Raw genomic sequence first — 55884 nt, 5'->3', positions numbered from 1 at the left:
CCGGCGTTCGTCGCCGATTGCATCGAAACCCTGGAGGAAATCGGCGATCGCGGGCGCGAGCAGTTCCGTGCGGCGGGCGGGGAGGAATTGGTGTTGGTGCCGTGTCTCAACGCCGAGCCGCAGTGGGCCAAGGCGTTGGGCACGCTGTGTGAACGGGCGCCGATTGCGTTATAACACCGGGCCCGTGGCGAAGGAGCTTGCTCCCGCTCGAGTGCGAAGCGCTCGCAAAGCTTGGGGTCGCTGCGCAGCCCAGCGGGAGCAAGCTCCCTCGCCACATAGACCTTACTGATTCATAGCAGCGGCTCATCCGCCTTCTTCTGCTTCCAGCCGTCATTGCCCGGCAGCAGCAGGTTCAGCGCGATCGCTACCACCGCGCACAGCGCGATACCCTTGAGGCCGAAGTCGTCCGGACCGGTGCCGGTGCCCACCAGCACACCGCCGATGCCGAACACCAGCGTCACCGAAACGATCACCAGGTTGCGCGCCTCGCCCAAGTCGATCTTGTGGCGGATCAGGGTATTCATGCCCACCGCGGCAATCGAACCGAACAACAGGCACAGGATCCCGCCCATCACCGGTACCGGGATGCTTTGCAGCAGCGCGCCGAACTTGCCAATGAACGCCAGGCTGATGGCGAAGATCGCCGCCCAGGTCATGATCTTCGGGTTGTAGTTCTTGGTCAGCATCACTGCACCGGTCACTTCGGCGTAGGTGGTGTTGGGCGGGCCGCCGAACAGGCCGGCGGCGGTGGTGGCGATGCCATCGCCGAGCAGCGTGCGGTGCAGGCCGGGCTTTTTCAGGTAGTCGCGACCGGTCACGCTGCCCACGGCAATCACTCCGCCGATGTGCTCGATGGCCGGCGCCAGGGCAACCGGCACGATGAACAGGATCGCCTGCCAGTTGAACTCCGGTGCGGTGAAGTTCGGCAGGGCGAACCATGGCGCGGCGGCGATTTTCGCGGTGTCGACGACGCCGAAGAAAAACGCCATGGCAAAGCCCACCAGCACGCCGGAAATGATCGGCACCAGGCGGAAAATGCCCTTGCCGAACACCGCGACGATCAGGGTGGTGAGCAGCGCCGGCATCGAAATCAGCATCGCGGTCTGGTAATGAATCAGCTCGGTACCATCCCCAGCCTTGCCCATCGCCATGTTCGCGGCAATCGGCGCCATGGCCAGGCCGATGGAAATGATTACCGGACCGATGACCACCGGTGGCAGCAACCGGTCGATAAACCCGGTGCCCTTGATCTTCACCGCCAGGCCCAGGAACGTATAGACGAAACCGGCCGCCATCACGCCACCCATGGTCGCCGCCAGGCCGAACTGGCCCTTGGCGAGGATGATCGGGGTGATGAAGGCAAAGCTCGAAGCGAGGAACACCGGCACCTGGCGCCCGGTAACGATCTGGAACAGGATCGTGCCCAGGCCGGCGGTGAACAGCGCTACGTTCGGGTCCAGCCCGGTGATCAGCGGCATCAACACCAGCGCGCCGAAGGCGACGAACAGCATCTGTGCGCCGGACAGCACCTGGCGCCAGAGCGGATCGTTGAACTCATCCTGCATGCTCAAGCGTCCTTCTGCTTGGTGCCGAAGATTTTGTCGCCGGCATCGCCCAGGCCCGGGATGATGTAGCCGTGCTCGTTGAGTTTCTGGTCGATGGATGCGGTGTAGATGGTCACGTCCGGATGCGCGTCCTGCACGGCCTTGATGCCTTCGGGGGCAGCCACCAGCACCATGGCGCGGATGTCCCGGCAACCGGCTTTTTTCAGCAGGTCGATGGTAGCGACCATGGAGCTGCCGGTGGCAAGCATCGGGTCGATGATCATGGCCAGGCGCTCATCGATTTCCGGCACCAGTTTTTCCAGGTAGGTGTGGGCTTGCAGGGTCTGCTCGTTGCGAGCCACGCCCACGGCGCTCACCTTGGCGCCCGGGATCAAACTCAGTACGCCTTCGAGCATGCCGATGCCGGCGCGCAGGATCGGCACCACGGTGATTTTCTTGCCGGCGATTTTCTCCACCTGGACCGTACCGGCCCAACCTTGGATCTCGTAGGACTCCAGCGGCAGGTCCTTGGTGGCTTCGTAGGTGAGCAGGGCACCGACTTCCTGGGCGAGTTCGCGGAAGTTCTTCGTGCTAATGTCGGCGCGGCGCATCAGGCCGAGTTTGTGTCTGATCAGCGGATGGCGGATCTCGAGGATGGGCATGGGGAAGGCTCCGGCGGCGGGCAAAAAAACCGGCCTAGATTAATCTATCCGAGGGTGTTGTCCTATAGACAATACAGAACGTTAGTCCACAAACGCTTGATCTGACCGAGCGGGATGCGTACCTTTGCCCGTTTTTCCGAACCCGTTCCTCCCCTCAACCTCCCCTGGAGAGCGCCATGTCCGCTGATCTCGAGCATATCCGTCAAGTCATGCGAGAGGCTGACTGCCTGTACACCGAAGCCGAAGTCGAAGCGGCCATCGCCCGTGTCGGTGCGCACATCAATGAGCAACTGGCCGATACCAACCCGGTGGTGTTCTGCGTCATGAACGGCGGTCTGATTTTCTCCGGCAAACTGCTGACTTATCTGAACTTCCCCCTGGAAGCGTCCTACCTGCACGCGACCCGTTATCGCAACGAAACCAGCGGCGGTGACCTGTTCTGGAAAGCCAAGCCGGAAGTCTCGTTCATTGACCGCGACGTGCTGATCATCGACGACATTCTCGACGAAGGTCATACCCTGGGCGCCATCATCGACTTCTGTAAGCACGCCGGTGCCCGCGCCGTGCACACCGCCGTGCTGATCGACAAGGACCACGACCGCAAGGCCCGTCCCGACCTGAAAGCCGATTTCGTCGGCCTGCCGTGCATCGACCGCTACATCTTCGGCTACGGCATGGATTACAAAGGCTACTGGCGCAACGCCAACGGTATCTTCGCCGTTAAAGGAATGTAATCGATGACCCGGCCAAGCTTCCTGGATCAAGCGCTGTTTGACGAGTTGGCCGGGAACGCCGCGGCCAGTCCCCGTGGGCGGCAACATCATAATTTCCATCAGATGGACGAACCCTGCCACCGCATGGCGGTGGGTTTGCAACCGTCCACCTACATCCCTCCGCATCGCCATTTGAGCGCCGACAAGGCCGAAACCTTGCTGGTGCTCAAGGGACGGCTTGGGGTGCTGATCTTCGATGAAACCGGTGCGGTGACAGATAAACGCATCCTGCAGGCCGGTGGCGATTGCCTGGGCGTCGACCTGCCGGCTGGCGTCTATCACGGCCTGGTGGTACTGGAAGCCGACAGCCTGATGTTCGAGTGCAAGGCCGGCCCTTACCGGCCCGTGGGCGACGGTGAACTGGCCCATTGGGCGCCCCGCGAAGGCGAGCCGGGCGTGGCCGAATACCACGCCTGGATGCGCGCTCAGTTCGACTGAGCGGTTTTAGGATACTCCGCAGTTCCCCGTGGCGAGGGAGCTTGCTCCCGCTGGGCTGCGCAGCAGCCCTATGTGCAGGTGGGTGCTACGCACCCAAACGGGAGCAAGCTCCCTCGCCACGGTTCAAGCAAGTCTTGAATGAGCGGCGCTGCCACCCGCCAGCCACTGCTCACTCTTGACCCGCGCCTGCTCCAAAGTCTGAACATAGGCCAACTGGCGCTGCTCCCGATGAATGCCGGCACGGCGCAGCTTCAGGCGCACCCGCGGCGCCGTCGCCACCAGAATCAGCCCGATGCCCTGCTTGCGGTAATCCTTCAGGATATTTTCAAAAGCGGCCAATGCAGTCATGTCCAGCATGGGCACGGCACTCATTTCCACCACCACCACCCGGATGCCCGGATCGAATTTGCGCAGCACATCCAGGGCTTTTTCTGCCGCACCGAAAAACAGCGGCCCCCGAATGCCGTAGCAGCGTACATGCTCGGGCATGTCCGCCAGGGCTTGGTGGAAGTGGCGCGGCAGCTCGGCGCTGTCGGTCAGTTCGCTCATGCGCTTGATGAACAGCCCGGCGGCCAGCAGCAGGCCGACGGCGACGGCCATGACCATGTCAAACAGCACCGTCAGGCTCAGGCACGTCAGCAGCACCAGCACGTCACTGCGTGGGGCGATACGCAGGGTGTGCAGCACGTGCCCGGCTTCGCTCATGTTCCAGGCGACCATCACCAGCAATGCGGCCAGCGCGGCCATGGGCAAGTAGCTGAACAGCGGCGCCAACAGCACAATCGCCACCAGCACCACGAGACTGTGGATGATCGCCGCCAGGGGTGAAGAGGCGCCGCTGCGCACATTGGTGGCGCTGCGGGCAATGGCTGCCGTGGCGGTGATGCCGCCGAACAAGGGCGCCACCAGGTTGCCCAGGCCTTGCCCGATCAGCTCGGCATTGGGGTCGTGCTTGCTGCCGGTCATGCCGTCCGCCACCACGGCGCACAGCAGCGACTCGATGGCGCCGAGCATCGCGATAGCGAAGGCAGGCGCCAGGAGCTGGCGAATCAGGTCATAGGACAGCGTCAAGGGATGCCCCTGACCGTCCGGCAGGTTCCAGGGCCAATCGAAGCTTGGCAGAAACGGTGGGATGCCGGGGTGAGCGACGCCATCGACAACGTAACTGAAGCGCTCGCCCAGCGTTGCGATCGGCCATCCGGCCTGCTCCATCCCCAGCCCCAGGAGCGCGCCCACCAGCAGGGCAACCAAGTGTCCGGGAATTTTCGGCACCCAGCGCGGCCAGGCAACCAGCACCGCCAGGCAGGTGACACCGATGATGCCGTCGCCCAGGCGAGCGCCGGGCAGGGCGACGATCAACTCACCCAATTGTTCGATGTAGTGCCGGGCCTGGCCTGCGGTGCTCAAGCCCAGGAGGTCCTTCAACTGCAAAGTGGCGATGACCACACCGATGCCAGCGGTGAAACCCAGGATAACGGGGTAGGGGATGTATTGGATCAGCCGGCCGGCGCGCATCAATCCCAGGGCGATCAGAATCAACCCGGCGAGCATTGTGCACAGCAGCAGGCCGCCCAGGCCGTACTGTTGGGTGATGGGCAGCAGAATCACCACGAACGCCGCGGTCGGTCCGCTCACGTTGAATCGCGAGCCGCCGGTAAGGGCGATCAGCGGCGCAGCCACCAGCACGGTATAGAGCCCATGTTGTGGCGGTACGCCAACGGCGATGGCCAGGGCCATGGCCAAGGGAATGGCGATGATGCCGACGGTCAGCCCGGCCACGAGATCGCCCCGCAGGCGCTCGAGGGTATAACCGGCGCGCCAGGCTTGGCGCCAGGCGGCGAACAACGGAGGGGCGGAGAAAGACATGGGCACTCCACGAAATGAAAGAGGCAATACCGAATTCTTGGCAAGCACCCAACCGGTGACGAGGGAACTTGCATCAGGGCTGACGGCTCCTTGAGTATGCCGCGCCCATTGCACGCATGCATTGATCTGGATCGCTTATTTGCATCCTCCACGCTCATGCTAGAGTGCCGGGCCAAGACCCCGGAGCCTGTCATGAATGTATCGATCCGCCGCTGTGCCGCTTTGCTGCTGATATCCAGCCTGCCCCTGGCGGTCGTGGCCGCGCCGATGCACAGCCAGTTCCTGCCGCCCGATGACCTGGTGGTGCGCCAGGAACAGCCCGAGCAACAGCAATTGCTGCAAGTGACCGAATATTCGGTGGTGCTGGGCAACCAGCGCCAATCCAACCAGCAACCGATACCGGTCACCTCGCCGTTGCTGATCCGTCTCAAGGGCAAGCCCTTGAACAAGGGCGCAACCATCAACCAAGTGATCCTGAACTTCGACGGCGAAAGCAAAAGCCTGAAGAAACCGGTATTCGACGAGGCGAGCAAGACCCTGACCCTGTCTTATCCACAGGCTCAATACCGGGTGGTCATCGATCTGTTGCGCAACGATACGGTCTACGTGCAGTTTCTCACCTACACCAACGGCCATATCTGGGCCGACCTGCACACGGGCGCCGAACGCTCGCGTTGAGCCCCAGGGCCTGGCGGGGGTAAACTGCCCGCCCCGTGAACTGTGCGAGCTGGAGCCGGCAATGCGTAAAGACAAGAAACAAGTGATTGGTGACGAGATTGGCGATGAGCAGATCAAGCTGTTCCTCAATTTCGAACCGATCGATGCCACGTCGCCGTCGTTGCACAAGCTGATCAAGGGCTATCGTGGCCTGCGGGTCGACGATTTCGAGCGGTTCCTGACGTTTTTCGTCGAGGCCGGTTACGACCTCAACGGCAAGGACGAGCACGGCAATGATTTTGTTGCGTTGGTGCGCGACCAGCGTAATGCCCAGGAATACATCGAGTTGATCGAGAAGGCTCGCGGCTGATTGATCCTGGGCCTGCTTCGCAGGCCAGCGGGAGCAAGCCTCCTCGCCACAAAAGCGTCACCCATGAAAAACGCCCCGCTCTCAGGAAGAGCGGGGCGTTTTTTTGTGCGGTCGAATCAAGCGTAGCTTTGTGTCTCGCTGCTTTCTTCAACCAGCTCCAGCGCGATGTTGTTCTGCGCATTGATCTTGCGATACAGCGTCGCGTCGGTTTCCAGCACTTTCTCCCGGGCCGGGAATATCTCCGCCAGCTTGGCGGCCCATTCACCCTTGGCCTTGTCCGGGAAGCAGCGCTCGATCAGGTCCAGCATGATCGAGACGGTCACCGAGGCGCCCGGCGAGGCGCCAAGCAGGGCGGCGAGGGTGCCGTCCTTGGCCGCCACCAGCTCGGTACCGAACTGCAGGATGCCGCCTTTCTTTGGATCTTTCTTGATGATCTGGACCCGCTGCCCGGCCACTTCCAGGCGCCAGTCCTCGGCTTTCGCTTCGGGATAGAAGCGACGCAGGGATTCCAGGCGCTGCTCCATGGATTGCATCACTTCGCTGATCAAGTACTTGGTCAGGTCCATGTTGTCCCGGGCCACGGCCAGCATCGGGCCGATGTTGCCGGCACGCACCGACAATGGCAGGTCCATGATCGAACCGTGCTTGAGGAACTTGGTGGTGAAACCGGCGTATGGCCCGAACAGCAGGGATTTCTTGCCATCGACCACGCGGGTGTCCAAATGCGGCACCGACATGGGCGGCGAGCCCACCGCGGCCTGGCTGTAGACCTTGGCCTGGTGGTGCTTGACCACTTCCGGGTTGTCGCAACGCAGCCATTGGCCGCTGACCGGGAAGCCACCAAAGCCCTTGCTTTCCTCGATGCCCGACGCTTGCAGCAGCGGCAATGCCGCGCCACCGGCGCCGAGGAATACGAACTTGGCGTCGACTTCACGGGTGCTGCCGGAATTGACGTCCTTGATGCTGACGGTCCAGCCGCTGCCGTTGCGCTTGAGGCCGGTGACGCGCTTGCAGTATTTGATCTGGGTGTCCGGCGCGCTGCCCAGGTGCCTGAGCAACTGATTGGTCAGGGCGCCGAAGTTGACGTCGGTACCGTTCAGGACGCGGGTGGCGGCGATGACTTCATCAGTCGGCCGGCCGGGCATCATGAGCGGCATCCACTCGGCCATCTGGGCCTTGTCTTCGGTGTATTCCATGTCGGCGAAGGCATGATGCTGGCGCATCAGCTCGAAACGCTTCTTCAGGAACGACACGCCTTTCTCACCCTGGACGAAGCTCAGGTGCGGTACCGGCGCGATGAAGGACTTGGATGAGCCGAACGTGCCCTTTTTGGTCAGGTAGGTCCAGAACTGCTTCGACACCTCGAACTGGGTGTTGATGTGCACGGCCTTCTTGATGTCGACACTGCCATCGGCTGCCTGGGGTGTGTAGTTCAGCTCACACAGCCCGGCGTGACCGGTGCCGGCGTTGTTCCATGGGTTGGAACTTTCCGCGGCACCGGAATCCATCAGCTCGACGACTTCCAGCGAGATCGCGGGGTCGAGCTCCTTGAGCAGTACGGCCAGGGTGGCACTCATGATGCCGGCCCCTACCAGAACTACGTCGACTGCTTCGTTATGCGCCATTTAACGCGTCTCCAAAATCTGCAGCACCAAATTGTCGGCATAGCGGCCAGGAGTGACGGGGCAGGTCGGTTGCGCCCCAGGTACCCATGGCCAGGATCGCCATGTCCGAATCTTCGCAATTTTTCGCAACTACTGCGGATGCATGCAGCCTGGCCTCAAGAGTCCTATGAACTCATTTAAGCGCCGGGCCGGCAATTCGACTTATGGCCGAGACATCCGTTCGTGCAACCAAATCCGTAGCGGACAGGCTTCAGGCGCCGGTTCTTGAACGATATCCGGTCCTGTGTCGTTGGGCTGTTCCAGACGCTAATGGTGCTTGTTCAGACGCAAAACTCTTCATTTGCTCGCCACACTCTCGTGAAGTTGTGAAAACCCGTTTTTTCACGCTCTTTTGAAGACGTGAACCTCAAAAAAGGGCTGTCCCAGCCTGGCACTGCGCCCGGTTTGGTTGCCCCCATGTAGTACATGACAGGCAAAACGGGCAGACAGCTCAGTGACCGAGCGTAATGACAGCTCTGCAGATTCGCGAAAAGTGGTGATTTGCCTGAGAGAACAGCAAGCGCGCCAGCTTCACTCGATCTGTGTGGGCGGCTCTCTGTGGGCGGTGCGAAGTGCCAATACCAGCGCATCAGCGGTGTTGCGAGGCCCGATCAGGAGACGTCCTTATAATCGGGGGGAGATTGTATCGAAGAAACGCAGGGAAATGGTCGTGTTTAATGACTTTTATTAGGCGTCCGGTCAGATGGTCAACAACTGTCGGCTGCGTGCGCGAGCGCGAAGTGGCTGCACGCGGGCGCTGGCAGGCAACGGCTGGTGCAGCCAGTTGAGGCGGATCTCTTCGATTTCCACCCAGCCTTCGCCCATGGGCTGCAGGTTGCATTGCTTGAAGGCCTGGCAGCGGCCATTGCGGTCGAGCAGGGCGAAGCTGCGGTGATGCGGGCGCGGGGTGAACAGGGAAATAAGGAAGCGCATGAGCGGATACCGGGTCAGGGAGCTTGTGGTAAGCCTGACAAAGGGCCATGACATGCCGGTGTAAGGACCGTGACAATGGAGTGACAGGAACCGGTAACCACGGCCCATGTCAGACATTTCAGTATTCATCGCAAGGCGCTAGTTCCACGCGATGGCGCACCGCTATACTGCCGGCCTGTTTGTGCCCGATTCTGGAGAGAAGAGCATGTTGCAACGCCTGTTGTTCGGTTTGATCGCTGTGACCAGTCTGACCCTCGTCGGCTGCGCCCACAGCCCGCAACAACTTAACCCGGAGCCCAAGCTCAACGCCCAACTGGCGCCTGTGGGCCGTGGCCAGCCGGTGGTGGTGCGGGTGGTGGACGGTCGTCCGTCGCCGACGCTCGGTACCCGTGGCGGCCTGTATCCGGAAACCAGCGTGATCACCGTGCAGGGCGCGCAGATCCTGCCCAAGTTGCAGGCCCAGGCCGAAGCAGCGGTGCGTCTGCTGGGCTTCACCCCGACAGCCAATGCCTTGAACGCTCCGCAATTGACCGTGACCCTGGCTGAGCTCAAGTATCAGTCGCCCAAGGAAGGCATGTACGTGACTGAGGCGACCATTGGCGCGACATTCCGCTCCGATGTGCAGAACGCCAGCCGCCGCTACAGTGGTCGTTACGGTGCTTCGTTGGATCAGCGCTTCGGTATGGCGCCCAACCAGGACACCAATACCAAGCTGGTCAGCGATGTGTTGAGCGATGCCCTGACCCGGCTGTTCAAGGACCCGACCATTGGTCAGGTGCTGGCTGAGTAAGCACTGAGCCCCTTGCCACCTGTGGGAGCGAGCTTGCATGCGATAGCGCAATGTCAGTGACTTTTATGTCGACTGATTCGCCGCCATCGCGAGCAAGCTCGCTCCCACAGTCGTTTCTTGGGGATGCTTAGGCTGCCTGGGAGTAGAACTCCAGCACACTGATCCCGGTCAGCAGGTCGGTTTCCGGCAGGTCGGCATGTTGATGGCCACCGAGGGCGCAATACACCAGCCAGTGCCGGTCCTGGACGTTGAAGGACAAGCTGTCGACGAGGTTCTGTTGTTCGTCGCTCGGGCTGATGAGGTAGAGGCGATCCTGATTCTCGGCGTGCAACATGTCGGGTTCCGTGCGGGTTTGAAAGGGCGACAGAGTGGCCTATTCAGATGACGAAACCGTGACGGGCGAAATTAACCCAAGGCTTGATTGCGGACCCTGTGGCGAGGGAGCTTGCTCCCGCTGGGCAGCGCAGCAGCCCCGGCTAGCGTCTCGGTGTGTCAGGTTAATCGCGCAAGCTTTTTTGGGGCTGCTGCGCATCCCAGCGGGAGCAAGCTCCCTCGCCACGAAGTCACCAGGCATTACCCCAGCTGATCGTTACCGGTCGGAAAAAGCAGGGCAGGGCGGCGGGCTTTCGGTAGAATCCGCGCCCTGTTCGTAGGTCCCGGGCGCGTTGTGTCCGTTTATCGCTTGAGGTTCATGATGTCGCTGCATCTGTTTTCATTGTTCGCTGCCCACCCCGCCAAACTGATCAACCTGCTCGCGTTGCTGTTTGCCTGCCCTGGCGGTTGGGTGTTGCACGCGACGCATCGTCGTGAACAACGGGCGCGGGCCTGCCTCGAAGCGCGTAACAGCGCAAGCAATGAACGATTCGAAGCGTTGCTGGACCTGGCGACCCAGCGGATGAACCGGTTTTTCTACCGGTTCGGTTTCGGCTGCCTGGCGCTGGCGTTGCTGGTGTCGTGGATCAGCACGCAGATCCGCTGAGCTAGCCCGTGGCGAGGGAGCTTGCTCCCGCTGGGCTGCGAAGCAGCCCCTCTAGAAAAGGCCTTACAGTGCCAGCCCGGCCTTGACCCGATACTGATTGCGCACCGGTGTCGCATATTGCAGCACCAGGAACGGCCGGTGTTCCGGTGGGCAAGCGTCCAGCCGGCGCTGCCATTCCTGCTCGGCCTTGGCCAGTTCGTCGGCGCCAAATACTTCGCCTGCCGTGGGAACCTGCAATTGCGGGTCGGCGTCGGCCCACTGGGCATAAGCCAGGTAATGCACCGGGAATAGCCGATAGCCGCCAAGGATCTGCCGGTCCATTTCCAGGGCCAGTTGCTTGGTGTCTTCGAACAGCTCGGTGATCGGCGCGGCGAAATTCACATGGACCCGACCCTTATAACCGGTGATACCCGTGGCAATGCTCACGTCGTCCTCGCCCGGTGCCTTGGTGTAGGTGCCGGTGGTGGCGCGGATGTACAGCTCGCGAGCCTTGGCCTGGTCGCACGGGTCGTATTCGTAGCTGATCGACACCGGCGTGAGGTTCAGTGACTGGATCACCTCACCGAACGGCTCATCCTTGCGACTCATGTGGAACATTTTGAGGATCGCCGATTCGGTACGGTCATCACCGTCCTTGGCCCGACCTTCTGCCTGGGCGATCCAGATCGAGGCGCAATCGTTGCGGATCGAATGATTGATGTACGCCGACAGCAACTGGTAGGCCGCCATTTTCTCCCGCCGTCCGGTGATGGAGCGGTGCACGATGAAGCTTTTGTTCAGGCGCATCAGGTCGCTGACAAAAGGCTTTTGCAGCAGGTTGTCGCCAATGGCGATGCGCGGCGTCGGCAGGCCGGCGTGGTACACGGCGTAATTGACGAAGGCAGGGTCCATCACGATGTCGCGGTGGTTGGCGATGAACAGGTACGCACTGCCTGACTTGAATTGCTCAACCCCGGTGTAGGTGACGCCATCGGTGGCCCGCTCGATGGTGTGGTCGACGTAGAACTCCACTTTGTCCTGCAAGGTGGCGACCGACGTCACACCGGCAAACTCACGGCGCAATCTTTGCGCTATAAGGGGTTTGAGCATCCAGCCGAAGGCGCCGGCCAGGCGTGGGAAGCGGAAGTGGGTGAGGATATCTAGAAACGCCTTGTCGCCGAGCAGCCGTGCCAGCACCGCTGGTACTTCGCTGTCGTCGTAAGGTCGGATGGCATCGAATTCGCCCATCATGCTCTCTTGTTGGAAACGGCTAGGGTAAGTAAAGGTTCGATCGAAAAAACGACGGGGCACGGCCTGAAAAGTAAGCCAGACAAAAATAGCCCTGCAAATAGACCGGCGATTATACGCACAAGTCACCTGGGAGACCGCGATGCTGGAAACTGCTCTTTATGATTGTCCGTATTGTGGTGAGGAAGTGGAGACTTGCGTCGATCTGTCCGGCGGCGACCAGACTTATATCGAGGATTGTCAGGTGTGTTGCAAGCCAATCACCTTTGTCCTGCAGGTCCATGATGAGGAATGGCATCTTGAGGTCTTCAGCGAAAACGAATGACGGGGCGCCCATGCAGCGAATCTACGAGCTGGAAAACCTGATGGAAGGCGAGTTGTTGCAAGGCATGCTCGCCAGCGAAGGCATCACGGCGCACTTGATGGGCCGGGATCTGCTGGGTGGCGCAGGGGAGTTGCCCATGCAGGGCTTGCTGGGACTGGCAGTGGAGGACGACCAGGCGCAATACGCCCGTGAGTTGATCGCTGCGTACAATGCGGCGATGCCGTTGCCTGGCGATGAGCCGGACAGTTACCCCGGGACGCTGGTCTGCTAGGCTGGCGGCCGTTTGATCAAGAGTTGTGTTGCGCATGTGTGGACGTTACGCCCTGTTTCGCTGGAATCCGACCTTCGCGGCCTTGCCCGGCTTTCCCGCCGACCAGAAGGCCCAATGGAATATTTCGCCCAACGATTCGGTGCTGATGTTGCGAGCCGGTGCCGAGGGACAGCGTGAACTGGCGCGCGCGCGCTGGGGGCTGACGCCACCGTGGCTGACCGACCTGTCCCGCACCCCGGCCCATGCCCGGGCCGAAACCGTGGCCGAACAGCCGATGTTCCGTGAAGCCCTGCGGCTGCGTCGCTGCCTGCTGCCGGCCAACGGCTTCTACGAATGGCGCGGCGGCACCCGCAAGCGGCCGTATTGGCTGACGCCGGGGGAGGGCTCGTCAGTGTTCTTCGCCGCTATCTGGGAGGCGTATCCGGTCCAGGAGCAGGTGTGGCTGAGCACGGCGGTCATCACCCAGCCGGCGGCGGGTCAGCGCCGGCCGTTGATCCTTGACGAAGAGGGCCAGCGCCTGTGGCTCGACCCCGAGACGCCGCTGCATGCACTGCAAGGATTGCTGGCCAGCGAGCCGGCGCAATTGCGTGAGCGGGTGCTGGCCAACATGGTCAACGATCCGAAACTCAATGGGCCGGAGTGCCTGACCCCTGCTTGAGTGTTGTGGCGCCAGTGCCGGCCCCTTCCCGAGCAAGCCCGCTCCCACAGGGGCTGCGGGCGTTTCACAGATATTGTGTCCACCATAAGTCCCTTATGGGAGGGAGCTTGCTCGCGATGAGGCCTTTGGATCAGACCCTGAACTGATTGATCAACCGCCGCTGCTGCTCTGCCAGTTTGGTCAGGCCGGCGCTGGCTGCGCTGGATTCATCGGCTCCGCTGGCCACTTCGTTTGCCACTTGCCCGATGTTGATCACGTTACGGTTGATGTCATCGGCCACGGCGCTTTGCTCCTCGGCGGCGCTGGCGATCTGGGTGTTCATGTCGTTGATCACCGACACCGCCTGGGTGATGGTTTCCAGGGCCTGGGCCGCTTTCGCCGCATGCTGCACGCTTTCATCGGTGCGATGTTGGCTGTCTTCCATGACCCGCACCACATCCCGGGTGCCCTGTTGCAATTGCTGGATCATCGACTGGATTTCTTCCGTGGCCTGTTGCGTCTTCTGCGCCAGGTTGCGCACTTCATCGGCGACCACCGCGAAACCACGGCCTTGCTCGCCGGCCCGGGCCGCTTCGATGGCCGCGTTGAGGGCCAGCAAATTGGTCTGTTCGGCGATTCCGCGAATGGCGGTGAGAATCGCGTTGATGTTCTCGCTGTCCTTGGCCAGGGTCTGTACCACGCCCACGGCCTTGCCGATTTCCACGGCCAGGGCACCAATGGACGTGGAAGTGTCTCGCACAATCTGCATGCCCTGGCTGGCAGCCTGGTCTGCATGGCTGGCGGCTTGGGCGGCCTGGGTCGCGTTGCGCGCCACGTCCTGGGCGGTGGCCGTCATTTCGTGCACGGCGGTGGCGACCTGATCGATTTCCGACATTTGTTTATGCACGCCCTGGTTGGTGCGGATCGCGATGTCGGCGGTGTGCTCCGACGAATCGCTGACGCTCTGCACCGAGGTCACGACCTGGGTAATCATCCCCTGCAACTTGCTCAGGAAGGTATTGAAGCCCCGGGCAATCGCGCCCAGTTCATCGGCGCGGTCGCTAACCAGGCGACGGGTCAGATCGCCTTCGCCCTGGGCGATATCGTCGAGCATCGCCACCATTTGCTTGAGTGGCCGGGCAATGCCGTGGCCCACCAGCCAGATCACCAGCAGACCGATACCGGCTATCGCCAGGCCGACCATGGCCATGCCGAAAATGTCGGTCTCGCGCTGCTCATCCAGGTCTTTTTGCAAGGTCTGCAAATCGGCCATGACCGCGTTCAGCGGCAACTGCAGCATCAAGGTCCAGCGGGCGTTGGTTTCGCCGATGCCGAACGGCATGTACACCTCGATGTGGCCATGCTCCTCGTCGATGTCGTAGCGAATGTCGCCGACGGCAAGCTTGGCCAGGTTATCCAGTTCACTGGCATCAAGCAGGTCACTGGCTTTCTCGCCGAGTTTGCTCGGGTCCTTGGTAAAGGCTACGAGTCGATTGTTGCTGGAAAGCAACGCCATCTCGCCGGCGCCGTTGTACAGCTTGCCGTCCGCGGCAACGAGCATGTCCTGGATGAAGTTCACCGACAGGTCGGCCCCGACAATGCCTTGGAACTTGCCGTCGATCAGGATGGGTTCGATGAACGAGGCGAGCATGGTCATGGTGTCGCCGACGCGGTAGGGCGCCGGGTCGATCACGCAGGCTTTCTTGCTGTCTTGGGAGCACAGGTAGTACTCGCTGGCGCGGATGCCGGTGGAGAGCAGTTTCTGGTCGGTCACGTCGGCGAGTTTTTCCAGGCCCAGCGTACCGTCCTGATTGCGGAACCACCATGGCAGGAAACGCCCGTTGGTCTCCATGCCCAACACCTGGCTGTTCACATAATTGGCGTCGTCGTGATCGATGGCGTTGGGTTCCCAGGCGATGTAGGCACCGAGGATTTTCGGATTGCGCACCACGTTCTCGCGCAGCAGGCTGATCAGCTGTTCCCGGGGGATCTTCAATTGTGGGCTGCCATCCGCGCCGTTCATGCCCATCATGGCATTGCTGGTAGCCAGGCCACGGGCGAGCAGCAACGGGGCTTCCAGTTCCCGTTGGATCAGGCTGGCCTGGGTGCGGGCCAAGGCACTGAGACGCTGTTCGATGAGTTGCTCGAACTGCGCCGTGGTCCGCTGTTGCACCATGTCCTGGGTGCGGGCCCCGGCGAACAGCGCATACAGCACAAGGGCGCCGACCACGCTGAGCACGATGGCACCGGCCAGGGCGGCTACGGAAGACTGGATCGATTTGAATTTCATAAAGGCTCCGGACGCGAAGATGACGTCTTGAGCGTGTATCGGCGTTTTCACACCCCGGCATGAGGCACTGTTCGTCGGCTGACTGTTTTGGCTTCGTGGGTGTCGCAAATGGACTGGGTGGGCCTGGTCTGAAAAAAACGCTTGGCCCCTCGTTGTTGTATCTGGCGCCGATACAAATCAACGCCTAGGATACGCCCACGTTTCCAGGGAGCTTCTACATGAACAAGACATTGATGGTGAGCGCTCTGAGCGCGGCGTTATTGCTTACCGGTTGCCAGTCGGTCAACACCACCAGCGGCGGAGCCGTGGGCGTGGAGCGTAAGCAGTACATGTTCAGCATGCTGTCGACTGCCGAGGTCAACCAGATGTATGCCCAGTCTTATCAGAAGACCGTGGGCGAGGCGGGCAGCCAGGGCGTGTTGGACAAGACCAGCAGCGACGCCAAGCGCATCCAGACCATTTCCGACCGGCTGATTGCCCAGGCCCCGATATTCCGTCCGGATTCGGCGCAGTGGCAGTGGGAAGTGAACCTGATCAAGAGTGACGAGCTCAACGCCAACTGTGGTCCTGGCGGCAAGATCATTTTCTATACCGGGCTGATGGACAAGCTCAAGCTCACCGATGCCGAAATCGCCGCGATCCTGGGCCATGAAATCGCCCACGCCCTGCGCGAGCATGGGCGTGAAGCAATGTCCAAGGCTTATGGTATCGAGATGGCCAAGCAGGGCGCCGGCGCCTTGTTCGGGCTGGGCCAGGACAGCCTGGCGTTGGCCGACACCGTCGCCAACTACGGCATGACCCTGCCCAACAGCCGCGAAAACGAGAACGAAGCCGACCTGATCGGCCTCGAACTGGCTGCCCGCGCCGGCTACGACCCGAACGCCGCGATCACCTTGTGGAACAAGATGGCCAAGGCCTCCGAAGGGGCGCCGCCGGAATTCATGAGCACCCACCCTTCGTCCAGCAGCCGGATCGCCTCGTTACAGGCGGCGATTCCGAAGGTGATGCCGCTTTATCAGCAGGCCAAAAAGTAAGCGTCAAGGCTGTTTCTCTGTGGCGAGGGAGCTTGCTCCCGCTCGGTCGCGCAGCGGCCGCAAAAGCTTAGGGCTGCTTCGCAACCAGCGGGAGCAAGCTCCCGCGCCACAAGAGCCTGCATCAATCTGATCAAACCCACCCACTGCTCTGCATCGCCTTGTACACCGCAACAATCGCCAAGACGAAAAACGCCGAGGCGGCCAGGCGGCGGATCAAGGTCAGGGGTAGTTTCTCGGCGGCGAAGTTGCCCGCCAACACCACCGGCACGTTGGCAATCAGCATGCCCACGGTGGTGCCGATGATCACCAGCCACAGCTCAGGGTATTGCGCCGCGAGCATCACCGTGGCGATCTGCGTCTTGTCGCCGATTTCCGCCAGGAAAAAGGCAATCAGGGTGGTCAGGAATGGCCCGAACTTGCGGGCGGTGTTGGCTTCTTCGTCGTCCAGCTTGTCCGGGACCAGGGTCCACAGCGCCGTGGCCGCGAAGCTCGCTGCCAGGATCCAGTGCAGGACCGCATCCGAGAAAATACTGCCGACCCAGGCTCCGACTGCCCCGGCTGCCGCATGGTTGGCCAGTGTCGCGGCAACGATGCCGGCGATGATCGGCCAGGGCTTGCGGAAGCGAGCCGCAAGAATGAGCGCGAGTAATTGCGTCTTGTCGCCGATTTCGGCCAGCGCAACGATAGCGGTAGGTACGAGGAGAGAGTCCAGCATCAGGTGATTCCTAAAGGGGCGGGTCGACACGGCTATGACACGTACAGCCTTCCCGCCCCGGGTAAGGTGTGCGTGTCATAGGTCTTGTCAAACCCAGCGACCATCTGCGTGGACGCTTGGGCCGCATACGCCATGGTCTGCTGACCAAGTATGTTGACGTATGCCGGGCGAGCCTGGCGCTCGCGGGAGACTACTCCCCTAGGACGGAGCGGATTCTGCCTAGGCAAATCCGATTGGGCAAGTGCTGTTTCTTAAAAAAGGTTTCAGCCACGCTTGGCCCGGTAGATGCGGAAACCCTGGCCTTCGGCCTTGATGGCGCACACGCCCAGGTGCTCTTCGATCAGCGGCTGGTACTTGAGGAAACTGTTTGCGACCAGCCGCAGTTCGCCACCGTTTTTCAGATGTTTCGCTGCTTTTCGCAGCAGATTTTCCGTGGCGTGGTAGTCGGTATGCACGCCGACATGGAAAGGCGGATTGCTCAAAATCGCACTCAAGCCCATCGGTGCAGCATCGATTCCGTCACCGGTCAGCACCTCGGCTTCCAGCCCGTTGGCAGCCAGGGTCAGGCGACTGCTGGCGGCGGCAAACGCGTCCACGTCCAGCAGCGTGACGGTGTTGTGCGGATAGCGACGCTTAACCGCCGCCCCCAGCACACCGGCACCGCAACCGAAATCGAGCAAATGGCCGCTGGGCAGCTTGTCCAAATGGTCGAGCAACAGCGCGCTGCCACGATCCAGGCGCCCATGGCTGAACACACCTGGCAGGCTGATGACTTTCAGCGCGCCTTCGGCCAGGGGCAGCTCGTAGGTCTGGGCCAGGCTTTCCAGGGGCTTGGCCTCGGGGGCATTGGCGACGGTGACTTGCCAGAGCTGGCAATGCCGCGCGCTGTCGAGCTTGCGCGGTTTGCCGAACGGGTTGAGCTGTTTCGACGCGCCCTCGATACCGCTGCGTTTTTCCCCCACCAGATACACCTCGCGCCCGCCCAGGCGCGCCGCCACGGCATTGAGGATGTAATCGGTGAGGTCCTTGGCCTTGGGCAGGAACACCACGGCGGTGTCGAACCCCCGCTCGGGTACGTTCACGCCAAAGTGGCTGCGTTCGGGAAAGCGGGCCTCCAGCGCGGCCTGATCGCCGGCGTGCCAGCACCAGCCATGGGCATCGGGCAAGCGGCCAAGCAGATCATCGGCGGGCAGGCCGGCCAGCAACACCGAGCCCTGGAATAAATCGGCCTGACGAAGCAGTACTTCACTGCGCGGATCCATGGTCTGCTCCTTGAAAAAAAGTGCGGCAGTTTATCAACTGACGACCCGCTGTGGTGTTCCGCTGAAAAAGCCCCGGGCATTTTCGGACATCTGGCCGACGATTCGCTGCCGCGCCTCACGGCTGCCCCAAGCGTTGTGTGGCGTGACGATCAGCCGAGGGATGTCGCCGGCCAGCAGCGGGTTGCCCTGGGTCGGCGGTTCCACGCTGAGCACGTCGGTGGCGGCGCCGCCCAGGTGGCCACTGCGCAACGACTCGGCCAATGCCTGTTCGTCGATCAGGCCTCCGCGGGCGGTGTTGACTACCAAAACGCCAGGTTTGAGCAGCGCCAGTTCCCGAGCGCCGATGAACCCTCGGGTGTGTTCGTTGAGCGGGCAGTGCAGCGTCAGCGCATCGACTTGCCCCAGCAGTTGCTCCAGCGGCAAACGATCGGGCCGGGCAGGGCGCCCCGGGATTAGCCCCAGCAGCACGCGCATGCCAAAGGCTTCGGCCAGCCGTGCGACGGCGCTGCCCAGCTCACCATGGCCCAGCAATCCCAAGGTCTTGCCTTGCAGCTCGATAATCGGGTAATCCAGCAGGCAGAACTGTGTAGCTTGCTGCCAGCGACCTTCACCCACCGCTTTTTGGTAATCGGCCAGGCGCGTCGCCAGGTTCAGCAAGAGCATGATCGTATGCTGGGCCACCGATGGCGTGCCGTAGCCCTGGCAATTGCACACCGTGATGCCGTGGCTGCGGGCGGCCGCCAGATCGACATTGTTGGTGCCGGTGGCGCTGATCAGGATCAGCTTGAGCTCCGGGTTGGCGGCCATGGCGGCGGCATCGATCACGATTTTGTTGGTGATCGCGACGGTAGCGCCCTTGAGCCGCTCGGTCACTTGCTCCGGCGTGGTCCGGGCGAACAGCTGCAGTTCTTCGAAGCAATCGCGCAGCGGGCCCAGGTCCAGGTCGCCGAGGTCCAGGGAAGGGTGGTCGAGGAAAACTGCGCGGGCGTTGTTCGTCATCAGCTGTACCTTTTATGTGAAGAACCGAAGGCGTAATGTGGCGAGCCTATCAGATGAACCATGGCCGTGGCGCCGACATCCGTGGCGAGGGAGCTTGCTCCCATTGGCCTGCGCGGCAGGTCCAATCAACGGCAGGCGATCGCTGCGCAATCGAGCGGGAGCAAGCCCCCTTGCCACGGTCGTCACTTAACAAGGCCTAACCTCAAGGAGCTCCCATGTACCTCGCCGAATTTCTCACCGTCGCCCTGATCCACTTGTTGGCCGTTGCCAGCCCCGGGCCGGATTTTGCCGTGGTGGTGCGTGAAAGCGTGACCCATGGCCGCCGCGCCGGGACCTGGACGGCATTGGGCGTTGGCACGGCGATTTTCCTTCACGTGGGGTACTCGCTGCTGGGTATAGGCCTGATCGTGTCGCAATCGATCGTGCTGTTCAACGCGCTCAAATGGGCCGCCGCGGCGTACCTGCTGTACATCGGCTTCAAGGCGCTGCGGGCGCAGCCGGCCAAGCCGACCGACGAAAACCTGCACAAGGAAGTGGGTGAACGTACCGCCCGCGGCGCGTTCACCTCGGGCTTCGTCACCAATGGCCTGAACCCCAAGGCGACGCTGTTTTTCCTGTCGCTGTTCACCGTGGTGATCAATCCGCATACGCCCCTGGCGGTCCAGGCCGGCTACGGCGTGTACCTGGCAGTCGCGACGGCGGTCTGGTTCTGCCTGGTGGCGATGCTGTTCAGCCAGCAGCGGGTGCGCGCCGGTTTCGCCCGGATGGGCCACTGGTTCGACCGGACCATGGGCGCGGTGCTCGTCGCCATTGGCGTGAAGCTGGCCTTTACCGAAATGCACTGATCGTATCGATCGTTTTCACGGAACATCGAAGGATCAAGGACGTCGATGGACGTAATCCAGGAAGGCGTCGATGTTGTCGCTGCACAGCAGCGGTGACACCGCCTTGATTTCTTCCATCGGCCACTCCCACCAGGCCGACTGAAGCAGGGCCTGACGTACCGGTTCCTCGAAGCGCCAGCGGATGAACCGGCACGGGTTGCCGCCCACAATGGCGTAAGGCTCGACGTCCTGTGTCACCACCGCCCCCGCCGCGATCACGGCCCCATGGCCGATGGTCACGCCGGACAGGATCATCGCTTCAGCGCAGATCCAGCAATCGCTGCCAATCACCACGTCGCCCTTGGTTGGGCTGCAGCCGGGAATGGCGCGGGCTTCATCGATCATCAGCGGGAACGGGAACGTGCTGACCCAGTCGGTGCGATGTCCGCCGCCCAGAAGGATCTTCACCCCTTGGGCAATCGACGTATAAGACCCGACCTTGAGGATCGTGTCGTCGCCGAACTCCATCACCTCGGGCACGCCATAAGTGCCTACGCCGACCTGGTATTTCGGATATCGCAGGCGGATTTTTTCCGGTGCTCTCTCCAGTTTTTCCAGGCGCTTGAGGTGCTTGCGTACGTTGCGTTCCTTGAGTTTTTGCAAGAACTTCATGGCCGAGGTCTCGCCTTGGGACGTCGCAAGACCAGCCGCCTGAAACGCTTGAAACTGGTTTTGTTCAAGTAGCGCCATGGAATGCTGCGCAATAACTGCCAGGCTTCCTTCCGGTCTTCGACCACGGCGTATTTCAGCGCTTTATGCACCAGCACCGTGCGCGCCGACTCGTAGGCCGGGTGGTCCTGATAGGGCTCGATGGCCTGCAGGTCCGCCTCGAGCATCAAGCGGTACTTTCGCGACAAGTTGTTGGGGTGGCGTCGATACCGCGTGACGCGGATCGGCAATTCATGAATCTCATAACCACGGTGAGCGATCCGCAGGGTGATCTGGAAGTCCTGGACCCGCAGCAGCGGATCGTAAAAGTTGGCGTCCTGCAGTGCGCTCATGCGGTACAGCGCGGCGGGCGCGCCGATTACCGTAGCATCGCGCAACAGCTCATCGAAGGTATGGACCCGGATGTGATCGCGCTGTTGTTCCTTGATGGTGCGGCCTTCACTGTCCATGTAAATGACCAGCGCGCCGACACAGCCGACTTGCGGATGCTCGTCCAGGTATTGGGCTCGGACCCGGATCGAATGGGGCAACATCACGTCGTCGAGGTCCGGCGTCGATACGTAAGTGCCCTTGGCATACGTCAACCCGTGGTTGAGTGCTGCACTGACACCCTGGTTCTCCTGGCAATAGAGCTGGAAATCGTAGGTCTGCTGCAACTGCCGGAGCAGGGCGAGGCTGTTGTCGGTGGAGCCATCGTCGACCACGATCACTTCAACGTTCGGGTAGTCCTGGGCGAAGAGGCTGTGGATCGCTTCTTCCAGGTATCTCTCGGCGTTGTAGCAAGGGGCCACGATCGACACCAGCGGCGCAACCTGGGGTGCTGTGGCCTGGGAAAAGGTCAATTCGGCGCTCATTAATTCTCTGCCAAGGGCGGCGGCATTGTGGAAACCTGTCAGGGCACGTCCCTACAGGCCTTGTAACAAGAGTGGTACCTATGCTCGCCGTTGGATCGCGATCTGACAAGTCTGGTGATGGCATGTTTGCCGAATCTGCTGCCTGGATGGCTCAAGGCTAGTATTTGCGTGGTGAATCAAATCATTCCTTTGGCTGATTTGATCCGTGTATAAGCGCTCTAGAGTGCTTACTTCCAGCCAAGACCGTGCAGTCAGAAAAGGGACACTTATGTTGCAGACTCGCGTTATTCCTCCAGCCGAAGGCGCTTATCAATACCCGCTGCTGATCAAGCGCCTGCTGATGTCCGGCACGCGTTACGAGAAAACCCGCGAGATCATCTATCGTGACCAGTTGCGCTACAGCTATCCAACGCTGATCGAACGGGTGGCGCGATTGGCCAACGTGTTGACCGAGGCCGGGGTCAAGGCTGGCGATACCGTGGCGGTGATGGACTGGGACAGCCATCGTTACCTGGAATGCATGTTCGCGATTCCGATGATCGGCGCGGTGATCCACACCATCAACGTGCGCCTGTCGCCGGAGCAGATCCTCTACACCATGAACCACGCCGAGGACCGCTTCGTGCTGGTCAACGGCGAATTCGTCGGTTTGTACCAGGCGCTTGCCGGGCACCTGACCACGGTGGAGAAGACCCTGCTGCTGACCGACTTGCCGGAAAAAACCGCCGACCTGCCCAATCTCGTGGGCGAATACGAACAGTTGCTGGCCGCGGCCAGCCCCACCTACGACTTCCAGGATTTCGACGAAAACTCCGTCGCCACCACCTTCTACACCACAGGCACCACGGGCAATCCCAAGGGTGTGTACTTCACCCATCGTCAGTTGGTGCTGCACACCATGGGCGTGGCGACCATCATGGGGTCCATCGACAGCGTGCGGCTGCTGGGCACCAACGACGTGTACATGCCCATCACACCGATGTTTCATGTCCACGCCTGGGGCTTGCCGTACGTGGCGACCATGCTCGGGCTCAAGCAGGTTTACCCCGGCCGCTACGATCCGGAGTTCCTGGTGCAGCTGTGGCGCAAGGAAAAGGTCACCTTCTCCCATTGCGTGCCGACCATCCTGCAGATGCTCCTCAATGCCAAGGGCGCCCAGGACACCGATTTCGGTGGCTGGAAAATCGTCATCGGCGGCAGTGCTCTGAATCGCAGCCTGTATGAGACGGCCAAGGCCAAGGGCATTCAGCTCACCGCTGCCTACGGCATGTCGGAAACCGGTCCGCTGGTGTCCTGCGCCCACCTCAACGACGAATTGATGGCCGGCAGCGAAGACGAGCGCACCACCTACCGGATCAAGGCCGGCGTGCCGGGGCCGCTGGTGGAGGCGGCGATCGTCGACACCGAGGGACGGTTCCTGCCCGCCGACGGCGAGACCCAGGGCGAACTGGTGCTGCGCGCGCCATGGCTCACCGAGGGTTATTTCAACGAACCGCAGAAGGGCGCCGAACTCTGGGCCGGCGGCTGGCTGCACACCGGAGACGTTGCCACGCTCGACAGCATGGGCGTCATCGACATCCGCGACCGCATCAAGGACGTGATCAAGACCGGCGGCGAATGGATCTCGTCCCTGGACCTGGAAGACCTCATCAGCCGTCACGTGGCGGTACGCGAAGTAGCAGTGGTCGGCATCCCCGATCCGCAGTGGGGCGAGCGGCCGTTTGCCTTGCTGGTGATTCGCGAAGGGCATCAGATCGGGGCTCGTGAACTCAAGGAACACCTCAAGCCGTTCGTCGAGCTGGGGCACCTGAGCAAGTGGGCGATCCCGAGCCAGATCGCCCTTGTTACGGAAATTCCCAAGACCAGCGTCGGCAAGCTCGACAAGAAGCGCATCCGCGTCGACATCACCGAATGGCAGAGCAACAACAGCACCTTCCTCTCCACGCTTTAGGGCGTTTTTCCGTGCCCGAAAGGGCACGGCACCCCCACCAAGCAAGCGCTTGGCTTGTCAAACCGCAAATTTCAGCCATCCTTGCCGTGCCGACACCAGTCGGCCTGGCGAAAGGACTGTCCCAGAGTGGTTGAGGGCTGCAAATCACACTTTAGAGGGATCAAGCCGTACTACCTGCTGGCTATAGTCCGCTCACGGATTTTCAGGAACGGGGCGCACGCACGAAAGAGCGATGCGACTTCGACGGATGTCGGGACGCTGCCGTTCCCAGCCGTCGGGGTGTTCCTGGAATGTCCACTGCCATAACAATAAAGCACATGGAGTAGCGTCGATGACCTCAGCAACCACGTTCTGGCGCCGGGCAAAACTGCCTCTGGCGGTCAGTCTCGCCTCTTCGCTCGCCGGGCCAGCATTCGGTGTCAGTTTCAACATCGGTGAAATCGAAGGCCAGTTCGACTCGTCGCTGTCGGTCGGCGCGAGCTGGTCCACGGCCAAGCCCAACCGGGACCTGATCGGTGTCAACAACGGCGGCAAGGGCCTGTCGCAGACGTCCGATGACGGCCACCTGAACTTCAAGCGCGGGGAAACCTTCTCGAAGATCTTCAAGGGCATCCATGACCTGGAGCTGAAGTACGGCGATACCGGTGTGTTCGTGCGCGGCAAGTACTGGTACGACTTTGAACTCAAGGACGAGAACCGTCTGTACAAGGACATTAGCGACAACAACCGCAAGGAAGGCGCCAAGTCCTCCGGCGGGCAGATTCTCGATGCGTTCGTCTACCACAATTACGCCATTGCCGATCAGCCGGGTTCGGTCCGCCTGGGCAAGCAGGTGGTCAGTTGGGGTGAAAGTACCTTCATCCAGGGCGGCATCAACTCCATCAACCCGGTCGACGTGTCGGCATTCCGCCGTCCCGGTGCCGAGATCAAGGAAGGCCTGATCCCGGTCAACATGTTCTACGTGTCCCAGAGCCTGACCGACAACCTGTCGGCCGAGGCGTTCTACCAGTTGGAGTGGGACCAGACCGTGGTCGACAACTGCGGCACGTTCTTCTCCCAGCCGGACGTGATCGCCGATGGTTGTAACGACAACTTGCGAGTGCTGAACAAACGCTCGAGCATTCCGCTTCCGGGTGTCGTACTTCCGCTATTGGAAGGCCAAGGCGTCAACATCAACGAAGAAGGCGTGCTGGTGCGTCGTGGCCCGGACCGCGATGCCCGCGACAGCGGCCAATGGGGCGCCTCGTTGAAGTACATGTTCGAGCCGCTGGACACCGAGTTCGGTGCCTACTTCATGAATTACCACAGCCGTGCGCCGATCTTCAGCGCCCAGGGTGCTGCCCAGCAGTTCTACACCGCCGGGCCCATTGCAGCGCTGCGCCCTCTGATCGTGGCGGGTAATTCCAATTACTTCGTCGAGTACCCAGAAGATATCCGCCTGTATGGCCTCAGCTTCTCCACGACGCTGCCTACCGGTACGGCCTGGAGCGGCGAGCTCAGCTATCGTCCGAATGCGCCGGTGCAACTGAGCACCACCGACATTCTTTTCGCCGGTGTGACGCCGCTTCCCGGGTTTGGCAATGCATCGGTGCTCCAGGGCACACCAGGCCAGGATCTGCACGGTTATCGCCGTAAAGAGATCACCCAATTCCAGACCACCTTCACGCATTTTCTTGATCAAGTCATGGGCGCCAGCCGCCTGACCCTGGTCGGTGAAATCGGGGTCACCCATGTTGGTGGCCTGGAAAGCAAATCCGACGCTCGCTACGGCCGTGATCCGGTATTCGGGCCGGGCGAATTGCCTAACGGTTTCTGCAACTCGCTCAACACCTCCACTGCGGCGGGGGGCGGCCAGACCATCAACGACGTGAACAGCAACTGCAACAACGACGGCTTCACCACCGCCACCTCATGGGGCTACCGCGCACGCGCCATTTGGGAATACCCGGACGTCTTCGCCGGGGTGAACCTCAAGCCCAACGTGGCTTGGTCCCATGACGTCAAAGGCTACTCGCCAGGCCCTGGCGGCAACTTCGAGGAAGGCCGCAAAGCCGTCAGCCTCGGGCTGGATGCCGAGTACCAGAACACCTACAACGCCAGTCTGGCCTACACCAACTTCTTTGGTGGCGACTTCAGCACCGTAGACGATCGCGACTTCCTGGCGCTTAGCGTCGGCGTGACCTTCTAAGCACCGTATTTCAGGACGACACACTATGAAAATAACAAAAAGTCTATTGCAGGTCGGTGTTCTCGGGCTGTCCCTGCTGGCCGCCAGCGTCATGGCGGCAGTGCCTGCCGCCGAGGCCGACAAACTGGGCAAGAGCCTGACGCCGATGGGCGCCGAGATGGCCGGTAACGCCGATGGCTCGATCTCGGCCTGGAAACCCATGGCCAAGAACGCCGGTTCAGTGGACAGCAAGGGTTTCCTCTCCGACCCGTACGCCAGCGAAAAGCCGCTGTTCATCATCACCGCGCAGAACGTCGAGCAGTACAAGAACAAGCTCGCACCGGGCCAGTACGCGATGTTCAAGCGTTATCCAGAAACCTTCAAGATGCCGGTCTACCCGACCCATCGCGGCGCCACGGTGCCGGATGAGGTGTACGCCTCCATCAAAAAGAATGCGGTCAACACCAAGCTGGTGTCTGGCGGTAACGGCCTGGAGAACTTCGAGACGGCCGTGCCGTTCCCGATTCCCCAAAGTGGTGTGGAAGTGATCTGGAACCACATCACCCGTTATCGCGGTGGCAGCGTGACGCGCCTGGTCACCCAGGCCACGCCGCAACCCAACGGCTCCTACAGCCTGGTGTATTTCCGCGACCAGTTCGTGTTCCGCGACAAGATGAAAGATTTCGATCCAGCCAACCCTGGCAACATCCTGTTCTACTTCAAGCAGCAAGTGACCGCGCCGGCACGCCTGGCCGGTGGCGTGCTGCTGGTGCACGAAACCCTCGACCAAGTGAAGGAGCCCCGTTCGGCCTGGGTCTACAACGCCGGTCAGCGCCGCGTGCGCCGTGCACCGCAGGTGTCCTACGACGGCCCGGGCACTGCCGCCGACGGCCTGCGGACTTCCGACAACCTGGACATGTACAACGGTGCGCCGGACCGCTACGACTGGAAGCTGGAAGGCAAGAAAGAACTGTACATCGCCGCCAACAGCTACAAGATCGATTCGCCGCAACTCAAGTACGCCGACATCCTCAAGGCCGGTCATATCAACCAGGACCTGACGCGCTACGAGTTGCGCCGGGTCTGGCACGTGACCGCGACCCTGAAGGAAGGCCAGCGCCACATCTACGCCAAGCGTGACTTCTTCATCGACGAAGACACCTGGCAAGCGGCGGTCATCGACCATTACGACGGTCGTGGCCAACTGTGGCGCGTGGCCGAGGCCCATGCCGAGAACTACTACGACAAGCAAGTGCCGTGGTACGCCCTGGAAACCCTCTACGACCTGCAGTCCGGCCGCTACCTGGCACTGGGCATGAAGAACGAAGAGAAATCGGCCTACGACTTCGGCTTCACCGCCACCACCGCCGACTTCACACCCAACGCACTGCGCCAGGACGGCATCCGCTAAACCGCTGCATCCGAGGCCGCATCCTCGAAACAACGCCCCGACTGGTTCGGGGCTTTTTTTTGGAGAAAGATTTAAATACAAACCCGGCACCTTCAAGGGCAATCGCCATGTAGTCTTTTTGTAGCCATTTGTAGCACTCCCTTCAATACCTCCTCGTTTACCGCTAGTCTGCGGACATCTGCAACGCCGCCATTCGCATCTCAACAAGAGCCGGCCATGACTGATTTGTCTTCACTTCCGGATTCCGCCCGCGCGGCCATCGCGGTCCAGGACGGGCGTTTCTACCGCCCGCCCTTGCCCGACGGCCATGTGGTGCGGCCGCGGTTGTGCGAGCGTCTGAGCGCCGGGCTCGGGGGGCGATTGCTGTTGGTGAGTGCCCCGGCGGGGTTCGGTAAAAGCTCCTTGGCGGTGGAGTTTTGCCAAGGCCTGCCGGCCCATTGGCGCAGTCTCTGGCTGGGGCTCAGCGCCCGGGACAACGATCCGGGGCGTTTCCTGGAGCGGCTGCTCGAAGGGCTCCAGGCGTTTTTTCCACAGTTGGGCGGCCGGGCGTTGGGGTTGCTGAAGATGCGTCAACGCCATCAACCCTTTGCCTTCGAAGAATGGCTCGACGGCCTGCTGGATGAACTGTCTACCCATTTATCGCCCCGCGATCCCTTGCTGCTGGTGCTCGACGATTACCATCTGGCCCAGAGCGCGGTGCTGGATCGCTGCCTGCAATTTTTCCTTACTCACTTGCCAGATGGTTTGTTGGTGCTGGTGACTAGCCGCCAGCGCCCGGACTGGCACCTGGCGCGCCTGCGCCTGTCGCGCCAATTGCTCGAACTCAACGAACAGGACCTGCGCCTGACCCACGACGAGGCCTTGACGTTGCTGCAGCATCACAGCAGCTCCTTGCGTGGAGAAGCTCTGGAAAGCCTCATCCAGCGCAGCGAAGGCTGGGTGGCGGGGCTGCGCTTCTGGTTGCTGGCGGCGTCCGAAGCAGGCCCTGAAGGCTTGCTGCCCCAGGCCCTGCATGGTGGGGAAGGGCTGATTCGCGACTACCTGCTCGAGGAAGTCATCGACTGCCTGCCCGCCGAAGTGCAGGCCTTTCTCTACGACACCGCGCCCCAGGATCGCTTTTGCAGCGAATTATGCGACGCCGTGCGCGAAGCCCATGACAGCGCTGAAATCCTGCATTACCTGGCCGCCCACCAGGTGTTCCTGGTGCCGCTGGACGAGCACGGCCACTGGTATCGGTATCACCACCTGTTTTCCGACTTGCTGCGCAGTCGTCCCACTGCGCCGGCCATGGTGCCGGCCGCGACCCTGCACCTGCGGGCGTGTCGCTGGTTCAACGCCCAGGGCCTGATCGACGAAGCCGTGGAGCAGGCGCTGCGGGCCGGGCACCTGGATGTGGCGGCGAACCTGGTGCAGAACCTGTCGGAGGAGCAACTGCTGGCCGAGCAGAACGTCGGCATGTTGCTGCGCTGGAAGATGGATTTGCCAGACAGCCTGCTTATCAGCACACCGCGGCTGATCGTGCTCTACAGTTGGGCACTGGGGTTGGCCTGCCAATTGGACGCCGCCGAAGAACTGGCTGCGCATTTGAGTCGTTTTTTGCCGGCCCCGTCGGCCACGGCGCAGAAATCCATGCTCGCCCAATGGTTGGCCCTGAGCGGGATCGTCGCCCGTGGCCGCGGGGACCGTGAAGCCACCGTGCGCTACTGCAGCGAAGCCCTGCAAAGCCTGCCGCAAAAACGCTACGGCCAACGCCTGATGTGCCTGTCCACGCTATCGAACCTGGCAATTGCCGACGGTGATCTGTGGCGCGCCAGAAACCTGAATCGTGATTCCCTGGAGCTGGCGCAGCGAGTCGGTAATCCGCTGTTCGAGGCCCTGGCCCATTACGATCGCGCCCGGGTGTTGCAGGCGCGGGGCGAAATCCTGCGAGCGCTGGAGGAAGTGCACCAGGGGCTGCAACGTTTGCACAAATTATCGCCCCAGCGGCTTTATGCGGTGCGGGCGCGTTTGATTTTGTACGAAGGGTTCCTGCTGACCTTGCGTATGCAGCCCCAGGCTGGCTTGGCGCGGTTGCAGGCCGGCCTAACCGAAGCTCGCGCCTGCCGTGACATCAGCGTACTGATCGGCCACTGCGTAATCGCCCGTATCGAAGGTTACCGTGGCGAATTCGCCCGGGCCTTTGCCGAACTGGCCGAAGCCGAGCGCCTGATGCACATCTGGGATGTGCCGCCGATCTACTATCTGGCGATGATTACCCTGGTCAAGTGCGAGCTGTGGCTTGCCCAGGGCAGAACTGACTTGGCTGAGGCCTGGCTGGCGCGGTTGGGCCAGACCTACACCGGCGAGCAGGCTGCGGCACCGCCGGAATTCCATCCTCAGTTGCCGCTGCATGTCGAACTGCAGCAGGCGGTGCTGGAGACCATTCGCGGCCAGCCGATGCTCGCCGAGGGACGGCTCAATGCATTGCTTGAGCATGGGCAGCAAACCGGCCGGCAGATGCTTTGCGTAATGGCGCTCAACCAGAAAATCGCCCTGCTGTTGAGCGTTGGTCGTGAGCCCGAAGCCCGCCGCACCCTGGCCCAGGCCTTCGAAGCGGCCGCCGGTGGCGTGCTGCAACCTTTCGAATGGTTGTTGGGGGAGCATCGTGAATGGCTGCGCGAGCAATTGCTCGCCGCCCCACCCAGCACCTTGCGTGAGCATCTGCTCGAACGCTTGCCGTCGGTGGCGGGTCCGTCCGCTGACCCGTCGGCCCCCATCGAAACCCTCAGCAGCCGCGAACGGGCGGTGCTGCAATTGATTGCCCAAGGCTGTTCGAACCAGGAAATCAGCGAGCAGTTGTTCATCTCGCTGCACACCGTCAAGACCCACGCCAGCCACATCAACAGCAAACTTGGTGTGGAACGTCGCACCCAGGCCGTTGCACGGGCGAAGGAGCTGGGGTTGTTGGGGTAAGCGACGTTTGTTCAAGCAAAGACAAGCCCGTGGCGAGGGAGCTTGCTCCCGCTGGGTTGCGCAGCAACCCCAAGGCAGCGAACATGTTTGCCTGATACACCGCGTCGCCCGGTTTTGGGGGCGCTTCGCACCCCAGCGGGAGCAAGCTCCCTCGCCACAAAGCGGTTGGCTCGCGATAAGGAACACTCGATGCTACCCCTCTACAAAACCATCCAATCCCCCGTAGGCCAACTGATCCTCGTCGCCCGAGAGACAAAGCTGGCCGCGATCCTGTGGGAAAACGAGCGGCTCAACCGCGTGCGCCTGGGGCCTTTGGAAGAAGATATTGAGCACCCGACCCTCAAGGAAACCGAGCGCCAACTCATGGAATATTTTGCCGGCCAGCGCACTCGTTTCGAACTGGCGCTGGACTTTGTCGGCACTGATTTCCAGGTCCGGGTCTGGCAGGCGCTGCTGACCATCCCCTTCGGCCAGACCCGCAGCTACCGCGACATCGCCATCCAGATCGGCCAGCCGACAGCGGTTCGGGCGGTCGGCGCGGCCAATGGCCGGAACCCCATCTCGATCATTGCCCCCTGCCATCGCGTCATCGGCACCTCCGGCAGCCTCACTGGCTTTGCGGGTGGCCTGGCCGCCAAACAGTTCCTGCTCAGTCTCGAAGGCCAGCAAACCCTGCAATTGGCGTTCTGATCCGCCAAGCCCGTCCCAATCCCTCGGGAATGGGCAAGCATCGACAGCTTCAGGTCGGAGGCGATTTGGGTGGCCGCATGCGTGTCGGCGGTTGGCCGTTGGCGTTGTGCTGGTAGATCTGCGTGGGTTGGCCCTGTTCATTGAAAAACACCTGGCCGATCCCCGCGCTGTTCCATAACCGCTCGCCTGCCTCGGCGTGTTCTGGGGTATGGGGGACGATGCGCATGCTCCGGCGCTGGGTGAACCAGTTCAGGGGCGAGCGCGGGGAATAGAGCCAGCGGTTCAGGCGGTCGAACCATTCCAGCAACGCGGGGGGAAATTCATTCTTGATACCGCTGCTGGTGATCTGCCAGATACGCGGGCCGCCCTTGCGGTGTGGGATCAACACCTCATAGACGAAGGAATAATGCACATCACCCGACAGCACCACGTAGTTACCGGGTGTGCGCGAGTGCCGGAAAATATTCAGGATCACCTGGGCCGCGCCGCGATGGGCCATCCAGTTTTCCGCGTCTACCAGCAGCGGATAACCGCACCAGCTGAACACCCGCTGCACGGTCTCGATCAGCTTTACACCGAAGATCGGCGCCGGTGAGACGATGATTGCCGAAGGATGATCCAGCAGTTCTTGCTGCAATTCGCTCAGGGCTTCCCAATCCAACAGGCCGGAAGGTTGCTTGAGATTGTTCTCGCTGCGCCAGCGCCGGGTGCGGGTGTCGAGCACCACCAGCGCCGGCGTGCTCGGCAACAGGTAATGCCATTGCTGGAAAGCCAGCAGGGTGCCGATGAGTTTGTCCTGGGAGCTGCTGTCGAGGTAGCGATCCCGGGCGGTGTCACTCAACGCCACGGTTTGCTCGATCACGTCGGCAAAGGCATCCGGGTTGTTGCCCCAGCCCTGGCAGAGCAAATAAGCGATCAACGCATTGCCGATGATGCGCTTGGAGAATGGATGGCTGTAGGCCGTTTCCTCCCATTGCGCGGACAGGTTCCAGTCATCGGTAATGTCGTGATCGTCGAAAATCATCAGGCACGACAGGTGCGCAAACACCCGCGCCACGCCGCCCAGTCCGGCCTTGAAGCCCTCGATGCGTTGCTGTTCCAAGTCGTAGCGCTGGCGCCGTTCAGCGGTGAGTTCGGGCGGCTGCGGATCGATCAGCATCCACGGTATCGGCGACCATACCAGCAGATACATCGCCATGACTTCGGCGAAGGTCACCAAGTGATTATCGGCGCTGCTGCTGGTGAAAATCGGCTTACGCGCACCGCCGAAAAATCGCTCGCGCAGGGTTTCGTTGCTCTCAAGCGCGGGTAACAAATCGGCGCGATGGTAATAACTGGCCGGGTGCTGATAAAGCTTGGCGCTGTCTTCCACCACGGCACCGTCGAGGCATTCCTCGAACAACCCGAGCCGCCCGATCAGCGCGTGAATCGCTCGCAACATCGGCCCGGCGACATCATCGGCATAGACCTGGTCGCCGCTCATCATCAACAGTGCCGGTCGATGCGCCGGGTTCCCAGCCAACAGACGATCGACGCAGAGCAGGCCATCGTTGGCTGGATGATGGGGCTTGCGGCAGGAACCGTGGACCAATTGGTCGATGCGCGAATGCAGTATGAAATTCGGGCGCTGCGCCTCGCCATATAGCAAGTGGGGCGCCCATGCGGCAATGGGCTCGCCATCCACCAGCAGGTCATAATCAATCACCACGTCCCGGGGGAGCGGGGTGTCGAGGCGCACATCGACCAGATGCACGAACGCCTGCTGCCCCACCGGCACCACTGTGCAACGCGGCGCATCCAGCTCAAGATCGCCGACGCCGTCCACCCGCAGCGTCAGCGCCAAGGGTCGCGTACCTACTAGCCACATCACCAGCCGCGAGGGTTCCAGCCGCCGCAACAGCGGGCCGACGAGAACAGGGGGCAGGGCAGTGAAGATGTCAGGGGCAGGCGACAGCATCAGGGGTAAAAGCTCTGTTCAGGGGAAGGCGGGGATCATAGCGCAATGTGCTGTGCAGCTGGGGATGGGGGGGCGGGCACTTTGTGGCAAGGGAGCAAGCGCCCTTGCCACAGGAAAGTGTTAGCCTGGCGACGTCACTGGGCTGTGTTGGAAGCCTCGGCCGCCTTGATCAAATCCGGCCCGATGTCCTTTTCGAACTTCGCCCAGACCGGCTTCATCTTGTCGCGCCACGCGCTGCGTTCCTCCGGCGTGAGGGCAATGATCTCGGTGGTCTTGGCATCCAGGACGAACTGCTTGTCCTGTTGATTCAGTCGCTGTGCTTCGTTATTGGCGTAGGCGGTGGATTCCACCACGATCTTTTCCAGCTCGGTACGGATGTCCTGCGGCAGGCCGTTCCAGAAGTCTGACGTGGTGATCAGCATGTAGTCGAGTATGCCGTGGTTGGTCTCGGTGACGTACTTCTGCACTTCGTTGAGCTTCTGGTCATAAAAATTCGAATAGGGGTTTTCCGTCCCGTTCATCAGGCCAGTCCGCAAGCCCTGGAACACCACCGAGAAAATCATCGGCTGCGCCTTGGCGTCCACCGCCTTGAATTGCTCTTGCAGCACAGTGGAAGTCTGTATGCGAAAGGTCAGGCCACGGGCATCGTCGGGCTTGCGCAATGGTCTGTTGGCCGACAACTGCTTCATGCCGTTGTGCCAATAGGCCAGGCCGGTGATGTTCTTGCTTTCCATGGACTTGAGCAGCTTCTGACCCTCGGGGCTCTGCTGGAAGCGATCCACCGCGGCGATGTCGTCAAACAAAAACGGCAAATCGAACAACTGAACTGCCTTGGTGTACTGATCGAACTTGGCCAGCGACCGCGCAATGATCTGCACATCCCCCAGGAGTAACGCTTCCATCTCCTTGTCATCGCCGTACAGCGTGGAATTGGGGTATACCTCGACCTTCACTCTACCCGGCAGCCGTTCTTCCGCCAGCTTCTTGAACATCAGCGCGCCCTGGCCCTTGGGCGTCTGCTCGCCCACCACGTGGGAAAACTTGATGACGATCGGCTCGGCCGCCATGGCTGTGCCGCATGCAACGAGAGCGAGCGCGCAGAGGAGCGTTTTCCATATAGGTTTGAGCATTGCGGGTTTCCCTTTTTATTCGTCTTTATCGTACGGGCCCATTCAAAACCCGGCGTACAGCGGACAGCTGCAAGTCTAGGGGAAAAACTGTCGACTGCAGGGGTTCGATGCAGGAGTGCTGATCGGCATCTGCTAGGCTACGCCCTCAGAGCCGAGAACCTAGGGAAGGGAGCAGGATGTTTACATTCGATAAATTATGGAATAGCCATCCGCAGATATACGGTGACGCCGCACCCTGTAGAGATAAAGGCATCAAAAACTTCAGTGACCAATGTGCGATCAACCTCGGCGTAGCCCTGCGCCGCGCCGGTGCCGACATGAGCCAGCTCAAAAGCGTGCGCCATTGTTGGCAGCACGCCAAAAGCGAAGGGCACATCCTGGCCGCTGAAGAGCTTGCCAGCGCCTTGATCCGCGCCAGGATTCCTGGCTTGCAGCCGATGAAGAAAGTCAAAAGCGAAGCCTTCGAAGAAGACCTGAAAGGTCAGCAGGGGGTTATTTTTTTCAAGGATTTCTGGCGTCGTGCAAATGAAACCAGCGCTGGTCGCAGTGGTGATCACATCGACCTATGGAATGGTCGGCGTCTGACCGATTGGATGAGCTACGTGCGCATACAAATGGGTTTTTCAATCGAAGGTACGTTCTCGGATTTCCATGACTCCAAAGACATATGGTTTTGGAGGGTCATATGAACTTCATCAAGGGAGCGTTGTTTGTCCTCCTGATCATTGCCCTGGCCGTTGGGGCGTTCAATCTGGTCTTCATAGCGGTTGGCAACTACTTTGGACCGTTTTACGAGAGCGATGCGGATCAGAGCCGTAACTTTGCAATCTGGTTGTTCGGTAATGCCGGGGTGCTGATTATCGCAGCGGTGGTGGGCGTGCTCTGGAATCGCCGACGCAACCCCCGAATCTGACAGCGGTCGACGCCTTGCATCAACATGTGAGGCAGTCCTGGGGCGATCCTGGGCTACTCCTCCCTGGGCAAGGTGAGATTCGAATTTACCGAGGCGAGCCCCGTCTAAATCGCCAGGATGATTTCCTGCCCCCTTCTGACCTGACCCTGCGTGCCTATGGCTGGCACAGACGCTGTGCCAGCCATAGGCCCCTGTGGTAGCGAGCTTGCTCGCGATGACGGCAGCACCTTCAACATCATCGGCCCAGGCATACCGCTATCGCGAGCAAGCTCGCTCCCACAGGGTTTTCTAGCCCCCAGCTCCATTTGTTTGCCTCCTGGTCACCGTTCCTTCCTGCGCCAAGTGGTAACCCTTTTTGCGTTTGTGGTATGACGACATTTGTGGATTTCACACGCAGAAATGACCTTTCCTTTCAAGTGAAGCCCATTTAATCGCATGTTTTGTTGAATTTCAGGGTTGACAGCTCACTCGAAACATCAGAATAATCCGAAAAGTTGTATGACGACATACAAATAAAAACAACTCAGGGTTTACTTCTCTATGCGAATCACAGGCGTACACGTCGAAGTTTTTTCCACCCCTTCGCGCCGCGCTCAAGACAGCGCCGGCCACGCCCACCCCGGCGATGAGGTCATGATCAAAATGGCCCTGCTGCGAATCGGCTGTGATGACGGCAGTGAGGGATATGCCTTTGGTCCGCCTGAATTGATTCGCCCGCACATCATCGAATCCTTCGTGCGCAAAGTGCTGATCGGTCGCGACCCGATGGATCGCGAGAGCATCTGGCAAGACCTGGCGCACTGGCAGCGCGGCAGTGCCGGGCAGTTCACCGATCGGGCGTTGGCGCTGGTGGAGCAAGCGCTGTGGGATCTGGCCGGGCGCAAGCTGAAGTTGCCGGTGCACAAGTTGATTGGTGGTTATCGCGACAAGGTCCCGGCGTACGGTTCGACGATGTGCGGCGACGATTTGCCCGGCGGCCTGTCCACGCCGGACGAATACGGCCAGTTCGCCGAGAAGCTGGTCCAGCGCGGCTACAAAGCCATCAAGTTGCACACCTGGATGCCGCCGATTTCCTTCGCACCGAATCCGCAAATGGACATCCAGGCCTGCGCCGCGGTGCGTGAAGCGGTGGGGCCGGACATCGCGCTGATGCTCGACGGTTATCACTGGTACAGCCGCATGGATGCGTTGACCATCGGCAAGGCGCTGGAGAAGCTGAATTTCGCCTGGTTCGAAGAGCCGATGATGGAAGATTCCGCCGAGTCCTATGCCTGGCTGGCCGCCAACCTGGACATCCCGGTGCTAGGCCCGGAAAGCATCGCCGGCAAGTTTCACAGCCGCGCCAGTTGGGTGACGCAGAAGTCCTGTGACATCCTGCGCGCCGGCGTGGCCGGGGTCGGTGGCATCGGGCCGTGCCTGAAGGTGGCGCACCTGGCCGAATCATTCGGCATGGACTGCGAAGTGCACGGCAATGGCGCGGCGAACCTGGCGGTGGTCGGGGCCATCAGCAACTGCCGCTGGTACGAGCGCGGCCTGCTGCATCCGTTCCTCGACTATGAAGACGTCCCGGCGCACCTCAACAGCATCGTCGATCCCATGGATGCCGACGGTTATGTGCACCTGTCGGATCGGCCTGGATTGGGTGAGGACATCAACTTCGCGTACATCGAGGCCAATACCTTGTCTCGACATTGACCGTGCGGTACGTCCGAGGCCAATAGCTGCCCGGGCGACAAGTCTTTATAAATATAAGAAAGGACTGAACCATGAATCTCTGGCCCAAGCGCCTGACCAGGCTGCTGTGTGTCACCGTGGCCCTGTGGGCAGTGCAGGTGCCCGCAAGCCTGGCCCAAGGCGAAACGCCCGCCGACCAATTGGTGGTGGGCATGAGCATGATCAACCTGTTGTCCCTGGACCCCGCCGCCGCGACGGGCCTGGAGGTCGCCGAGGTCAACGCCAATGTCTATGACATGCTCCTGGAGCAGGACGCGGCGCAGCCGGACACGCTGATTCCGGCCCTGGCGAAAGCCTGGGAGATCAGCCCCGACCGCATGCGCCTGACCTTCCAGTTGCGCAATGACGTGCGCTTTCACTCCGGCACTCCGCTCACGGCGCAAGACGTTGCCTGGTCATTGCAACGCGTCGTCACCCTCAACCGCGCCCTGGCCTCCACTTGGAAAGCCTACGGCTTCACCGCTGAAAACGTCACCACGCTGATGCGCGCCGAAGGGCCGCACACCTTTGTCATGGAACTGCCGCGCAGCACCGATCCGATGCTAGTGCTCAACACCCTGGCCACCTCGCCCAGCGCTTTCATCATCGATCGTTCGGTCGCCTTGCAGCATCAGGTCGGCGACGACCAGGGCGCTGCGTGGCTGGCGACTCACACGGCCGGTTCCGGCGCGTTCAAGCTCGACATCTGGCGGGCCAACGACGTGATCCTGATGAGTCGCAACGACGACTATTGGCGCGGCGCTCCGAAGCTGCGCCGGGTGATCATGCGCAACATGACCGAATCCCAGGCGTTGCGCCTGATGGTCGAACGCGGTGACCTGGACGTCGCCCGCGGCATGGCCGCCACGGACATCAAGGCGCTGGGCAAGGTCGATGAGGTCCGTATCCAAAGCATCGCCCGGGGCACGCTGTACTACGTGGCGATGAGCATGCAGCAGCCGTTGTTCCAGGACATCCGTGTGCGCCAGGCGATCCGCCTGCTCATCGATTACCAAGGCATCAATGACGTGGTCATGCCGCACTACGGCGTGATCAATCAGCGACCGTTGCAGCTGGGGCTGCCGGCACGCCTGGACGACCCGGGTTATCGCCTGGACGTGGACGAAGCCAAGCGTCTGCTGGCAGCGGCGGGTCACGCCGATGGCTTCAAAATCACCATCCGTTCGCTGACCGATCCACCCTTCATCAACATCGCCACCAGTCTGCAAGCGACGCTGGCCCAGGCCGGTATCCAGGCGACGATCATCACCGGCACCGGCAACCAGATCTACGGGGCGATGCGCGACCGCCAGTTCGACATTCTCGTCGGTCGCGGTGGTGGCGGGGCGGAGCGGCATCCACATTCGAGCCTGCGTGCCCTGGTGTACAACCCGGACAACCGCACCGAAGCCAAGTTGAGCAACTTCCAAGGCTGGCGCACCTCGTTCTTCAACCCGCAGCTCAACCAGATGATCGAGCAGGCCGAGCGCGAGCGCGACCCAGAACGCCAGCGTGAAATCTACGCACAGATCCAGACCCTCTATGACCAGCAGGCCGGGGCGATCATGCCGGTCTCGCAGATGGTCGATGAGGTGGTGATCCACGCGGATGTGCGCAACTACATCGGCCACACCGCCGCTACCACCCGTCTTCGGGACGTCTACAAGCAGCGCTGAAATCGACGGCCATATGGCCAAGGCAGGAATGAACATGTCGACTGCATCATTTTCAATCTGGACAACCCGGGCCGCTTCGGCGACCCGGCGCGGCGGTTCGGTGGCGGTGACGCTACTGGGGTTGCTGCTGCTGACCTTTTTCATCGGTCGCGTCATGCCTCTGGACCCGGTGCTCGCCATCGTCGGCCCGGACGCCGACGCCTCGGCCTACGCCCAGGTGTACAAAGAGCTGGGCCTGGATAAACCGTTGTGGACCCAGTTCGCGATCTACCTCGGCGATCTGCTGCACGGTGACTTCGGCATGGCCTTGCTGACCGGCAACCCGGTCATCAGCGACATCGCCCGGGTCTTCCCGGCGACGTTGGAACTGGCGACCCTGGCCATTCTGTTCGGCGTGCTGGCGGGCTTGCCGCTGGGTGTCTACGCGGCAACCCACCAGGGCCGTGCCGGTGACCATGTCGCACGGTTGATCACGCTGTTCGGTTACTCCACGCCGATTTTCTGGATCGGCATGATGGCCTTCCTGGTGTTCTACGCCTGGCTGGGTTGGGCCGGTGGCGTCGGGCGCATCGGCTTGGCCTATGACGGGCTGATCCCCAGACACACCGGGCTGCTGCTGATCGATACCGCCTGGTCTGGCGAGTGGGAGGCTTTCCGCAGTGCGTTGCGCCACATTCTGTTGCCGGCGGTGATCCTCAGCTTCAACTCGGTCGCCTACATCAGCCGCATGACCCGCAGCTTCATGCTCGAGCAACTGTCCCAGGAGTACATCATCACCGCCCGGGTCAAGGGTTTGTCCCAGCGGCGGATCGTCTGGGGCCATGCCTTCGGCAACATCCGCGTGCAGTTGTTGACCATCGTCGCGCTGGCCTACGGCGGCCTGTTGGAAGGCGCGGTGTTGATCGAAACCGTGTTCGCCTGGCCGGGCTTCGGCCAGTACCTGACCAGCAGCCTTCTACTCGGCGACATGAACGCGGTGATGGCGTGCGTGCTGCTGATCGGCCTCATCTTCGTGACGCTGAACCTGATCAGCGATGCGCTGTACAAGATCTTCGACCCGAGGACTCGCTAATGAACCTGCCCCTTGCTTCCAGCGCCGCCGGCAGTGCCGCGCTGCCCGCTTCGAGTACGGCAGCGCTGGCGGCCAGCGCCTTGCGCCTGCTGCGTTTCCTGCTGCGCAACCCGATGACCTTCGCCGGCCTGATTGTGGTCTCGACGCTGATCCTGGTCGCCGTTTTCGCACCGTGGATTGCCGGTCACGACCCATTGCTGCAGAACCTTGCCGGGGCCTTGCAGGCGCCAAGCAGCGTGCACTGGTTCGGCACCGACGAATACGGTCGCGATGTCTTCGCTCGGCTGGTGTACGGCTCGCGCATCACGCTGTACATCGTCTTGCTGGTGACGGTCATTGTCGGCCCCATCGGCCTGTTGGTCGGAACGGTTTCCGGTTACTTCGGCGGTTGGGTGGACAGCCTGTTCATGCGCATCACCGACATCTTCATCTCGTTCCCCAGCCTGGTGTTGGCGCTGGCGTTCATCGCCGCCCTCGGCCCGGGATTGGAGCATGCGGTGATCGCCATCGCACTGACGGCCTGGCCACCGATTGCCCGTCTCGCTCGCGCCGAAACACTGCCGCTGCGCAACGCCGACTTCATCGTCGCGGTGCAGCTGCAGGGCGCGTCGAGTACCCGCTTGATCCTGCGCCACATCATCCCGATGTGCCTGTCGTCGGTGATCATCCGCCTGACCATGAACATGGCGAGCATCATCCTCACCGCCGCCGCCCTGGGCTTTCTCGGCTTGGGCGCCCAGGCACCGCTGCCGGAGTGGGGCGCGATGATCTCCACCGGGAGGCGCTACATGCTCGAAAGCTGGTGGCTGGTGGCGGCGCCGGGTGCGGCGATCATGCTGGTCAGCCTCGCTTTCAACCTGTTGGGCGACGGCTTGCGCGACGTCCTCGACCCACGCAGCCAATCCTGAGGAACAGCCCATGACTGAGATAAAACTTGCCGTGCAGGACTTGTGTGTGGAGTTCCGCAACGCCGGCAAAACCTCGTTGGCGGTGCGTGACGTGTCATTCACTCTGGGCCGGGAAAAACTCGCCATCGTCGGTGAGTCCGGCTCGGGCAAATCCACCGTTGGCCGCAGTCTTCTGCGCCTGCATCCGCCGACGGCACGGGTCACCGCCAAGACGTTGCGCTTCGCCGATATCGACCTGTTGGCCGCCAGCGAAAAACAGATCCAGGCGATTCGCGGTGCGCGCATGTCGATGATCATGCAAGACCCCAAGTACTCGTTGAACCCGGTGGTGCGAGTCGGCGAACAAATCGCCGAGGCGTACCTGGCCCACAACAAAGTGCCCCATCGCGAGGCCCGCGAACGGGCCTTGGACATGCTCGCCAAGGTGCACATCCGCGACCCCCAGCGGGTCTACGATTTGTATCCCCACGAGGTCTCGGGCGGCATGGGCCAGCGGATCATGATCGCCATGATGGTCATCACCGATCCCCAGGTGATCATCGCCGACGAACCCACTTCGGCACTGGACGTGTCGGTGCGCCGGCAAGTGCTCAACGTGCTGGAAGAATTGGTCAGCGAGCGCGACCTGGGGCTCATTTTCATCAGCCACGACTTGAATCTGGTGCGACATTTCTGCGACCGCGTGCTGGTGATGTACGCCGGCCGGGTGGTCGAGTCGATTGCCGCCGCCGACCTGGACCAAGCCAGCCATCCCTACACCCGTGGGCTGCTGGCCGCACTGCCCAGCCTGGATCATCCACGCGCCACGCTGCCGGTGTTGCAGCGCGACCCACTCTGGTTGAACGCTTGAGGAGCCTGTCATGAGCATGATTGAAATCGTCGGTCTGAACCTCAGTTTCGGCACGGGCGCGGCACTGAACGCGGTACTGCACGACGTCGATTTGAGCGTGGCCGAAGGCGAGGCATTCGGCTTGGTGGGGGAGTCCGGTTCCGGCAAGACCACCGTGCTGCGTTGCCTGGCCGGGCAGTACCAGCATTGGACCGGGCAACTGCACATCGCCGGCCAGGCCGTGACCCGCAACCTGCCGCTGAACCACTACCGCACCGTGCAGATGGTGTTCCAGGACCCGTATGCCTCGTTGCACCCGCGCTACACCATCGATGCCGCGCTGCAAGAACCGCTGCGCATTCACGGCATCGACGGGCGCGCGCAGAAGGTCAGCGAGATCCTGCGCAAGGTCGGTTTGAACGACAGTTTTCGTTTCCGCTATCCGCATCAGTTGTCCGGTGGCCAGCGCCAACGGGTGGCGATTGCCCGTGCGCTGATCCTGCGCCCCCGGGTGCTGTTGCTGGACGAGCCGACCTCGGCACTGGATGTCTCGGTGCAGGCGGAAATCCTCAACCTGCTGGCCGACCTCCGTCGTCAGGAAGGGCTGACTTACCTGATGGTCACCCACGATCTGGCGGTGGTGGCGCATTTGTGTGATCGGCTGGCGGTGATGCAACAGGGCAGGGTGGTGGAGACGCTCGACAGTCAGCTTCTGGCGAACGACGGCGCGACGCATGCGTATACCCGTTTGTTGGTGCAGGCCAGCCGCGACCTACAGCGCGTGCCCATCGCTGTTTGAGTTTCTATTAATCAGTTGTACTTGTTTTAACCCGTAGAAAACGTTGAAGCCCAGGCATCAATGCTGCGCACGCGCTCGCCTGCGATTTGACGTTTAACCCAACTTGCTCTTTTAACTCACAAGAATAAAAAACATGAAAAAGACACTCGCCGTACTGACCGTTACTTCACTGTTCGCCTCGGTTGTGGCCCACGCCGATACCGGTTATATCAACGTTCGCCATCAATATGCGGAACAATCGCGCATGCACGCCGACCGTGCCAAGTTCGGCATGCGCCTGGACAATGGCGTGGGCCTGGAAGGTGAACTCAAATACAAGACCGCCGGTGATCGTGAAGACGTGGCCTTCGACAACACCGTCGGCAGCGGTCATGAATTTACCGTCAACTACCAGCACAAGATCGATGACCGCTGGACGCTGACACCTTCGTTCGCCATGGAAAGCGACGAGGAGTCCACCACCTACAAATTCGGCATGCGCCTGGGCTACAAAATCACCAAGGAACTGAGCATTGCCGGTCGCTACCGTTACGATTCATCCAAGCTCGACCGCGACCAGATCGACCGTGACGTGCCGGACAACGGTCAGGACGATCAGAAGATCAATCGCTATGACGTCTACGTCAATTACGCGAACCAAGGGCCGTGGGCCTATGAATATCAACTCACTTACTTTGACGCCAACTACATTCGTTATAACGGCGGCACCGACGACTATGAACAGAATGCTGTAGTCAAGTACAAGTGGGACAAACGCTGGGCGCCGTTCTTTGAAGTGGGTGATATCAAAGTCAACTCCGTCGACAGTGATCGGCAACTGCGCCTGCGGGTCGGTATTCAGTACAACTTTTTCTGATCCAGGTTGTGAGAGCAAGCGCCCACAGACAGCGCTGCTCGTTCAAGGGGGCGATGAATCCGTGGCGAGGGAGCTTGCTCTCGCTGGACTGCGCAGCAGGCCCATTCTTGTGAGCGCTTCGCACTGGAGCGCCAGCCCGGTCAAGCGGGAGCAAGCTCCCTCGCCACGATGAGTCAGGCAAAACCTTGAGTGAACAGCAATTGCCACAGGGGGTGAGGTTATTCGTTGTAGAACGCCTGCCGTTGCTGGGTTTCACACAGGCGCATGCGGCTGTTGCTCAAATGCAGGTACATGGCCGCCCGCGCCGCATCGACATTGCCGCTGGAGATGGCGTCGAAGATCTGCTGGTGTTCGGCGTTGATCCCTTGCAGGTACGCGCTGCGATCGCTCTGCCCGGAATAAGCGGAGTTCATCCGGGTACGCGGGATCAGCTTCGTGCCCAGGTGCTTCATGATGTCGATCAGGTAGTAATTGCCGGCCGCCTTGGCGATTTTCAAATGGAATTGGAAATCGGCGTTGATGGTGGTGCCGGACTTTTCCGGCCCTTGCAGCAACGCCTCCAAGGCCTGGGCCAGCTCGGCCAAGGCTTCGGGCGTTGCGCGCTCGGCGGCCATGCCAGCGGCCTGGACTTCCAGGCTCAGGCGAAACTCCAACAGATTGAGCACGTCCGACAACGTCGCGATTGTCGCGGGACCGAGGGTAAAGCCCTCCGGTGCCGGCATATCCAGGACAAAGGTCCCGACGCCATGCCGCGTCTCCACCAGCCCCGCCGCTTGCAAGCGCGAAAGCGCCTCACGCACCACCGAACGACTGACGCCTTCGGCTTCCATGATGTGCACTTCGGTGGGGAGCTTTTCGCCGCGCTTGAGAATGCCTTCACGCATGCGCTGGGCAAAGCGGTCGACCAGGGTTTCGGCGAGGCGGCGTGGCTTGTTCAATGGAGATAACGCTTGATCCGTCATCGGCTTGCTCTTGTTTGATCAGCGGGCATTATAGTGCGTTTCGCCGTTAGGTCGCGGCTATAATGCGCGATCGTCTGGCTTTAATGGATAGCTGCAATGGACCGTGTCACACCCGATCGACGCCTGAGCATGACCCAGCAACTGGTGGTCGACCTGACGCAGCAGATACTGGCCGGCGACTTGCCTGCGGGCAGCAAGTTACCCACCGAACAAGTCATCATCAAGGAGCGCGGCGTCAGCCGGACGGTGGTCCGCGAAGCCATGTCGCGGCTTCAGGCCGAAGGCTTGGTCGAAACCCGTCACGGCATCGGCACCTTCGTTGTCGACACCGCCCGCCCGGGTGATTTCCAGGGCAGCAAACACGTCAAGGGCGGCGCCTACGATGCGCTCGCCGTCATCGAACTGCGCCTGAGCCTGGAAGTGGAAGCCGCCGGCATCGCCGCACAACGGGCCACGCCGGAGCAGTTGCAGGCCATGCGTGAAGCGCTCGACGCGGCGAATGCGCTTGAAGCTGCCAATGACGAAAGCGCCCAGGTGGATTTCGAATTCCATTTGCAGATCGCCCAGTGCACCGGCAACAGCTTCTTTATCGATGCCATGGCCCATGTGGGCAACACGTTGATCGCCGTCGTGCAACAGGCCGGACCCGCGGAGACGGGCGGAAATCGGGCATTGGTGGTGCGTGAGCGGGAGCAGATCTACGCGGCGTTGGCGCGGCGGGATGCGGAAGCGGCGCGGGCTTCGATGCGCCTGCATTTGATCAATATGCTGCAGCGGGTTAGGGGTGTGGTTGAGCCAGCGGCGCAATAACACGTCCAACGGTTGCAGCGGCGCCCTGAGGGGGCGCCGCTGCAAGGCTCAGGCTCAAACCTTTGCAGGGTTCTGCTTTTGCGGATCAATGCCGTAGAGCCTGATCGCCTCGGCTACTTTTTCCCGAGGCATTTTTCCGTCGTCGGCCAGAGCCTTCAACGCCGCGAGGGCGATGAAGTGCCGATCCACTTCGAAGAACCTGCGCAGCGACTCGCGGGTATCCGATTGGCCGAAACCGTCGGTGCCGAGGGCCACGAAGCGGCGATTGGCTACGAACGGGCGAATCTGATCGGCGAATATCTTCATGTAGTCAGTCGCGACCACCACCGGCCCCTGTTTGTCCTGCAGGCAACTTTCCACATAACCGATACGCGGCGCATGCTCGGGATGCAGCAGGTTCCAGCGTTCGGCTTCCTGCCCATCGCGACGCAGTTCGGTCAGGCTGGTAACGCTCCAGACTTCGCTGCTGACGCCGAAGTCCTGTTCCAGCAACTGAGCTGCCGCGACCACTTCCTGAAGAATCGAACCACAGCCCATCAGCTGGACATGCTTGCCTTCGACAGTTTTTTCAGGCGCCGAGAGCCGGTACATGCCCTTGAGGATGCCGTGCTCGACGCCTTCGGGCATCGCTGGATGGGCGTAGTTTTCGTTCAGAACGGTGATGTAATAAAAGACGTCTTCGTTTTCGGCATACATCCGCCGCATGCCGTCCTGGATGATCACCGCCAGTTCATACGCGTAGGTCGGGTCATAGGACACGCAGCATGGGATGGTCGACGACAGCACATGGCTGTGACCGTCGTCATGTTGCAGGCCTTCGCCCATCAGCGTGGTCCTGCCGGAGGTGGCGCCGAGCAGGAAGCCGCGGGCGCGTGCGTCACCTGCCGCCCAGGCGAGGTCGCCGACGCGCTGGAAGCCAAACATCGAATAAAAGATGTAGAAGGGCACCGTCATCACGCCGTGGGTGCTGTAGGACGTACTGGCAGCGATCCACGAAGAAATCCCGCCGGATTCGTTCAGCCCCTCCTGCATGATCTGGCCGTCCCGGGCTTCTTTGTAGTAGCTCAGCTGGCCGGCGTCTTGGGGCGTATACAGCTGGCCGACGTGGGAATGGATACCGATCTGGCGGAACAGGCTTTCCATGCCGAAGGTACGTGATTCGTCCGGGACAATGGGCACGATCAGCTTGCCGATGTTCGGGTCCTTGAGCAGCGTGCCGAGAATGCGTACGAACGCCATGGTCGTGGAGATGGCCCGTTCGCCGGTGCCTTTGAGCTGTGTGTCCAAGGCCGACAGGGGTGGAACCTGCAAGGGCGCCACGGCATTGAAACGGGCCGGGATGTAGCCACCCAATTGGTTGCGCCTGGCTTGCAGGTAAAGGGCCTCGACGCTGTCCGCAGCCGGCTTGAGGTAAGGCATGTCGCCCAACTGGTCATCGCTGAGTTCCAGTCCGAACCGATCACGGAACGCCTTGACCGCGTCGTCACCCATTTTCTTCAGTTGGTGGTTGATATTCTGGCCTTCACCGGCTTCGCCCATGCCGAAACCTTTAACGGTCTTGGCCAGGATGACGGTCGGCCCGCCGGTATGGCGCATGGCGGCGGCATAGGCGTTGTGGACCTTCTCAGGGTCGTGGCCGCCGCGAGACAGCTTCCAGATCTCGTCATCGCTCAGGTCGCTGACCAGCTCCAACAGCTCAGGATACTTTCCAAAGAAGTGCTCGCGCACATAGGCGCCATTCTGGGATTTGTAGTTCTGGTAGTCGCCGTCCACGCACTCCATCATCCGCTGGCGCAGCAGGCCGCTCTTGTCCTTTTCCAGCAGGGCATCCCAGCCGCTGCCCCAGATCACCTTGATCACATTCCAGCCGGCCGCCCGGTACAGGCTTTCGAATTCCTGAATCACCTTGCTGTTGCCACGCACCGGGCCGTCCAGGCGTTGCAGGTTGCAGTTGACGACAAAGATGATGTTGTCGAGCTTCTCCCGACCCGCCAGGGAAATCGCCGCCAGCGATTCCGGCTGGTCCATTTCACCGTCACCGAGGAACGCCCAGACTTTGCGGCCCTGGTGTTCCTTCAGGCCGCGATCCTCCAGGTAGCGCATGAATCGCGCCTGGTACGCGGCCGTGATGGGGCCGAGCCCCATGGACACCGTCGGGAATTGCCAGAAGTCCGGCATCAGTCGTGGATGCGGATAGGACGAGACGCCATCGCGATCGGTCTCGCGACGAAAGTTATCCAGCTGATCCTCGCTCAGGCGTCCTTCCAGATAGGCGCGTGCGTAGATGCCAGGTGAGGAGTGGCCCTGGATGTACAGCATGTCACCGGCGAACTGCTCGGTGCGGCCACGGAAAAAATGCTCGAAGCCGACGTCATACAAAATCGCCGCCGACGCGTAGGACGCGATGTGCCCACCCACGTTCGAGTGTTTGCCGGCGCGCAGCACCATGGCCAGCGCGTTCCAGCGAATATAGGCGTTGATCCGGCGCTCCACGGCCAGGTCGCCGGGGTAGGGCTGCTGGCGGTCGACCGGTATCGTATTGACGTAGGGCGTCGTCACGCGACCGTAGAAATCGCCGTGGCGGTTGGCGTCGAAATCAAGCATCTGGTCGATCAGGTAGTGGGCGCGAGGACGCCCTTCGACACTCGCCACCGATTCAATGGATTCGAGCCATTCGCGAGTCTCTTGTGGATCCTCGTCGAGAAACATGGATTGTTGTGCCATCGTTGTCGTCTCCTGGACAGTGCTGCAGCACCGAGTCGTTTGGTGCCTGACTAAGGGGCGTGGGGCGACGCCAACCTTCGAGAATTTTGTAGTTGCAGATGCAACTACGTGCGAGAACTTAGCCTGCCGCGCGCTACAATTGCAACTAAATCGATTTCTAAGAAAGGTGCTGCATGTCTTCCAACGAGCCGGATACCTGGTTCAGATTCGTCAGGGCCCACCGTTGCCTGATCCGCGAAATCGAGCGCCGACTGGCGGCCGCCGGGCTGCCTGCCTACGCCTGGTACGACGCGTTATGGGGCCTGGAAAGCGGCCCGGACGGCGCACGTCGCATGAGCGAGCTGGCCGACGTCATGGCCATCGAGCGCTACAACCTCACCCGCCTGGTGGACCGCCTGGAGGCGGAAGGCCTGGTCACCCGCAGCCGCGCCAGCGATGACGGTCGAGGTGCGTATGCCGCCATCACCGAGAGCGGAAAAGCGCTGCGCAAGAAGATGTGGAAAATCTACGAAGGCGCGGTGGACGAATTGTTCCTGTCACAATTCGACGACGACCAGCAGCGGGTCTTCAGCCAAGCGCTGGAGCGCGCGGCCAATGCCGCGCGCGGCAGCGGTCGAGCGAAGTGAACGCTACGTTTCATTGCAACAGATACCGACTCATCGCCTGCTTGACGCACGCCTGTTCGATGACACCTTCCTGAGCCAGCGCTTGCAGCGCCAGCACCACGATCCAGTGTTTATCCACGGCTTGCGAAGAGGTTCCGGTCGAATCGGCGCCGAGCGCTACGAACCTTGACGTGACATGTGCGCCGATCTGAGCGGCGACGTGCTGCGCGTAGCCCGTCACGGCGACGACCGGGCTCCTCCCCGCGCCCAGGCAATCGAGCAGATGCGCGGACCGCTTCGGCTTTTCAGGGTGCAGGCGGTTCCAGCGTTGGGCTTTGTCCGCGTCACGGGCCAGGCGGGTGTAGCTGGGGCAGCTCCACAGTTCACTCGCGATGCCCCAGTGTTCACCCAGCATCCGTGCTGCGCTCATCACCGACTGCAACGCCAACCCGGCGCCCAGCAAGCGAACCTGGGGCGCTCCTACATCAGTTTCGATCTCGGTGAGCTTGTACATTCCCTTGAGTGCCTGGCTCGCACTGATGTTGCCGACGGGACCGAGGAAATCGTTGGGCTCATCGTGAAGCGCCATGTAATAAAAACCGTCGTTACCCTCCACGTACAGGCTCTGCAAAGCGGCCAGGGCAATGGCGTGCGCTTCGGCACCGCTGGCCGGATCGAAGGGCAGGCATTGTGGGTTGGCCACTAGCCAAAGTGGCATCCAAGGGTGAACGCCTTTAGGCCATCGCGAAGGCAAGGTTTCGATGTCGTTGCACAAAATGCCCCGGTTGGCGGACTCGTTCGACAGCGCGCAAAGTTCCGCCGATGTCGCCGAGCTGGTCAGATACAGCAGCGGCTTTTCGCTGGCGCGTGCGGCAGGACTCAAACGCAGGGGCCAGGCACTGATGCGGGTGTGACAGTTCTCGACTTCAGGTTGCTTGTTGGCGCGGATCACCCAGACATGCCGGGCGGTTCCCGGGTCCCTCTCGAGGCGATTGGCGATATCGATCATGGTGTAGAGCGGCGAGGAAAAACCGCTGGCGTGCAGCTCTGAAAGCGTTCGGATCTTGTTGATACAGGCCTGGGCGGCCAGGCGGGTCTCTGGTGTTTTGCTGAAGCTGGCAAAGCCGATCATTCCACAATCTCCGTGCGTTCCGTCGTGCTTGCACCATACGGCACGGCTCAATATGATTGCAAATGCAATGAAATCCACCTGAAATGGAGTTCCTCATGACCACGGCTTCCGCCATTACGCTCTATACGGCAGATACGCCCAACGGGCAGAAAATCAGTATTTTCTTGAAAGAGGCAGGCATCGATTACGACGTGGTGAGGCTCAATCTGTCTGAAGGGCGGCCCGATGCTGGGCCAGCTCTGGTGGTTCGCCCAGGTACGTTTGCTGTTGTCATCGCCGACCAGCACTTTGAAGTGCCGCATACCTGCCCACACCGCGCCGGATGGCTGGAGCATGGGGGTGATCAATCAGCAGCGCAAAAGCATCACCTGCCTCTTGCACTTTTCGGTGTTCAGCCTGGAAAGTGTTCCTACTAGTTGCGCTTCCAGCACTCCGCAAACCGCGCACATACCCCGTAACGCTCATCCATCTGCGCCATCCTCTCCAAGTGATGACCTACCGCTTCGACCGTCACCCCATTCCCGATCCGGAAGTACTCCACCATCATCGCGACGTCCAGGTCGATCTCGGCTTTCTCCGGCTTGGCATTGGCGGTTTTGGGCAACGCCCATTGTTCCAACTGCTCATCCTTCAACTGCCGCAGGCGCACCTGGTATTCCTCCTTGAAGCGTTCCATCGAGCGCGCTTTTTTCTGCGCCATGTCATCGCCAAACGTCTTCAGGTTTTCCCGGTACAGCGTCCAGTAGTCAGCCGGCAGCTCGAAGCCGAGCTTGGCCTTGCGTTCGCTGATCAAGGTGTCCAGCTTCTCGGGCGAATAAGGCTCGATTTTTTCTTTGGCCGGGTCGGCCTTTACGGTGACGACCAGGCTTTTGTCGATGACCCGGTTCATCAGCTCCAGGCGATGGGGCGTGTCCGGGTAGGTTTTGGGAAACAGCGCATTGCGACCGGCGCAGGCCGGGAAGTCTTTCTTCAAGAGCGGAATCGGCGTGCGCACGTCCTTGCCATCGACCCGTTGCAAGCGTTGCAACTGAGTCTGGCAAAAGTTCTTCTCGGACTTGAAGGTCACCTCGTATTCCGCATTGGCTTCGGGGGTAAAGTTGAAGCCCTTGCCGCACACGGCATAACCCGTGTTCATGTTGGTGCGCAAGTAAATCTGCTCGCCGGGCTTGAGCTTGACCTCCAGATAACCCTTGGCGTCCTTGGGCGCCGGAACGCTCATCCCCACCCGCCGCGCGGTATCGCTCAGCAGCAGATTGTTGAGAATGCCCGTGGTTTGCCCGTCGCAATGAGCTGCGTCGAAATAATCCAGTGTGGCGTTGCTGGTATTGGCGACGAACCGCAACTTGGCAGCGTCCGGTTCAATCGCGTCGGGGTAACTGCCGTTGACGCTGCAACCGCCGAGCATTACAAACAACGCCGATAACACTGACAACGAGGAAGAGCGGCGGGGCAGGGTGAACATGGGGCGGCCTTGAAGGATCTATAAAGTTGACGAATGCTACTGAAGTGCCACCATTGCGTCCATCACCGGCCGCTTGTGGGAGCGAGCTTGCTCGCGATGACGCCGGCACAGTCAACATCACCGATCCAGACAGACCGCTTTCGCGAGCAAGCCTGCACAGGGGGATTGCCCGCAGTTGCAGCTCAGGGCTCCAGCGCCGGCCCCTTCAACTCGATCTGGTTGCCGTCCGGATCGAAGCAGTAGATCGACCAACCTTTTCCCTCCGCGCCATAGCGCATCTGGGCTTTCTCAACGCTCAGGCCGGCTGAAGTCAAATGAGCAAGAAGGGCAGGCTCATCGAACGGCTCGATACGCAGGCAGAGGTGGTCAACATTGTGTCCCTTTTTACCGGCCGCCGGCCCACCCTGGCGACCGAGAGGCCCGTCGACAGCCACCAGGTCAATCATCGAAACACCGGTGCCCAGATGAAGCATGCCAAGATCGTCCCGGCGCTTCTTGAGCTCGCAACCGAGCACCGCTGTGTAGAAAGCCAGGCTACGCTCGAGGTCTTTTACACGCAGGACGATGTGGTCGATACGTTGAATCGTGAAGTGCCGCATACAGGCCTCATGTATTGAGTGATGGACGCTACGGGTTACTTCACCTTAGCTAACCATGCTGGAATGGCATAGCGACACAAAGCTCTGTGGAAGCGAGCTTGCTCGCGATGACGTCATCTTGACCACCACAAATACCCGGACTCGCCACCTCATGATGAAATGGTTCAAAACTCTCACCCGGACAGATGCCATTGCAACTCTGGCCCTGGTCGTCTCCATCGCCTCCGCTTACTTCAGCTACCAGCAATATCAGGACAGCGTCGCCAGCCGCAGAACTCCGATCATCATCCGGGTCGGCGCCGAACACACCAAGGTGTCGTTCTACAAACCCTTCGCAGATTTCCCGTCGGTACTCTTCAAGCAACGCTACAAAATCATCCTCACCAACAATAGTTTCAATCCGGAAAGTGTCATCGATTGGCGGATATGGGAGCGCAGGGAAAATGGCGGCGGGGAGTACGCCGGCATGAAATCCAAACTCCTCGATTCGACGGGCACACCGATAACCTTGCCCTTCCTGATCGCCGCGAAAGAAAGCAAGGTGGTCTTCCTGGACGTCGGCCAGAAAGTCACGCCAGAGGCCTGGGCGGCGGTGGGCTCAAGCGTGAAAGTTGGTAACGAGATGGACTGGTTCGAGGCCGACCGGGTTTTTTCCGATGCAGGCTTTCCGCTGTTTGGGCAGCTCACGCCGGGGGAGAGCTCCAAGTATCAGGACCTGCAAGTCAACCGCTGGCTGGCCGGGCCGGCCTATCAGGAGTTTCAGTTGAGCTTCAGCAAGGCCGATGGTTATGAGGTGGCTGCGCAGCTGTCGTTGAATGTGAGTGATGTTTATCCACAGGGGGAGGCGCAGCGGTAGCTGGGTGTTTAGTCGCTTCGACCAGGTTTTTTGCACGCTATCAGCACGTCTGATAGCGCGCAAAAAACCTGATTCAAACGAGGCTCCAAATTCCTTGAATGAGTCCGATCTCGCGCCTCTGGTACTAGCCGATGGACCTTTCCATCAAGCGCAAACGCAGCTCTGGTTTGTCTTGCCTGGGCCCGATATCCGTCCAACCATGATGGCGGTAAAACTGCGCCGCCCTTTGGTTCGTCTCGCTCACAGATAATCTCATCCGCTCGCAGCCCAGCCCTGCAAGAAAACGGCAGCATGTCCTTGAAGAAGCGAACGCAAATGTCGCTGTCTTGGCCGAGGTTGATCGGTTGAAAGTTCAGCAAAGCATTCGGCGTGTTGTCGGTAGCCATTTGGGCATGACTCTGTGCTTCGATCAGGAAGGGATACGGACATCTTCGCGTAGGTATTCGAGTTTGTGTCGCTCGGATCTCAAACTTCCAGCGTTGGAGTCACTATCATTGGTCGACCGATCACCAGCGGACGCCCAAGCCATGAAAAAACAAGAACAAGACAACCTCATCCAAACCCTGAAAACCCGCTTCGAACAAAACCCCCAGCGTCATCCAGACATCGCCTGGGCCGACGTCCAATCCAGATTGGAAAACAACCCCAACACCCTGAAATCCCTTCAAGCCATGGAAGCCACGGGCGGCGAGCCAGACGTGATCGGCCACGATAAAGAAACCGGTCTTGTCACCTTCTGCGATTGCGCCAAAGAGAGCCCGACCGGCCGCCGGAGCCTCTGCTACGACCGCGCAGCCCTGGACGCACGCAAGGAGAACAAGCCCAAAGGCAGCGCCATGGAAATGGCCGAAGCGATGGGTATCGCCCTGCTGACGGAAGACCAATACCGGGCCCTGCAAACGCTCGGCGAGTTCGATGCCAAAACCTCCAGTTGGTTGGCAACGCCCCCTGAACTTCGCTCGCTCGATGGAGCGATCTTCGGCGACTACCGTTATGGCCGGGTGTTCGTCTACCACAACGGCGTGCAGTCGTATTACGCGGCGCGAGGGTTTCGCGGGTTGCTGCTCGTGTGAGAACACTGCTATCACCGTGGTGAGGGAGCAAGCTCCCTCACCACGGTGATAGCGTACGGTCGAAGAGGATGCGGCAGAGGCCCGTCACTCAAAAAACAGAACCTCACTCCCCTTGGCCTCGACCATCTCACTGAACGCGGGCAACCGCGCCACAAACGCCGTCTCGAACGCCAGGTACCGATCCTGTGCCGGCACATAACGAATACTCGGCTTGATCCGCACAATGTCCTTGGTAGACAGCTTCACCACCTCATCACTGCCCTGATTCCAGAACCAGACCAGGGTGTGCGAGCCAAACGTATTGGTCTGGTAGTTCCACACCCACCAATCACCGTGCCCTCGCGAAACATGAAGCTGCCCATGAAACGTGCGCAACGTGATGACCTGCTTCGGCTGGGTGACGAGCAAGCGCGTGTCCTGGCGCAGTTCGCTGCCGAAACCGTCCAGCGTTGCCTTACTCTTGGCCCCGGTGACAAAGTTGAAGCGCCACGCCAACAGCACCGTTTCCTGATAACCCGAATGCTCGACGTTCTGCCGTGCGCCTTCGCTGAACAGCAAAATCTCATCGCCCCCCAGATACGCGCTTGCCGCCCTGAGCTTATAAGCCTCGGCGGGCATCGGTTTGGCGGCGATGGTTTGCTGGGGCGTGTCCTGATTCCAGATCCAGCACTTCGGCCCATTGTGTTGCATGAACAGCAAGCGGCCAGGGCCGAGGGGCAGGATCGTCAGTTCATCCGCGTCCTCGAAAATCACCTCGCTGCTGTCCGCCGTGATCCGCCAGATCCGCGTCAAATGCTCGGGTTCGTAAAGGCGCTGACGTTCAAATATCAGCGACCCCAGCACCACGCAGGGCTCTTCAAACCCTGGCCATTCCACGTAGGCAGGTCCGAAATGCTCAATGGCATGACCCTGACGAGTTTCGTATGTGTACCGGTCGTCTGCGCTGTAATCACCGCGCTTAACCCGACGGCGCCACAACGTATGCTGGGCATCTGCATCAATGAGCGCCAGATCCGCGCCATCGATCCCATCGCTCCGGTGTTCAAGCATGTCCTGCTCAGCGGGCGGCCACTGGTTGTAATCAATCAGAAAGCACAGCCACTGATCTTCATCCTGTTCGGTGATCGCGGCCCAACCGTTGCGGTAGTTGTACTCATGCACATAGGTGGCGCCGGGATAGTCATGGACTTCCTGCAGCCACTTCACCTTACGGCCCTTGGGTTTGGCCGGTTTGCGTTCGGCGGAGGCAGGCTTGGGTGGCTCGATCAAGTTCGCGGTGAATCGCAGCTCGCCACGCTGGCCCTGCCAATGCTTGGCAAACGCCTCGCGCTGAGCGACCGGGACAACCACCGGCCGATAATCATCGCCACCGGCATCGAGATTCCACAGGTCATAGCCCTGGCTCGCCAACACCGGCGCCAACGCCTCGAAGCACACCTCGGGCATCTCGTTGGACAACTCATCCAACAGCGCCTCGAATACCGGGCCGGCAAACACACCGATGTCGGGATAGTAATGCTGCAACAACCCGAGCAAGTCGTTGCCGGGTGCCTTCCAATCGATATGAACCAAGGGATCAAATTGCGATTGCATCACGCCTGCCTTCCTTGTGATTTCTCTACGCGCCATCTTAGCCGCACACCCAAGGCAACCACCAATCCCCGTGGTGAGGAAGCAAGCTCCCTCGCCACGGGATTTCATATCACCGGTCCTGAAAATCTGAGAGATAACAAACCGGCGAACTGGCTTCCGCGCGTTTTTCCACCTCGTCCTCCAGCCATTCGGCCAACACCACCGCGTTGTTCTCAGCCGTTGCCTTGGCCGCATAAACCAACGTCAACGTCCCACCCCGCGCAACATCCACCAATTTCCACCAATGCTCCGGCCGTCCCGCCAGCTCCCGCCGATACGCCACGCTGAACCCGGCAAACGAAATCGCCCCCGCCTTGAACGCCTTGCGCAACTCATGGGAAGGCCCGACCTGCGGCAGCCACTCATCAATCACCAGCGTATCCTTGCGACAATTGCGCGGCCACAAGCGATCTACCAGAACCCGCACGCCGTCCTCGGCGCTCGCTGCTTCATAGGCGCGTTTGCATTGGATCATCAAAGCCCTGCCTGTCGAAGTGAGACCGCATCAGCATAGGTCGCCAGCGCTGGTGCGGCCATGGGTTCACCGTCTTCAAGTCTTCGCTGGACCTGCCGCTATCGGTATAACGATTTTTACCGATCCATCGATTGGCTTTGCAAAACCTTGGCTTTCCGGCAATTAATTGGCAAAAGCACGATAAGGAACATGGCGAATGGACGACGGACGATACGAAGGGCGGGCGGCTGTGGCTGTAGGCGCGACGGCGTCGTCCGAGCCGCTGCCGCATATTCTGCTTATCGACGATGTTCCGGAGGATATCCGCGCAACGCTCGTCCTGCTGAAGACGCAACCCTGGCGTATTTCCCTGGCCAGCGATGCCCATCAGGGTTATCAGCGTGCTCTGGCGTTGCGGCCAGACCTGATCGTGCTGGACGTGCACATGCCCCACATGGACGGTTTCAGCCTGTGCCGGCTGCTGCGCGAGGCGCCGTCGACGCGGCACACGCCGATTCTGTTCTTGTCTTCGGCTAACAGCACCCTTGAGCGCCTGGAAGGGCTGACCGTCGGCGGGGTCGATTACATCCCCAAATCCTGCGCGCCCGAAGAAGTGCTGGCGCGTATCAAGATCCACCTGCAATTGACCTGGCGCGCGCCGCTGGCCGGTGTACACAGCCCGGCAGGTCCTGAGCCGGAAGGCGACGA

The 55884-nt window shown here is 61.0% G+C and carries 54 protein-coding genes, 1 pseudogene and 1 riboswitch (2 of these 56 only partly in view); of the genes and pseudogenes, 32 read left to right on the top strand and 23 right to left on the bottom strand.

Going from position 1 to position 55884, the window contains the following annotated elements; all coding sequences use genetic code 11:
• Positions 1-174, top strand: the final stretch of a protein-coding gene (gene hemH / locus AD663_RS22550) for a ferrochelatase (protein ID WP_053214566.1). Its footprint begins 852 nt before the window's first position; the window shows 174 of its 1026 coding nt (coding positions 853-1026); its start codon lies off the left edge, out of view; its stop codon occupies positions 172-174.
• Positions 175-290: 116 nt separating this feature from the next.
• Here hemH and AD663_RS22545 read toward each other — a convergent pair whose 3' ends face one another.
• Both AD663_RS22545 and upp read right to left on the bottom strand, forming a co-directional pair.
• Positions 291-1565 (bottom strand): uracil-xanthine permease family protein, encoded by a 1275-nt coding sequence (locus AD663_RS22545; RefSeq protein WP_053214565.1) that lies wholly within the window; start codon positions 1563-1565, stop codon positions 291-293.
• Between the two features lie 2 nt (positions 1566-1567).
• Positions 1568-2206 carry a uracil phosphoribosyltransferase gene (gene upp, locus AD663_RS22540; protein ID WP_053214564.1) on the bottom strand — a complete coding sequence of 213 codons (639 nt, stop codon included), beginning with the start codon at positions 2204-2206 and terminating at the stop codon, positions 1568-1570.
• 176 nt (positions 2207-2382) lie between these two features.
• Here upp and AD663_RS22535 point away from each other — a divergent pair, with 176 nt between their 5' ends.
• Both AD663_RS22535 and AD663_RS22530 read left to right on the top strand, forming a co-directional pair.
• Positions 2383-2940: a hypoxanthine-guanine phosphoribosyltransferase gene (locus AD663_RS22535; protein WP_053214563.1), complete on the top strand. Its 558-nt coding sequence runs from the start codon at positions 2383-2385 to the stop codon at positions 2938-2940.
• Between the two features lie 3 nt (positions 2941-2943).
• Entirely contained in the window at positions 2944-3417 is a 474-nt protein-coding gene (locus tag AD663_RS22530) for a WbuC family cupin fold metalloprotein (protein WP_003185327.1), read from the top strand.
• Positions 3418-3540: 123 nt separating this feature from the next.
• Here the strand turns inward: AD663_RS22530 and dauA are convergent, their stop codons facing one another.
• Positions 3541-5283, bottom strand: coding sequence for a C4-dicarboxylic acid transporter DauA (dauA, locus tag AD663_RS22525; protein ID WP_053214562.1), 1743 nt, complete (start codon positions 5281-5283; stop codon positions 3541-3543).
• Positions 5284-5475: 192 nt separating this feature from the next.
• Here dauA and AD663_RS22520 point away from each other — a divergent pair, with 192 nt between their 5' ends.
• Together AD663_RS22520 and AD663_RS22515 are read left to right on the top strand one after the other, a co-directional pair.
• On the top strand, positions 5476-5961 hold the full coding sequence (locus tag AD663_RS22520; protein ID WP_053214561.1) for a hypothetical protein: 486 nt from the start codon (positions 5476-5478) through the stop codon (positions 5959-5961).
• A gap of 61 nt (positions 5962-6022) precedes the next feature.
• Entirely contained in the window at positions 6023-6310 is a 288-nt protein-coding gene (locus AD663_RS22515) for a PA4642 family protein (protein ID WP_053214560.1), read from the top strand.
• 116 nt (positions 6311-6426) lie between these two features.
• Here the strand turns inward: AD663_RS22515 and mqo are convergent, their stop codons facing one another.
• Positions 6427-7935, bottom strand: coding sequence for a malate dehydrogenase (quinone) (gene mqo, locus AD663_RS22510; RefSeq protein WP_053214559.1), 1509 nt, complete (start codon positions 7933-7935; stop codon positions 6427-6429).
• A gap of 738 nt (positions 7936-8673) precedes the next feature.
• Entirely contained in the window at positions 8674-8907 is a 234-nt protein-coding gene (locus AD663_RS22505; protein ID WP_003185316.1) for a hypothetical protein, read from the bottom strand.
• Positions 8908-9112: 205 nt separating this feature from the next.
• Between AD663_RS22505 and AD663_RS22500 the strand changes: the two genes are divergently transcribed.
• A complete protein-coding gene (locus AD663_RS22500) occupies positions 9113-9697 on the top strand; it encodes a YajG family lipoprotein (protein ID WP_003185314.1) in 585 nt (194 codons plus the stop codon).
• 127 nt (positions 9698-9824) lie between these two features.
• Here AD663_RS22500 and AD663_RS22495 read toward each other — a convergent pair whose 3' ends face one another.
• On the bottom strand, positions 9825-10031 hold the full coding sequence (locus AD663_RS22495) for a hypothetical protein (protein WP_003185312.1): 207 nt from the start codon (positions 10029-10031) through the stop codon (positions 9825-9827).
• A gap of 360 nt (positions 10032-10391) precedes the next feature.
• Here AD663_RS22495 and AD663_RS22490 point away from each other — a divergent pair, with 360 nt between their 5' ends.
• Positions 10392-10676, top strand: coding sequence for a hypothetical protein (locus AD663_RS22490; protein WP_033046275.1), 285 nt, complete (start codon positions 10392-10394; stop codon positions 10674-10676).
• A gap of 63 nt (positions 10677-10739) precedes the next feature.
• Here the strand turns inward: AD663_RS22490 and AD663_RS22485 are convergent, their stop codons facing one another.
• The gene (locus AD663_RS22485) at positions 10740-11906 is read right to left on the bottom strand and encodes a 1-acyl-sn-glycerol-3-phosphate acyltransferase (RefSeq protein WP_033046273.1); all 1167 of its coding nucleotides are present in this window, start codon (positions 11904-11906) and stop codon (positions 10740-10742) included.
• Between the two features lie 139 nt (positions 11907-12045).
• Between AD663_RS22485 and AD663_RS28660 the strand changes: the two genes are divergently transcribed.
• From AD663_RS28660 to AD663_RS22470, 3 genes are read left to right on the top strand one after another with little or no spacing between them, the layout of a single operon-like run.
• The gene (locus tag AD663_RS28660; RefSeq protein WP_003185305.1) at positions 12046-12228 is read left to right on the top strand and encodes a CPXCG motif-containing cysteine-rich protein; all 183 of its coding nucleotides are present in this window, start codon (positions 12046-12048) and stop codon (positions 12226-12228) included.
• 10 nt (positions 12229-12238) lie between these two features.
• Entirely contained in the window at positions 12239-12499 is a 261-nt protein-coding gene (locus AD663_RS22475; RefSeq protein WP_003185303.1) for a putative signal transducing protein, read from the top strand.
• Positions 12500-12533: 34 nt separating this feature from the next.
• On the top strand, positions 12534-13157 hold the full coding sequence (locus AD663_RS22470; protein ID WP_003185301.1) for an SOS response-associated peptidase: 624 nt from the start codon (positions 12534-12536) through the stop codon (positions 13155-13157).
• A 130-nt stretch (positions 13158-13287) separates the two neighbouring features.
• Here the strand turns inward: AD663_RS22470 and AD663_RS29680 are convergent, their stop codons facing one another.
• A complete protein-coding gene (locus tag AD663_RS29680; RefSeq protein ID WP_371261230.1) occupies positions 13288-14031 on the bottom strand; it encodes a methyl-accepting chemotaxis protein in 744 nt (247 codons plus the stop codon).
• 114 nt (positions 14032-14145) lie between these two features.
• Positions 14146-14340, bottom strand: a pseudogene (locus AD663_RS29675) (HAMP domain-containing protein); the annotation flags it as partial.
• Between the two features lie 1304 nt (positions 14341-15644).
• Between AD663_RS29675 and AD663_RS22460 the strand changes: the two are divergent.
• Positions 15645-16460, top strand: a complete 816-nt coding sequence (locus AD663_RS22460; RefSeq protein WP_003185297.1) for a M48 family metallopeptidase — start codon at positions 15645-15647, stop codon at positions 16458-16460.
• A gap of 130 nt (positions 16461-16590) precedes the next feature.
• Here the strand turns inward: AD663_RS22460 and AD663_RS22455 are convergent, their stop codons facing one another.
• The 3 genes from AD663_RS22455 to AD663_RS22445 all read right to left on the bottom strand — a co-directional run bounded on the left by AD663_RS22455 (position 16591) and on the right by AD663_RS22445 (position 19436).
• Complete coding sequence (locus AD663_RS22455) at positions 16591-17175, bottom strand: TMEM165/GDT1 family protein (protein ID WP_003185295.1); 585 nt, start codon at positions 17173-17175, stop codon at positions 16591-16593.
• Positions 17176-17265: 90 nt separating this feature from the next.
• A riboswitch (yybP-ykoY riboswitch) is annotated at positions 17266-17386 on the bottom strand.
• A gap of 52 nt (positions 17387-17438) precedes the next feature.
• Entirely contained in the window at positions 17439-18437 is a 999-nt protein-coding gene (locus AD663_RS22450) for a class I SAM-dependent methyltransferase (RefSeq protein ID WP_003185293.1), read from the bottom strand.
• 33 nt (positions 18438-18470) lie between these two features.
• Entirely contained in the window at positions 18471-19436 is a 966-nt protein-coding gene (locus AD663_RS22445) for a 2-hydroxyacid dehydrogenase (RefSeq protein ID WP_053214558.1), read from the bottom strand.
• Positions 19437-19651: 215 nt separating this feature from the next.
• On the opposite strand from AD663_RS22445, the gene AD663_RS22440 reads away from it, so the two are divergent.
• Positions 19652-20281, top strand: coding sequence for a LysE family translocator (locus AD663_RS22440; protein WP_003185289.1), 630 nt, complete (start codon positions 19652-19654; stop codon positions 20279-20281).
• A 33-nt stretch (positions 20282-20314) separates the two neighbouring features.
• Here the strand turns inward: AD663_RS22440 and AD663_RS22435 are convergent, their stop codons facing one another.
• Positions 20315-20932 (bottom strand): CatB-related O-acetyltransferase, encoded by a 618-nt coding sequence (locus tag AD663_RS22435; RefSeq protein ID WP_003185287.1) that lies wholly within the window; start codon positions 20930-20932, stop codon positions 20315-20317.
• Entirely contained in the window at positions 20929-21843 is a 915-nt protein-coding gene (locus AD663_RS22430; protein ID WP_003185285.1) for a glycosyltransferase family 2 protein, read from the bottom strand. Before AD663_RS22430 ends, AD663_RS22435 begins: the two co-directional genes overlap by 4 nt.
• 268 nt (positions 21844-22111) lie before the next feature.
• On the opposite strand from AD663_RS22430, the gene AD663_RS22425 reads away from it, so the two are divergent.
• From AD663_RS22425 to AD663_RS22405, 5 genes are all read left to right on the top strand, one after another.
• The gene (locus tag AD663_RS22425) at positions 22112-23794 is read left to right on the top strand and encodes a fatty acid--CoA ligase (protein ID WP_053214557.1); all 1683 of its coding nucleotides are present in this window, start codon (positions 22112-22114) and stop codon (positions 23792-23794) included.
• Between the two features lie 331 nt (positions 23795-24125).
• Positions 24126-25982 (top strand): DUF1302 domain-containing protein, encoded by a 1857-nt coding sequence (locus tag AD663_RS22420; RefSeq protein ID WP_053214556.1) that lies wholly within the window; start codon positions 24126-24128, stop codon positions 25980-25982.
• 25 nt (positions 25983-26007) lie between these two features.
• Positions 26008-27372, top strand: a complete 1365-nt coding sequence (locus AD663_RS22415; protein WP_003185280.1) for a DUF1329 domain-containing protein — start codon at positions 26008-26010, stop codon at positions 27370-27372.
• Between the two features lie 216 nt (positions 27373-27588).
• Positions 27589-30324: a LuxR C-terminal-related transcriptional regulator gene (locus tag AD663_RS22410; protein WP_053214555.1), complete on the top strand. Its 2736-nt coding sequence runs from the start codon at positions 27589-27591 to the stop codon at positions 30322-30324.
• Positions 30325-30513: 189 nt separating this feature from the next.
• The gene (locus tag AD663_RS22405; RefSeq protein WP_053214554.1) at positions 30514-31014 is read left to right on the top strand and encodes a methylated-DNA--[protein]-cysteine S-methyltransferase; all 501 of its coding nucleotides are present in this window, start codon (positions 30514-30516) and stop codon (positions 31012-31014) included.
• 49 nt (positions 31015-31063) lie between these two features.
• Here the strand turns inward: AD663_RS22405 and AD663_RS22400 are convergent, their stop codons facing one another.
• Together AD663_RS22400 and AD663_RS22395 are read right to left on the bottom strand one after the other, a co-directional pair.
• Positions 31064-32971, bottom strand: a complete 1908-nt coding sequence (locus AD663_RS22400) for an alkaline phosphatase D family protein (RefSeq protein ID WP_003185274.1) — start codon at positions 32969-32971, stop codon at positions 31064-31066.
• Between the two features lie 134 nt (positions 32972-33105).
• Entirely contained in the window at positions 33106-34101 is a 996-nt protein-coding gene (locus AD663_RS22395) for a TRAP transporter substrate-binding protein (RefSeq protein ID WP_003185272.1), read from the bottom strand.
• Positions 34102-34277: 176 nt separating this feature from the next.
• Here AD663_RS22395 and AD663_RS22390 point away from each other — a divergent pair, with 176 nt between their 5' ends.
• From AD663_RS22390 to AD663_RS22345, 9 genes are all read left to right on the top strand, one after another.
• Positions 34278-34790: a type VI secretion system amidase effector protein Tae4 gene (locus AD663_RS22390; RefSeq protein ID WP_003185270.1), complete on the top strand. Its 513-nt coding sequence runs from the start codon at positions 34278-34280 to the stop codon at positions 34788-34790.
• On the top strand, positions 34787-35014 hold the full coding sequence (locus AD663_RS22385; RefSeq protein WP_003185268.1) for a membrane protein: 228 nt from the start codon (positions 34787-34789) through the stop codon (positions 35012-35014). The genes AD663_RS22390 and AD663_RS22385 overlap by 4 nt, the downstream gene beginning before the upstream one ends.
• Before the next feature lie 540 nt (positions 35015-35554).
• Positions 35555-36709: a mandelate racemase family protein gene (locus tag AD663_RS22375; protein ID WP_003185265.1), complete on the top strand. Its 1155-nt coding sequence runs from the start codon at positions 35555-35557 to the stop codon at positions 36707-36709.
• Between the two features lie 71 nt (positions 36710-36780).
• A complete protein-coding gene (locus tag AD663_RS22370; RefSeq protein ID WP_003185263.1) occupies positions 36781-38403 on the top strand; it encodes an ABC transporter substrate-binding protein in 1623 nt (540 codons plus the stop codon).
• A gap of 34 nt (positions 38404-38437) precedes the next feature.
• Positions 38438-39475, top strand: coding sequence for an ABC transporter permease (locus tag AD663_RS22365; RefSeq protein ID WP_003185260.1), 1038 nt, complete (start codon positions 38438-38440; stop codon positions 39473-39475).
• A complete protein-coding gene (locus AD663_RS22360) occupies positions 39475-40383 on the top strand; it encodes an ABC transporter permease (RefSeq protein ID WP_003185258.1) in 909 nt (302 codons plus the stop codon). The genes AD663_RS22365 and AD663_RS22360 overlap by 1 nt, the downstream gene beginning before the upstream one ends.
• 10 nt (positions 40384-40393) lie before the next feature.
• Complete coding sequence (locus tag AD663_RS22355) at positions 40394-41233, top strand: ABC transporter ATP-binding protein (protein WP_003185256.1); 840 nt, start codon at positions 40394-40396, stop codon at positions 41231-41233.
• 10 nt (positions 41234-41243) lie between these two features.
• Complete coding sequence (locus AD663_RS22350) at positions 41244-42011, top strand: ABC transporter ATP-binding protein (protein ID WP_003185254.1); 768 nt, start codon at positions 41244-41246, stop codon at positions 42009-42011.
• A gap of 133 nt (positions 42012-42144) precedes the next feature.
• A complete protein-coding gene (locus AD663_RS22345) occupies positions 42145-42867 on the top strand; it encodes an oligogalacturonate-specific porin KdgM family protein (protein WP_003185253.1) in 723 nt (240 codons plus the stop codon).
• 218 nt (positions 42868-43085) lie between these two features.
• Here the strand turns inward: AD663_RS22345 and AD663_RS22340 are convergent, their stop codons facing one another.
• On the bottom strand, positions 43086-43829 hold the full coding sequence (locus tag AD663_RS22340; protein WP_053214553.1) for a FadR/GntR family transcriptional regulator: 744 nt from the start codon (positions 43827-43829) through the stop codon (positions 43086-43088).
• Between the two features lie 96 nt (positions 43830-43925).
• Here AD663_RS22340 and AD663_RS22335 point away from each other — a divergent pair, with 96 nt between their 5' ends.
• Positions 43926-44639, top strand: coding sequence for a FadR/GntR family transcriptional regulator (locus tag AD663_RS22335; RefSeq protein ID WP_053214552.1), 714 nt, complete (start codon positions 43926-43928; stop codon positions 44637-44639).
• A gap of 54 nt (positions 44640-44693) precedes the next feature.
• Here the strand turns inward: AD663_RS22335 and aceE are convergent, their stop codons facing one another.
• The gene (aceE, locus tag AD663_RS22330; protein ID WP_053214551.1) at positions 44694-47363 is read right to left on the bottom strand and encodes a pyruvate dehydrogenase (acetyl-transferring), homodimeric type; all 2670 of its coding nucleotides are present in this window, start codon (positions 47361-47363) and stop codon (positions 44694-44696) included.
• Between the two features lie 173 nt (positions 47364-47536).
• On the opposite strand from aceE, the gene AD663_RS22325 reads away from it, so the two are divergent.
• Positions 47537-47989: a MarR family winged helix-turn-helix transcriptional regulator gene (locus AD663_RS22325; RefSeq protein WP_003185245.1), complete on the top strand. Its 453-nt coding sequence runs from the start codon at positions 47537-47539 to the stop codon at positions 47987-47989.
• 10 nt (positions 47990-47999) lie between these two features.
• Here AD663_RS22325 and AD663_RS22320 read toward each other — a convergent pair whose 3' ends face one another.
• Positions 48000-49100 carry a hypothetical protein gene (locus tag AD663_RS22320; RefSeq protein ID WP_053214550.1) on the bottom strand — a complete coding sequence of 367 codons (1101 nt, stop codon included), beginning with the start codon at positions 49098-49100 and terminating at the stop codon, positions 48000-48002.
• A 95-nt stretch (positions 49101-49195) separates the two neighbouring features.
• On the opposite strand from AD663_RS22320, the gene AD663_RS29445 reads away from it, so the two are divergent.
• A complete protein-coding gene (locus AD663_RS29445) occupies positions 49196-49516 on the top strand; it encodes a hypothetical protein (protein ID WP_256217236.1) in 321 nt (106 codons plus the stop codon).
• On the opposite strand, the gene AD663_RS22310 is transcribed toward AD663_RS29445, so the two are convergent.
• Positions 49513-50562 carry a hypothetical protein gene (locus AD663_RS22310; RefSeq protein WP_053214548.1) on the bottom strand — a complete coding sequence of 350 codons (1050 nt, stop codon included), beginning with the start codon at positions 50560-50562 and terminating at the stop codon, positions 49513-49515. The genes AD663_RS29445 and AD663_RS22310 overlap by 4 nt on opposite strands.
• 182 nt (positions 50563-50744) lie before the next feature.
• On the bottom strand, positions 50745-51161 hold the full coding sequence (locus AD663_RS22305; RefSeq protein WP_003185240.1) for a VOC family protein: 417 nt from the start codon (positions 51159-51161) through the stop codon (positions 50745-50747).
• A 151-nt stretch (positions 51162-51312) separates the two neighbouring features.
• Between AD663_RS22305 and AD663_RS22300 the strand changes: the two genes are divergently transcribed.
• Both AD663_RS22300 and AD663_RS22295 read left to right on the top strand, forming a co-directional pair.
• Positions 51313-52017 carry a hypothetical protein gene (locus AD663_RS22300; protein ID WP_003185238.1) on the top strand — a complete coding sequence of 235 codons (705 nt, stop codon included), beginning with the start codon at positions 51313-51315 and terminating at the stop codon, positions 52015-52017.
• A 527-nt stretch (positions 52018-52544) separates the two neighbouring features.
• The gene (locus tag AD663_RS22295) at positions 52545-53090 is read left to right on the top strand and encodes a DUF4256 domain-containing protein (protein ID WP_003185236.1); all 546 of its coding nucleotides are present in this window, start codon (positions 52545-52547) and stop codon (positions 53088-53090) included.
• An 84-nt stretch (positions 53091-53174) separates the two neighbouring features.
• On the opposite strand, the gene AD663_RS22290 is transcribed toward AD663_RS22295, so the two are convergent.
• Both AD663_RS22290 and AD663_RS22285 read right to left on the bottom strand, forming a co-directional pair.
• Positions 53175-54683, bottom strand: coding sequence for a hypothetical protein (locus AD663_RS22290; RefSeq protein ID WP_003185234.1), 1509 nt, complete (start codon positions 54681-54683; stop codon positions 53175-53177).
• A 109-nt stretch (positions 54684-54792) separates the two neighbouring features.
• Entirely contained in the window at positions 54793-55197 is a 405-nt protein-coding gene (locus AD663_RS22285; RefSeq protein ID WP_053214547.1) for a DUF488 domain-containing protein, read from the bottom strand.
• Positions 55198-55393: 196 nt separating this feature from the next.
• On the opposite strand from AD663_RS22285, the gene AD663_RS22280 reads away from it, so the two are divergent.
• Positions 55394-55884, top strand: partial view of a helix-turn-helix domain-containing protein gene (locus AD663_RS22280; protein WP_172680628.1) — the 5' portion only. It continues 349 nt past the right edge of the window; only the first 491 of its 840 coding nucleotides appear in the window; the start codon lies at positions 55394-55396; its stop codon lies beyond the right edge, outside the window.

This window comes from Pseudomonas sp. Q12-87 (genome assembly GCF_001269755.1).
Classification (GTDB): Bacteria; Pseudomonadota; Gammaproteobacteria; order Pseudomonadales; family Pseudomonadaceae; genus Aquipseudomonas; species Aquipseudomonas fluorescens_S.
This window is presented reverse-complemented; position numbering and strand designations above follow the sequence as displayed.

Bases quoted from the DNA above. Each gene is read 5' to 3' on its own strand.
- AD663_RS22355 (WP_003185256.1), top strand. From the start codon at position 40,394: ATGACTGAGATAAAACTTGCCGTGCAGGACTTGTGTGTGGAGTTCCGC.
- AD663_RS22285 (WP_053214547.1), bottom strand. From the start codon at position 55,197: ATGATCCAATGCAAACGCGCCTATGAAGCAGCGAGCGCCGAGGACGGC.
- AD663_RS22325 (WP_003185245.1), top strand. From the start codon at position 47,537: ATGTCTTCCAACGAGCCGGATACCTGGTTCAGATTCGTCAGGGCCCAC.
- AD663_RS22345 (WP_003185253.1), top strand. From the start codon at position 42,145: ATGAAAAAGACACTCGCCGTACTGACCGTTACTTCACTGTTCGCCTCG.
- AD663_RS22400 (WP_003185274.1), bottom strand. From the start codon at position 32,971: ATGCTGTCGCCTGCCCCTGACATCTTCACTGCCCTGCCCCCTGTTCTC.
- AD663_RS22390 (WP_003185270.1), top strand. From the start codon at position 34,278: ATGTTTACATTCGATAAATTATGGAATAGCCATCCGCAGATATACGGT.
- AD663_RS22360 (WP_003185258.1), top strand. From the start codon at position 39,475: ATGAACCTGCCCCTTGCTTCCAGCGCCGCCGGCAGTGCCGCGCTGCCC.
- AD663_RS22375 (WP_003185265.1), top strand. From the start codon at position 35,555: ATGCGAATCACAGGCGTACACGTCGAAGTTTTTTCCACCCCTTCGCGC.
- AD663_RS22475 (WP_003185303.1), top strand. From the start codon at position 12,239: ATGCAGCGAATCTACGAGCTGGAAAACCTGATGGAAGGCGAGTTGTTG.
- AD663_RS22395 (WP_003185272.1), bottom strand. From the start codon at position 34,101: ATGCTCAAACCTATATGGAAAACGCTCCTCTGCGCGCTCGCTCTCGTT.
- AD663_RS22445 (WP_053214558.1), bottom strand. From the start codon at position 19,436: ATGACGAACAACGCCCGCGCAGTTTTCCTCGACCACCCTTCCCTGGAC.
- AD663_RS22500 (WP_003185314.1), top strand. From the start codon at position 9,113: ATGTTGCAACGCCTGTTGTTCGGTTTGATCGCTGTGACCAGTCTGACC.
- AD663_RS22290 (WP_003185234.1), bottom strand. From the start codon at position 54,683: ATGCAATCGCAATTTGATCCCTTGGTTCATATCGATTGGAAGGCACCC.
- AD663_RS29680 (WP_371261230.1), bottom strand. From the start codon at position 14,031: ATGTCGGAAATCGATCAGGTCGCCACCGCCGTGCACGAAATGACGGCC.
- AD663_RS22440 (WP_003185289.1), top strand. From the start codon at position 19,652: ATGTACCTCGCCGAATTTCTCACCGTCGCCCTGATCCACTTGTTGGCC.
- AD663_RS22520 (WP_053214561.1), top strand. From the start codon at position 5,476: ATGAATGTATCGATCCGCCGCTGTGCCGCTTTGCTGCTGATATCCAGC.
- AD663_RS29445 (WP_256217236.1), top strand. From the start codon at position 49,196: ATGACCACGGCTTCCGCCATTACGCTCTATACGGCAGATACGCCCAAC.
- AD663_RS22350 (WP_003185254.1), top strand. From the start codon at position 41,244: ATGAGCATGATTGAAATCGTCGGTCTGAACCTCAGTTTCGGCACGGGC.
- AD663_RS22460 (WP_003185297.1), top strand. From the start codon at position 15,645: ATGAACAAGACATTGATGGTGAGCGCTCTGAGCGCGGCGTTATTGCTT.
- AD663_RS22405 (WP_053214554.1), top strand. From the start codon at position 30,514: ATGCTACCCCTCTACAAAACCATCCAATCCCCCGTAGGCCAACTGATC.
- AD663_RS22385 (WP_003185268.1), top strand. From the start codon at position 34,787: ATGAACTTCATCAAGGGAGCGTTGTTTGTCCTCCTGATCATTGCCCTG.
- AD663_RS22310 (WP_053214548.1), bottom strand. From the start codon at position 50,562: ATGTTCACCCTGCCCCGCCGCTCTTCCTCGTTGTCAGTGTTATCGGCG.
- AD663_RS22490 (WP_033046275.1), top strand. From the start codon at position 10,392: ATGTCGCTGCATCTGTTTTCATTGTTCGCTGCCCACCCCGCCAAACTG.
- AD663_RS22335 (WP_053214552.1), top strand. From the start codon at position 43,926: ATGGACCGTGTCACACCCGATCGACGCCTGAGCATGACCCAGCAACTG.
- AD663_RS22320 (WP_053214550.1), bottom strand. From the start codon at position 49,100: ATGATCGGCTTTGCCAGCTTCAGCAAAACACCAGAGACCCGCCTGGCC.
- AD663_RS22415 (WP_003185280.1), top strand. From the start codon at position 26,008: ATGAAAATAACAAAAAGTCTATTGCAGGTCGGTGTTCTCGGGCTGTCC.
- AD663_RS22410 (WP_053214555.1), top strand. From the start codon at position 27,589: ATGACTGATTTGTCTTCACTTCCGGATTCCGCCCGCGCGGCCATCGCG.
- AD663_RS28660 (WP_003185305.1), top strand. From the start codon at position 12,046: ATGCTGGAAACTGCTCTTTATGATTGTCCGTATTGTGGTGAGGAAGTG.
- AD663_RS22340 (WP_053214553.1), bottom strand. From the start codon at position 43,829: ATGACGGATCAAGCGTTATCTCCATTGAACAAGCCACGCCGCCTCGCC.
- AD663_RS22485 (WP_033046273.1), bottom strand. From the start codon at position 11,906: ATGATGGGCGAATTCGATGCCATCCGACCTTACGACGACAGCGAAGTA.
- AD663_RS22450 (WP_003185293.1), bottom strand. From the start codon at position 18,437: ATGGATCCGCGCAGTGAAGTACTGCTTCGTCAGGCCGATTTATTCCAG.
- AD663_RS22420 (WP_053214556.1), top strand. From the start codon at position 24,126: ATGACCTCAGCAACCACGTTCTGGCGCCGGGCAAAACTGCCTCTGGCG.
- AD663_RS22295 (WP_003185236.1), top strand. From the start codon at position 52,545: ATGAAAAAACAAGAACAAGACAACCTCATCCAAACCCTGAAAACCCGC.
- AD663_RS22545 (WP_053214565.1), bottom strand. From the start codon at position 1,565: ATGCAGGATGAGTTCAACGATCCGCTCTGGCGCCAGGTGCTGTCCGGC.
- aceE (WP_053214551.1), bottom strand. From the start codon at position 47,363: ATGGCACAACAATCCATGTTTCTCGACGAGGATCCACAAGAGACTCGC.
- AD663_RS22425 (WP_053214557.1), top strand. From the start codon at position 22,112: ATGTTGCAGACTCGCGTTATTCCTCCAGCCGAAGGCGCTTATCAATAC.
- AD663_RS22430 (WP_003185285.1), bottom strand. From the start codon at position 21,843: ATGAGCGCCGAATTGACCTTTTCCCAGGCCACAGCACCCCAGGTTGCG.
- mqo (WP_053214559.1), bottom strand. From the start codon at position 7,935: ATGGCGCATAACGAAGCAGTCGACGTAGTTCTGGTAGGGGCCGGCATC.
- AD663_RS22435 (WP_003185287.1), bottom strand. From the start codon at position 20,932: ATGAAGTTCTTGCAAAAACTCAAGGAACGCAACGTACGCAAGCACCTC.
- AD663_RS22495 (WP_003185312.1), bottom strand. From the start codon at position 10,031: ATGTTGCACGCCGAGAATCAGGATCGCCTCTACCTCATCAGCCCGAGC.
- upp (WP_053214564.1), bottom strand. From the start codon at position 2,206: ATGCCCATCCTCGAGATCCGCCATCCGCTGATCAGACACAAACTCGGC.
- AD663_RS22535 (WP_053214563.1), top strand. From the start codon at position 2,383: ATGTCCGCTGATCTCGAGCATATCCGTCAAGTCATGCGAGAGGCTGAC.
- AD663_RS22365 (WP_003185260.1), top strand. From the start codon at position 38,438: ATGTCGACTGCATCATTTTCAATCTGGACAACCCGGGCCGCTTCGGCG.
- AD663_RS22300 (WP_003185238.1), top strand. From the start codon at position 51,313: ATGATGAAATGGTTCAAAACTCTCACCCGGACAGATGCCATTGCAACT.
- AD663_RS22370 (WP_003185263.1), top strand. From the start codon at position 36,781: ATGAATCTCTGGCCCAAGCGCCTGACCAGGCTGCTGTGTGTCACCGTG.
- AD663_RS22505 (WP_003185316.1), bottom strand. From the start codon at position 8,907: ATGCGCTTCCTTATTTCCCTGTTCACCCCGCGCCCGCATCACCGCAGC.
- AD663_RS22470 (WP_003185301.1), top strand. From the start codon at position 12,534: ATGTGTGGACGTTACGCCCTGTTTCGCTGGAATCCGACCTTCGCGGCC.
- dauA (WP_053214562.1), bottom strand. From the start codon at position 5,283: ATGTCTTTCTCCGCCCCTCCGTTGTTCGCCGCCTGGCGCCAAGCCTGG.
- AD663_RS22530 (WP_003185327.1), top strand. From the start codon at position 2,944: ATGACCCGGCCAAGCTTCCTGGATCAAGCGCTGTTTGACGAGTTGGCC.
- AD663_RS22515 (WP_053214560.1), top strand. From the start codon at position 6,023: ATGCGTAAAGACAAGAAACAAGTGATTGGTGACGAGATTGGCGATGAG.
- AD663_RS22455 (WP_003185295.1), bottom strand. From the start codon at position 17,175: ATGCTGGACTCTCTCCTCGTACCTACCGCTATCGTTGCGCTGGCCGAA.
- AD663_RS22305 (WP_003185240.1), bottom strand. From the start codon at position 51,161: ATGCGGCACTTCACGATTCAACGTATCGACCACATCGTCCTGCGTGTA.